This is a genomic window from Ruegeria sp. BE1, assembly GCF_056538885.1.
Map to the genome: position 1 here is coordinate 113,869 of NZ_JBQFTY010000007.1, position 51,819 is coordinate 165,687.

Below are 51,819 nucleotides of genomic sequence, written 5' to 3' on the forward strand. Positions count from 1 at the left end.
CTCGGCCGCGTCAGCGTGGCGGTTGCCGGGGATGATCGAGCCGTCATACAGCTTCATCAGCAGTGTCGGGTCATCCTCACCCCGGTTCGGGTCGATCACCAGGCGTGAGAAATTGGCAGCCACAACAGGTGCGTTCAGGATTTCCCCCAGATGTTTTGAAACCTCATAGGCCCCGACATCATAGGCGATGTGACGTTCCATATCCTCGCGCGGCAGGCCAAGGTCGCCGCCGTTTATTTCGGGCGGGACAGTGTTTGTGGCATGGTCACATGTGATCAGCCAGCGCGAAGGGCGATCAGCGCCGTGGATAAAAAACGGGGAATACGTCATAAGCCTGTCATCTAGTTTGTCGCAGGTGTAGGGCAGTTGCTTTAAAAAGGGAATTGCGCAATAAGCGGCCATAAGCAATGTTTGCGGTAACAATTGCGCGAAGACAAAATCAAGACGTGAGGAGAGCACCACCAATGCGACGCCTGAGAAGTGTAAAAATCGTGGCGACGCTGGGACCGGCGTCAAATGACTATGACATGATCCGCGCCCTGCATGAGGCCGGCGCCGACGTGTTCCGCCTGAACATGAGCCATGGCAGCCATGATGAAATCCGCGAGCGGCACCGGATTATCCGTCAGGTTGAAAAAGACCTGGACAGCCCGATCGCGATTCTGGCGGACCTTCAGGGGCCGAAGCTGCGGGTCGGTGTGTTCGCCAACGACGCCGAAGAGCTGGAAGAGGGCGCGATGTTCCGCCTGGATCTAGACCCGGCCCCCGGTGATGCCGGACGCGTATGCCTGCCGCATCCCGAGATTTTTGCGGCGCTTGAGCCGGGCGCGCGGTTGCTGGTCAATGACGGCAAGATACGCCTGACCGTGCAAGACTGCGGTCAGGAATTCGCCAATTGCACGGTTGAGGTTGGGGGGACGATCTCAAACCGCAAGGGCGTGAATGTGCCAGATGTCGTGCTGCCGCTGGCGGCGCTGTCGGAGAAGGACCGGGACGATCTGGAATTCGTGTGCCAGTTGGGGGTCGACTGGCTGGCGCTCAGCTTTGTGCAGCGTGCCAAGGACGTGTTCGAAGCCCGTGCGCTGGCGGATGGGCGGGCCTCGATCCTGTCCAAGATCGAAAAGCCCGCAGCGGTTGAGGCGTTCGACGATATTCTGGACGCCTCGGACGGGATCATGGTCGCGCGCGGCGATCTTGGTGTGGAATTGCCTGTTTCAGCGGTGCCGCCCATTCAAAAGCGCCTGGTGCGTAAGTGCCGGGGCGCGGCCAAGCCGGTGATCGTGGCGACCCAGATGCTGGAAAGCATGATCGAAAGCCCGATGCCAACCCGGGCCGAGGTTTCGGACGTGGCGACTGCCATCTATGAGGGCACCGATGCCATCATGCTCAGCGCGGAATCGGCGGCGGGTTCCTACCCGATTGAGGCCGTGCAGACCATGAACAAGGTCGCCATCGAGGTTGAGGCTGACCCGACCTATGGTCAGATCATCGCCTCATCGCGTTCGGCCAAGGGTACAACCATCGCGGATGGGATCGTGGCCGCTGCGCGTGAGATTGCGGAAAAGACGGACATCAAGGCCATCTGCTGCTTTACCCAAAGCGGCACGACCGCGCTGCTGACTGCGCGGGAACGGCCCGGTGTGCCCATCATCGCGATGACGCCCGCCACCGGTACGGCCCGCCGTCTGTGCCTGACATGGGGTTGCCACTGCGTGATGACGCCCGAGCTTGAGCGGTTCAAGGGGGCGGTCGTCAACGCAGCCCGCGCGGCGCGGTCCGCTGGTTTCGCGGCTGAGACGGATCAGATCGTTGTCACCGCCGGTGTGCCTTTCAATGTGCCCGGAACCACCAATATTCTGCGGATCGCCCCGTGTGACGAACGGTTGATCTACAACACTGATCCGGGTTGAGTATGGCGATAAATCGGCGAGCCTCAAATCGATACTTTCAAAAGTCGCCTAAATAATAGGCGACTTTTTTCTTTTATTTTCAATTAGAAATCAACATTGCGGTTGAATTCTGTAAAAACCTCTCTGTTTTTTGGTGTTTTTCTCGGATACTGGGCGTCAGGGGCGGTCTACTCAGATAGTTCCAGGTTCCGGCTGCCCCACCGGGGTCACGGGTCCCGGTATAATCAAAAAATATTGGAGGAACGTCATGACAACGAAAATTGTCATAGGACTGGACGGGACAGAAACCGGCGAACGCGCGATTGCCTTTGCCAAGGATTTGGCCGGGCGCATCGGGTCCTGCGAATTGCTGGTGGTCTATGTCATCGAATGGTCCCCATTCACCTTTCAGACACCTGAAGAAAACGCCCTGCGGCACAAGCGGCGCGAGGAAGAGGTCGAACTGGCCACCAACCGCATTGTCACCCCTGCGGTCGACGCGTTGACGGCGGAAGGTTTCACAGCGCATGGCATCGTCCGCCATGGCGACGTGGCCGAGACGCTGAACAAGATCACCGTCGACAACGGCGGCACCCAGATCATCGTCGGGCGTGCCTCGGCGGATGGGTTCAAGAAACGGCTCTTTGGCAGTTCGACCCAGAATCTGGTCATGCATGCCGATGTGCCGGTCACGGTCGTGAACTGAGGGGAGTGACAGGAATGAATATGTTTCAAAAACTGAGCCTTGGCGCGGTTGCCGCTCTGGCCGCTAGCCCCGCTTTCGCGCAGGACGCGCCGGGTCTGGATGACAGGATCAACCAGGCATTCGCCGATTTCACCGGGCCGTTTGTCAGCTTTATCTTTGCCCCGTTCCCGGGCACGGGCTTCCCCTGGATCGTGGGCTGGCTGGTGGTCGCAGCGACGGTCTTCTCGCTGTATTTCGCCTTTGTTCAGTTCCGGTTCTTTGGCCATGCCGTCAGCCTTGTCAAAGGCGACTATTCCGATCCCAACGACGCGGGGGAGGTCAGCCACTTTCAGGCGCTGGCAACCGCGCTGTCGGGGACTGTCGGTCTGGGTAACATCGCGGGTGTCGCGGTGGCCGTCGGGATCGGCGGGCCGGGGGCGACCTTCTGGATGATCATGGCGGGCCTGCTGGGCATGGCCTCGAAATTCACAGAATGTACGCTGGGTGTGAAATACCGCAACGAATACGAAGACGGCACCGTGTCTGGTGGCCCGATGTATTATATGTCCAAAGGGTTCAATGAGCTGGGCTTGCCGGGCGGTAAAATTCTGGCCGTTCTGTTCTCGATCTTCTGTATCCTTGGCGCGCTGGGCGGGGGCAACATGTTCCAGGCCAATCAGGCGCACGCTCAGATCGCGGGCATTGTCGGGGATTACCCGGGCTGGATCACAGGTCTGGTCTTTGCAGGCATCGTCTTTGCGGTGATCGTGGGTGGCCTGAAATCCATCGCGCGCGTGACGGAAAAGGTCGTGCCGTTCATGGGCGTCATGTATGTGCTGGCCGCGCTGGTAATCATCATCATGCACGCAGACCAGATCGGCTGGGCCTTTGGCCAGATTTTCGCAGGGGCCTTTACCGGTCTTGGCGTTGCTGGCGGTATGGTCGGAGCGCTGATCCAGGGCTTCCGCCGGGCGGCGTTTTCGAACGAAGCGGGCGTCGGGTCCGCGGCGATTGCGCACTCGGCCGTGCGGACCAGTGAGCCGATCACCGAAGGCTTTGTATCGCTTCTGGAGCCGTTCATCGATACGGTTGTGATCTGTACCATGACCGCGCTGGTGATCATCATCACGCAGCAGTTGCTGATCGATCCGGAAACCGGTCTGTACATGCTGACTGAAGACGGCAGCGGTATCGCCACCGTTGACGGCAACTCGGGCGTCAGCCTGACCTCGGCGGCCTTTGCCAGCGCCTTTGGCTGGTTCCCCTATGTGTTGGCGATCGCGGTGGTTCTGTTTGCCTTCTCGACCATGATCAGCTGGTCCTACTATGGCCTCAAGGCGTGGACTTATCTGTTCGGTGAGGGGCAGACCAAAGAGCTGATCTTCAAGATCATCTTCTGCGTCTTCGTGGTAATCGGCGCGGCGGCCAACCTTGGTCCGGTCATCGATTTCTCGGATGCAGCGATCTTTGCCATGGCGGTCGTGAACGTCTTTGCGTTGTACTTCCTGATGAAGGTCGTGCGCGAGGAACTGGCCAGCTATGCAGCCCGGCTGAAAAGCGGTGAAATCCGCAAGTTCGGTCATTGATCCTATACACCGGGGCGGCGCGCGTCGCCCCGGTGCCTGACCAGCCTGCGAAAAGCGCAGATTCTGGTCGAAACCCCCTTGTCAGTATGGTCGAACTTGCGTAAACGGCGCTTCTGATCGCGTGACCGGCCGAGATGGCATGCCGAGTCGCGTTTAGTACCGAACCCTGAAAGGAGACGGAAATGCCTAAGATGAAGACTAAGTCGAGCGCCAAGAAGCGCTTTAAGGTGACTGCGACCGGTAAGGTCCTTGCTGGCCAGGCCGGCAAACGGCACGGCATGATCAAGCGGACCAAAAAGTTCATCCGCGACGCCCGTGGCAACACCACCCTGTCCGCCCCCGACGCCAAGATCGTCAAGGGCTACATGCCCTACGACCGCTAAGAGGAGATTAAGAGATGTCCCGCGTTAAAGGTGGAACCGTAACTCACGCCCGTCACAAGAAGGTCATCAAGGCCGCCAAAGGTTACTATGGCCGCCGCAAGAGCACCTTTAAGGTCGCCCGTCAGGCCGTCGACAAGGCCAACCAGTATGCAACCCGCGACCGTAAGAACCGCAAGCGCAACTTCCGCGCGCTGTGGATCCAGCGGATCAACGCGGCTGTCCGTTCGCATGACGAGGCTCTGACCTATTCCCGCTTCATCAACGGCCTGACCCTGGCCGGTATCGAAGTGGACCGCAAAGTTCTGGCCGACCTGGCCGTGCACGAACCGGAAGCGTTCGGCGCGATCGTCGCCAAAGCTCAGGCCGCTCTGGCTGCCTGATCCTCTGCTACAGAGACAGTGAATGAAAGGCCGTCCCACTTGGGGCGGCTTTTTTTGGTTGTCCGTCCGCTGCTGAGAAGCTCAGAGGGAAAACGTGAGCTTTTTGGAATGGTATCTAGCAGTTACCGCTGTTCTTCGTTTTCGATTTAGGCGACGAAATTAAGAAGGCGAAGAAACTCATAAAACCGGCAATTGCGAGGTGTTTGCCAGTGGAATAAAACTCAATACCAGTGTTGAGGTAAGTGTTTGTCAGTTTTCCAACCACTACGGGAAAGAAAAGGAATCCAAAAACTGTAAATGCAACACGCTGTCTTTCTCGTATCTGTGGATGATTTTTGAACACTAGTCTGCCGATGAGCGCCCCGGCGTAACTACCCAACCATGCGCCGCCGAAGATACTCGCTGTAACCGTTACAAAGCCCAGTGCCTTGAATGTATCTTCCGTTGCGAAGGCCACACCGAGCATAACTACAAGTGGCAACATGCCCAACCACGGCAGCCATTTTGAGCTTTCAAGTCTGCTGTGTAGCCTATTCAAAAAATCCACAAAATAGTTCCCTATAACGCTATTCACCACTCTTCTTCACTAACTGCGCCGCAAACGCCACCCCGGTCCCCGGACCTGCATAGGTCACCATGATCACGTCATCCAGATAGACACCGTTGAATATCCCCGAGGATACATCATCGCCTGAAATCCCTGCCTCGGCCAGAACAAAGCGGGTGGGATCGTCCAGAGAAAACGTGCCCATCGCCTCTTCGATGATCCAGTCTTTGTCTCCGATCCGGCGCCAGCGGTTGGTGGCGGTGATCAGGTTGCCGTCCAGCTTGGTGATCTCCAGCTCCATCTCGGTTTTCAGCAGGCCCTTGGCGTGGTTCGGGTTCGATTTGGCAAAGCCCACCAGATAGGTGCCGTGCCAGGTACCGACGATCTGCGGAAAACCGCTGCCTTGTTCGGCAAATGCGGGTGTGGTGAAGGCAAGAATGAAAGCGGTGAAAAAGGCGCGTAACATCGGGGGTCTCCTGTCTGGAATAGAAACAGGCTATCCGAGTTGCGGGTTTTGGCAAGGTTTTGTTCGGGCACAAAAAAACCGGCGCGAGGGTGCGCCGGTTTTCATCTTTCGCAGGTTTTAGCCGAAGACACGCCCCAGCGCGCCGTCCACCGCATCGGTGATCTGGTCGATATCGTCCGGCGTCGCAATCAGCGCGGGCGAGAAGCACAGCGTGTTGTTCCGGCCCGGGACCGAGCGGTTGGTGACGCCGATGATCACACCCTGCGCCATACAGTCAGCCACAACGGCCTGCGCCAGTTTTTCATCAACCGGCTCGCGGGTGGAACGGTCCGAGACCAGCTCGGCCCCAAGGAAAAGTCCCTTGCCGCGTACGTCGCCGATGACCTTGTGCTTTTCCATCAGCCCCTGCAGGTTGCCCATCATACGAGCGCCCATGTCCGTGCAGTTCTGCAGCAGGTTCTCATCCTCGATGATCCGCATGTTTTCGATCGCCGCTGCCGGGCCTGCTGTGCAACCGCCAAAGGTCGAGATATCGCGGAAATAGTTCATCGGGTCGTCGGCATTGTCCTTGAACATGTCAAAGATTTCTTCGGTCGTGACCATGCAGGCAATGGCCGCATAGCCCGAGGCGACGCCTTTGGCCATGGTTACAAAGTCAGGCTTCACGCCATATTGCTGATAGCCAAACCATGTGCCGGTGCGGCCGACGCCGCAGACAACCTCGTCGATATGCAGCAGGATGTCATACTTGTCGCAAATCTCCTGCACGCGCTGCCAATAGCCTTCGGGGGCCTCGATAACGCCGCCGCCAGCGGTCACAGGTTCCAGGCACAGGGCACCCACAGTGTCGGGGCCTTCGCGCAGGATGACCTCTTCGATCTGGTCGGCGGCCCATTCGCCAAAGTTCTCCTCGGGCGCGCCGTCAAGCTCGTGTTTACGGTATTCCATGCAATGCGGCACGCGCACGAAATCGGGCGCAAAGGGGCCGTATTGCGCGTTGCGCTCGTCCTGACCACCCGCCGACATCGCCGCCAGAGTCGAGCCGTGATAATCCCGGTCGCGATACAGAATCTTGGTCTTCTTGCCGCCGTATTTCTTATGGGCGATCTGGCGGACCATCTTGAAGGCTTTCTCATTCGCCTCAGAGCCCGAGTTCATGTAGTAGACCCGGCTCATGCCCGGCATCTTGCTGATCAGCTTTTCGGCAAAGATTGATCCGGGAATCGACCCGGCCGAGTTGGCGAAATAGCACAGCTTCATCAGTTGGTCATAGACGGCCTTGCAGATCGATTCGCGGCCATAGCCCACGTTGACCGTCCAGACCCCGCCTGAAACCGCATCCAGATGTTCTTTGCCGTTCTGGTCCCAGACGCGCATGCCTTTGCCTTCGACAATGATGCGCGGATCGTTGGTTTCAAAGGGCTTATGCTGGATCAGGTGGTGCCAGATATGGGCGCGGTCGGCCTCGACCACGCGGGAAAGATCGTTTTCGTTGAACGTGCCGTCCATGACATGTCCTTTCAGCAAAAGTGGGTGCGCAAGGTGCCTGAGGCCCCTGTTTTTTTGATGACTCAGATCACCGCGAATGACCATCTGTAGATAGGGCCAGATTGCACCATCCCGTATTACCAGTCTATGGGCCCGAAGTATTTATACGGATTTGTCAGATGCGAAACTTTGTGATCAAGTCGCGCAGCATCTGAACTGGGAGGGTCAGCAAATGGCAGAAACCAATATATACGAACGTCATTTGGACAAGAACCGCGCGAATTACACGCCCTTGTCCCCGCTGAGTTTCATCGAGCGCACCGCGCAGATCTATCCCGACTATCCGTCGGTGGTGTATGGCGCGCGTCGCTACAGCTGGGTCGAGACCTATGGGCGGTGCTGCCGTCTGGCCGGTGCGCTTTCTGCGCGGAGGATTGGCAAGGGCGATACCGTATCGATCATCGCGGCCAATATCCCCGAGATGTATGAGGCCCATTTTGGCGTGCCCATGGCAGGCGCGGTGCTGAACACGATCAACACCCGGCTGGACGCGCCGATCATTGCCTTCATCCTGAACCATGCGGAATCCAAGGTCTTGCTGGTCGATCCCGAATTTTCGGGCGTGGTGAAAGAGGCCCTGAAACAAGTCGATCACGATATTCTGGTGGTCGACATTGAAGACCCCGATTTTGAGGGAGGCGAAAAGCTGGGCGGGCTGACTTATGACACCCTGTTGACCGAAGGATCCCCGGATTTTGCCTGGTCGCTGCCCGATGACGAATGGGACGCGATCACGCTGAACTATACCTCCGGCACCACGGGCAATCCCAAGGGCGTCGTCTATCACCACCGCGGGGCCATGCTGAATGCGCAGTCGGACCTGTTAGATTGGGATATGCCCAAACATTCGGTCTATCTGTGGACACTGCCGATGTTCCACTGCAATGGCTGGTGTTTCCCTTGGGCGATGGCGGCCAATGCCGGCGTGTCTGTCTGCCTGCGGGCCGTGCGGGATGAGCCGATCTATGCCGCCTTCCGCGAAGAAAAAGTCACCCATTTCTGCGGCGCGCCGATTGTTCTGAACATGCTGGCAAACGCACCCGATCACCTCAAGGATTTCGATCACCAGATCAAGGTGATGACCGCCGGGGCCCCGCCGCCCGCCGCCGTGATTGAGAAAATGGAGGCGATGGGCGTTGACGTGACCCATGTCTATGGTCTGACCGAAACCTACGGTCCCTCGGTTGTCTGCGCCTGGAAAGAGGAATGGAACGACAAGCCCGCCGAAGATCGCGCCGCGCTGAAGGTCCGGCAGGGGGTGCGTTATACGGCCCTGTCCGGGTTGATGGTGGCCGATCCCGAAACGCTGGAGCCCGTGCCCGCGGATGGTGAAACCATGGGCGAGATTTTCATGCAAGGCAACGTGGTCATGAAGGGCTATCTGAAAAATGCTGATGCCACGGACAAGGCGTTCAAGGGCGGGTGGTTCGCCTCGGGCGATCTGGGCGTGATGCACCCGGATGGCTATGTCGCGCTGAAGGACCGGTCCAAGGACATCATCATTTCGGGGGGTGAGAATATCTCATCGGTCGAGGTTGAGGACATCCTTTATAAACACCCCGCCGTGATGGAGGCCGCCGTGGTCGCCCGCCCCGACGAGAAATGGGGTGAAACGCCCTGCGCCTTTGTCGAACTCAAGCCCGATGCGCAGGCCACCGATGCCGAGATCATCGCCTTTTGCCGCGATAACATGGCCCATTTCAAAGCGCCCAAGACGGTGGTGTTTGGCGCGTTGCCCAAAACCTCGACCGGGAAAATCCAGAAATTCAAGCTGAGGGATCAGGCAAGGGCGCTTTAGGCGCCCGCCTTGTCAAAGATCGACAGGTTCAGGTCCAACAACTCGCCCATCCAAATGGCCCGGTCGCGGTGATCTTCAAGGTGCTGGCCGGTTTCGGGATGGGTGAAGATGGTCAGGCCCTGCCGGTTCAGCATCAGCCAGGGGATGACCTGATCGAATGCGTCCGGGGTAAAGGCCAGTTGGCAACTCCATCGCGGGTGCGGCCCGACGTTTTTGGCATGCATTCGGCCCATCTCAACCGGAAAAAGGCGGGCGGCCTCTTGGCATAGCTGTTGCGCGGTGTTTTGGGTTTCGGCGTCGAAATAGACATGGGCGTGATAGCCGGTGATCTCGGGCATTGGGGCCTCCTGCATCCGTTTCGAAGAAACTACACCCATGGCGTCGGGTTTCACACCATTGCCCGCACACAGACCCTGTGCATCAGGTCGGGGCCTTAGGGTAGGCGGCGACAAAGGCAGGATGATCCGCGCAGGCGGCTTCGACCCCCTGAATACGCGGCAGGTCGGACAGGTCCACATCCCAGCGGTGCGCGTTGTAAAGTTGCGGGATCAGGCACAGATCGGCGAGGCTGGGCCCGGACCCTGTGCAATAGGGGGATTGTTCGAACCCGTTCAGCAAGGTTTCAAACGCCACCAGACCCGGCCGGATGAAATGACGCATCCAATCACCCGTTTCGCCGCCGCGGGCGGTGGCATGCTGGGCCACTGACAGGTTGCAGACCGGATGGATGTCGACAGCAATCGACTGCGCCAAAGCCGAAACCCTGGCCCTTTGCGCAGGTTCAGCGGGCAAAAGGCCGAGCCCGCGGGTCTGATCCAGATAGTCTATGATCGCCAGCGATTGCGTCAGTCGCAGCCCGTCAATCTCCAGCACAGGAACCAGCCCCTGCGGGTTGCGTGCCAGATGGTCCGGGGACCTTTGATCTCCGCCCCTAAGGTCGACCGGGACCGCACGATAGGTGATCCCGGCCAGGTTCAGCGCGATGCGGACCCGGTAACTGGCGGATGAGCGCCAGTAATCGTACAGAACCGCACCGCTCATGTAATCAATCGTCCTGCAATCTGGCGGCGTCCAAAGCCTGAGCCAGAACTTCGGCCTGTCCGATATGGTTGGCCAGCAGCAGAACCAGCCGCGCGTTCAGGGCGTCGCTTTCTGACTTGTCCAACCCGTCATGGGCGGCCAGCAAACCGGCATAGAAATCGTCGGCATTGTCGAGATTTGGGGTGAGGATCAAATCGGCCATGCTGCTTACTCCTTACCGGTGGCCCGGCGAAGGGCTTGCCGGAATGCGTTTTCCTCGAACGTGTCGCGTCTGGCCGCGACGTGCTGATCAGGGCGGATCAGATAGACGCCGGATGGGGCGTTCCCCAGATAACGGCGTTTGAGTTCCTGCGTCCGATCATCCTTGACGGAGACAGCCAGCCTTGTGGCTTCGATCCCGCCTTCTTCGATCCGCTCGGGGGCGTCGGCGTCGATGGTCAGCAAGGTGAACTTGCCTGCCAGTTTTGGCAGCAGAAAACCATCACCCAGCGGCGCATCCGGGCAGGCGGCACCGGGGCGGGTGATCTCTGGCCCGTCCAGCGCGTCTGCCGAGCTCAGCGAGGAGCCCTCATAGGCGCAGGGTGTGCTCAGCCGCCCGGAATTCACCAGGGGCCGGGCAAAGGCGTAATGCTCGCTTAGGTCCAGAACTGCGTCCCTGAACAGGCGCGACATCTCGGACTTCGGCGTGATGAAATCGGTCGAACGGGTCGAGGCGCGGATGTTCTCATCGGCGGCCTGCACCCGCTCGCGGTTGTAGCTGTCCAGAAGGATCTCGGGCGCTTGGCCGTCTATGACCAGTTGCAGCTTCCAGCACAGGTTGTCGGCATCCTGAAGGCCCGAATTGGCCCCGCGCGCGCCGAACGGGCTGACCTGATGGGCGCTGTCGCCGGCAAACAAAACACGACCGTAACGGAACCGGTCCATGCGGCGGCATTGGAACGTATAGATTGACACCCATTCCAGTTCGAACGGCACATCCTCGCCCAGCATGGCCTTGAGCCTTGGGATTACGTTCTCGGGCCGCTTCTCACGCTCTTTGTCGATGTCCCATCCCAATTGCAGGTCAATGCGCCACACGTTGTCGGGCTGTTTGTGCAACAGCGCCGATTGTCCACGATTGAAGGGCGGGTCGAACCAGAACCAACGTTCCGAGGGGAAATCCGCCTGCATCACCACGTCGGCGATCAGGAAATTGTCTTCGAACACGCGGCCTTCGAACTCCAACCCCAGCATCCGCCGCGTGGGCGAATGCGCCCCGTCACAGGCGATCAGCCAGTCGGCCTCAACGGTGTAGGACCCTTCGGGGGTTTCGACCTCAAGCGCGACATAATCGTCATGGGTGCCAATCGCCTCAACCTTGTTGCGCCCGCGAATTTCGATCGGTGCGCCCTCGGCTTGAAGGGCCCGAACCCGTTCGACCAGCGCGATTTCCACGTAATATTGCTGCAGGTTGATAAAGGCGGGGTTTGCATAGCCGGTGTCAGGTTGCAGGTTGAAATCATAGACCTGACGTTCGTCGAAAAAGACCTTGCCCGCGTTCCACAGAACGCCTTTCTCCAACATCGGACGCCCCGCGCCCAGACGGTCGGCAATGTCCAGTGTGCGTTGCGAAAAGCAGATGGCGCGACTGCCGAAACTGACCTTGTCATTGTCGTCCAGCACCACGACCTCGATCCCCTGCTGGGCCAGATCGATGGCTGCGGCCAGCCCGGTTGGGCCCGCGCCAATGATGATCACCTTGTGGCGGACCGGGGCTGGCGCGTCCTGATCCGGACTGTGGGAATAGGCATAAAGCGGGACTTCGAAAATCTTGTTCATGGGCTCTCTCTCCCCGATGGTCTGGCGCTGTGGCGCAAGATGTGCCCACGGGCGGTGTCCAGCCGAGGGCTTATCCCCATGGTTTCACCGAAAATTCGGCCGCAAAACGATCTGGATCAAATGCGACGGAATGTCCTTAGCTTTGCAGTGCCTCCCACATCTCAAGGTCGCGCTGGGCGGTCCAGATGCGCGGGGTGTCGATACCGCGGGCCTCGTCATAGGCGCGGGCGACGTTGAAGGGCAGGCAATGCTCGTAGATTGCATAGTCCGAGAATTTGGGGTCGCACTCGGCGCGCACGGCGTCCCACGCCTCTTTCAAAGACCCACCGCGTGCCGCTACCTTTGCCGCCGGACGGTAGGTGCTTTGGACGAAGTCACGGGTGTTCTCGATGGCCGCATTGACCATGTCTTTTCCGATGAGGGCATCGCCCCGCCCCGGAGCGATCGCATCGACGTCGAACCATTTGATCGCGTCCAGCGTATCGCTCCAATCGCTGAAATGCCCGTCGCCGCAATAGCAGGCCGAGTGATATTCGACGATGTCACCGGTGAACATGACGTTCTGGTCGGGCACATGGATGACGATGTCACCTGCGGTGTGGGCGCGGCCCAGATGCATCAGGTCAACCCGGCGGTTGCCCAGATAGACGGTCATCGTGTCGCTGAAGGTGGTGGTGGGCCAGGTCAGACCGGGGATGCTTTCGTGCCCTTCGAAGAGGCGGGGGAAGCGCTGGAATTCACTGTCCCAATCCTCTTGCCCGCGTTCGACGACCATGGCGCGGGCCATGTCCGACATCAGAATTTGCTGCGCCCCAAAGGCGCTGGCACCCAGTACGCGCACGGCGTGGTAATGGGTCAGCGCCACATGGGTGATCGGTTTGTCCGTCACTGAGCGGACGCATTCGATCACTTTGCTGGCCAGACGCGGGGTGGCCTGTGCTTCGACAATCATCACGCTGTCATCGCCGATGATCACGCCCGAATTCGGATCGCCCTCGGCGGTGAAGGCATAGAGTCCGTCGCCGATTTCGGTAAAGCTGATCTTTTTCTCAGACATGTCCCCCTGGGACGCGAATGCCTTGGCCATGTTGGGCTTCCTTTTTCAGGCTATGGACTGGTTGCGATGTAGCACCGCCTCCGGCGGCCGTATTTTCGACGAGAAGAAGTGGTGGGTTTATCGTTTGTAGGGGTCCGTTTGGGCGGGCAGGACCGTGCCGGTGCAATCGCCGAACCCGATGGTGTAGCCGTCGCCCTTGGCGCTGCCGGTCAGGGTCAGGGTGTCGCCGTCTTCGATAAAGCTGCGTGTTTCGCCGGCATCGAGCGTCAGAGGTTCCTTGCCGCCCCAGCTCAGTTCCAGCAGTGAGCCGCGTTCGGGTTTTGTGGGGCCCGAGATGGTGCCCGAGCCCAGCAGATCGCCCGTGTTCATCGGACAGCCCGAGGTGGTGTGATGCGCCAGTTGCTGCGCGGCTGAATAGTACATCTCGCGGTAGTTGGTGCGGGCGATGGTGGTGGCGGGTTTGCCAGCGGGTGCCATCGTCACAGCGAGGTCGATGTCAAACAGCATCGGTCCGCAGTCTTTGAGGTGATCCAGCAGCTCATGTTCACGCGCCGGGGTGTCGCAGCGAAATGGCTCAAGCGCGGCTTTGGTGACAATCCAGGGGCTGATCGAGGTTGCGGTGGCTTTGGCCTGAAACGGCCCAAGGGGCTGGTATTCCCATGCCTGGATGTCGCGCGCTGACCAATCGTTCAGCAGCACGTAGCCAAAGATGTTGTCGTCTGCCTGCTGTACCGAGATCGGACCCTCGGACGGGGTGCCTACAATTGCGCCCATTTCCAGTTCGATGTCGAACCGGCGGCTGGGCAAAAAGGCGGGACGATCGTGGTCGGGGGATTTCAGCTGCCCCCAGGGGCGACGGATGTCGGTGCCCGACACCACCACCGAGGACGCGCGGCCATTATACCCGATGGGCATGTGCAACCAGTTCGGCGGCAGAGCATTTTCCGGCCCCCGGAACATGGTGCCGACGTTTTGGGCGTGGTGGCGACCTGCGTAGAAGTCGGTGTATTCGCTGACGGCGAAGGGCATGTGCATTTCGGCATCGATTTGGGCGACCAGCAGGGCACGAATCTTGTCTTGTTCTTCGGAGCCTTCGGCCAGCAGATCTGTCAGACGCGCGCGCAGCGCGGCCCAAACTGCGGGACCTTGTTCCATCAGCGGGTTCCAGAAGGGCAGGTCGAACAGCGGCTCGTCGGTCAGGGTGATAAGCCCCTCGGCCTCGGCCGTTGTGACGTCAAGGATCATGTCTCCGACGGCCACGCCGCAGCGCTGTTCATCTTCTTCGGTTGAGAAGACACCATAAGGAAGGTTGTTCAGGGGAAACGGGTGGTGGGCATCATTGGCCGAAGCGACCCAGGATTTCTTCAGTGACATGTTGTCTCCAAACCTTTGTCAGGGGACAAGATTTTTCGTCGAAAAATCTCGGACCACGAACGGTGTTCATTTCTTACCCGGGGTGCCGTCGAACTTTTTCTCAAGCGAGGTCCAGCAGTCAATGTAGTCGTCCTGCAAGGGGGCCTCGTTGGCGGCAAAGGGGGTCAGGTGCTGTGGAAAGCGGGTCTCGAACATGAAGGACATGGTGTTGTCCAGCTTGTCCGGGCCCAAGTTCGAATTTGACGCCTTGTCGAACGCCTCGCGATCCGGGCCATGGGGCAGCATCATGTTGTGAAGGCTCATGCCGCCGGGGACAAAGCCCTGCGGTTTGGCATCATACTGGCCGTAGATGTTACCCATCAGCTCGGACATGATGTTCTTGTGGTACCAGGGCGGGCGGAACGTATCCTCGGCCACCATCCAGCGTTCGCGGAACAGGACGAAGTCGATATTGGCCGTGCCAGGCTGCCCGGATGGGGCGGTCAGCACGGTAAAGATCGATGGGTCGGGGTGGTCGAACAGGATCGCACCGACCGGGCAATAGGTGCGCAGATCGTATTTGTAGGGCGCGTAATTGCCGTGCCATGCGACCACATCCAACGGGCTTTGACCGATCTTCGTCGTGTGAAACTGTCCACACCATTTGACGGTGACGGTTGAGGGCACTTCGCGATCCTCAAATGCGGCAACGGGTGCCTTGAAATCGCGCGGGTTGGCCATGCAGTTGGCACCAATCGGGCCACGGCCCGGCAGTTCGAATTTCTGACCGTAGTTCTCGCAGACAAAACCGCGCGCAGGGCCCTCTAGCACTTCGACGCGATATACCAGCCCGCGCGGGATGATGGCGATCTCTTTGGGTTCCAGATCGATGATCCCCAGCTCGGTCGCAAAGCGCAGGCGGCCTTCTTGGGGCACCACCAACAGCTCGGAATCGGCTGAGAAGAAGTAATCGTCCACCATGGAATCGGTGACCAGATAGATATGGCTGGCCATTCCCACCTGCGTGTTCACGTCGCCTGCTGTGGTCATGGTGCGCATACCGGTTAGCCAGGTCAGGCCCTGATCCGTATGGGGCACTGCGTCCCATCGATATTGTCCCAGGCTGATTACGTCCGGGTCGACGAAGGGCGCGCTTTTCCAAAAGGGCAGGTCGATCTTTTCATAGCGTTGCGAATGCTTGACCGAGGGCCGGATACGGTAGCACCACGTGCGTTCGGGCGGGTTGGCGGTAAATGCCGTGCCGCTGAGCTGTTCGCCATACAGGCCATAATTGCAGCGTTGCGGGCTGTTCATCCCTTGCGGCAGCGCGCCGGGTAGGGCTTCGGTCTCAAAGTCATTGGCCCAGCCGGGCATGTAGCCTGCATGCGCCCCAACGGGCGTGCTGGCCTGCGTCATTTCGCGTGGATCAGTCGGATGTTTCATCCTGTGCTCCTGTGTTTGCTGCTTGAGGGATAATAGTTGATTTTGTAACTAACAAGGATGACCCACGATGATTCCAACACTAACGATGATTTCGATCTGCGGGATTTCCTGCCTTATCTGCTAAACCGTGCGGCTGAGGAAAGCGCGTTAGAGTTTCAAAAGGTCTACAAGGATCGCTATGGCATGTTGCGGACCGAGTGGCGCGTGCTGTTTCATCTGGGCAATTATGGGGAAATGACTGCGACCGAAATCGGAACGCGCGCGCGCCTGCACAAAACCAAAATCAGCCGCGCTGTCCATCGGCTGGAAGCGCGGCGGTTCCTGCAGCGCGAGCGCAGCGCAGCGGATGGGCGGGTGGAACACCTCAGGCTGACTGCCGCCGGACAGTCTGCTTTTCGCACGCTGTGTGGTATCGCGCGGCAATATGATGCGCGCCTTACCGCGCAGTTCAGCCCGGATGAGGTCATGCTGTTGCGCAAAATGCTAAGGCAGTTGTCAGATACAGATTGAATACTGGAAATTGGGTCCCGTGGCCCCCAGATGACATCCAGAGCGGACACTGGAATAATAACAAAATGCAATTTGCGAACGCCGATATGGCGAAATCAAGCGATCTTATCGAATGGATTGTCGAGCGTGGCCTGGAAGGTGCCACGAAGGAAGAGCTGTTGGACGGCTATTGCACCAAGCTGTTGGATTTGGGCGTGCCGCTGATGCGCTTTCATGCAGCACAGTCCGCGCTGCATCCAGTTTATGGCGGCACCGGCTTCAGCTGGTACGAAGGTCAGGGCGGGACGCTGGAGAAGTTTGAATACACCGAGGAACCCAGCGAACAGTGGAAGCAAAGCCCCCTCTACGCCATTCTCAGCAATGAGGTGGACGAAATTCGTGAGCGTTTGGTCGAGCAGAATGAGGCCAGCCGGTTCCCACTGCTGAATGACCTGCGCCAGATCGGGGCCACCGATTACTATGCCACGGGCGTCAATTTCGATGTGCCCACACATAACGGCGGGAAAGACGCCAAGAAAGCCGTCGACGGTGTTCTGATGTCCTGGACGTCAAACGCGCCAGAGGGGTTTGGGGATAGCGATATCTCTCTGATCAACATGGCGGTTCCGCATCTGGGACTGGCGTTGAAAACGGCATCAAATGCTCGAATTTCAAAAGACCTGATGCGGGTCTATCTGGGTCGTGACGCCGGGCGGCGCGTGCTTTCGGGGGAAATCCGGCGCGGATCATTGCAGCAGATTGATGCGGTGATCTGGAATTTTGATCTGGAAAACTTCACCAGCCTGTCCGAGGAGCTGTCCGGGCCCGACATTATCGACATGCTGAATGACTATCTGGCGGTGGCTGTGAAAGTTGTGCACGACAACGGTGGCAATATCCTGAAATTCACCGGCGACGGGCTGATGGCGATGTTCGACGTGGGTGATATCGACGCGGACGCGCGTGCTGCCCTCAAGGCCGTGCCCATGCTGCAAAGCCAGATGGAGATTTTGAACATCAAGCGCCGCGCTGCGTCTCTGCCTGTCGCCAATTTCACTCTGGCGTTGCACTCGGGTGAAATCCTTTATGGGAATATCGGATCGGAAACCCGTCTGGACTTTACGGTTATCGGACCGGCAGTGAACCAGACCGCCCGGATTGCCGGTATGCATAGATCACTGGGGCAGCGCATTCTGATCTCGGACGACGTGGCGCAAGCTGCGCAGCCCTGTGGTCAGAATCTTGTCTCGGTCGGGCGGTACATGCTGCGCGGGGTGAACGAACCTAAAGAACTGTTCACGGTGTACAACCCTTAGAAATCGATCTCGACCCCCGGCAGGTTCAGTTCCTTCATCATGTCGCGCAGCTCTTGCCTTGCGGCGATGTTCGAGATGTTCAGTTGCTTGACCCCGATATCCTTGAGGTCCAGCAGGGTCAGGCCACGCGGAAACAACTCGCGAAAAATCACACGCTCGGAAAAGCCCGAGGCGACGCGAAAACCGATGCGCTGCGACAGCATTTCAATCGCGCGCTGCATCTTTTCCTTGTTGACCATGCGCTGCGTGCCGACGCGGTTGCGAACGACGACCCAGTCGATGGGTTTAAGCCCGGCCTGCGCCCGAAGCTGCCGCGCGTTCCAAACCATTTCGGAATAAACCGACGGGCCCAAGATCTTTTCACCTTTGGAGTCGATCCGGGCCAGCAAGTCGAAATCAATGAAACTGTCGTTCAGCGGCGTCACCAGCGTGTCAGCCAGCGAATGCGCCACCTGGCTGAGACGCGTGTGCGAGCCGGGGCAGTCGATCAGGATAAAGTCGCTGTCGCTTTCCAGTTCGGCCACGGCAGCAGACAGGCGGTGGTCATAGATGTTCTCACCGGGTTTCAGTTTTGTCGCGTCAATCTCGGGCAGATCGTGATGACGTGGGCTGGGCAGGGTGAAATCCGCGTTTTTCAGGAAATTCGCGCGGTTTTCGAAATACCGTCCCAGGCTGCGCTGTCGCAGGTCCAGATCCAGCGTGCTGACCTTGTGGCCCAGCCGCGCCAGCGCGGTGGCCACATGCATCGACACGGTCGATTTACCTGCGCCGCCCTTCTCGTTCCCCACTACGATGATATGTGCCATGCGTGTTTTCCCATGTCCCGCCGTGCTTAGCCACACGTTGTTGTTAGCCACTATATGTTGTGGAAACGGGGAAGGGAAGAACCCCATTGAGCCTTAAAGACCTCAAATTTGGAAAACCAAGCTGTGTGGATGGTTTAGCCTGCATGCTTGCCAAAGACGCTGGCCTGTTTCACTCTCCGTGACACCAAATTGCCATGGGGACCCGACGTGGAGCACCTGTTTCTGAATGTTCTGAACGTGGTCCTGCCCGTGCTGATTTGCGCCGGAATCGGTTATAGTCTGGCCCTGATCAAAGCTCCGTTCGACAATAAGGTGATCGGAGGGCTTGTGTCGCGCGTGGGCTATCCGACGCTGATCATTTCGCACCTGTCTACCACCCAGATTGCAGTCGGTACCTTTCTGGATGTCATGGCCGCCGCGGCGCTGGCCATTGTCGGGTTCGGGGTGCTGGGGTTTTTTGCCCTAAAGGTCATGCGCCTGCCGGTCCGGGCGTTTCTGACCCCGCTGATGCACGGCAATGTCGGCAATATCGGGCTTCCGATCACGCTGCTGGCGCTGGGTGATGCCGGAATGGCCTATACAATGGCTTTTGTGGTCGTGGTGCTGATCAGCATCTTCACTGTGGGCATGTGGATACCGGCGGGTGCGTTTTCGCCCAAAAAACTCGCCACTTCGCCAATTATCTATGCGGTTGCCATCTCGCTTGTTCTGATGACCACGGGGTACAGCCTGCCGCAGCCGGTGGCCAAGTCCTTTGACATTCTGGGCGGACTGTCAATTCCGCTGATGTTGCTGACGCTGGGCCATACGCTTGCGACCCTGCAGATCAAACGTCTTGGCCGGGCGGTGATGCTGACCGCGTTGCACCTTGCCATGGCCGTTCTGATTGCCAGCGGTCTTGTCTGGGCGTTCGGCTTCACAGGGGCGGAGAGAGGCGCGGTGATCCTGTGTTGTCTGATGCCATCCTCGGTTGCCGCCTATCTGTTTATCGATCAGCACATGCCCGAGTATGGGCCCGATGTGGCCGGGTTCATCCTTGTGTCAACGCTCAGCACCATTCTGGTACTGCCGATTGCGCTGTCTTACTGGATTTGACGCCCACCTTATGCAGGGGCCACGTTTCTGCTAAGCTGCTGAATAATTGTTTTAAACCGATATGGACTGAGGGCAGTTTGATGCAGGACAAGACACCGGCAGAGGTATCACCGCAGGCCCGCGCCCGCGTGGTTCTGGCGATGAGCGCGATCTGTATGATGGTTGTGGGGTTCAACACCACTGCGGTGACCACCATCCTGCCCAATCTCAAGGCCGAATTCGATCTGACCCAATCGGGGCTGCAATGGGTCATGGCCACCTATTCCGTAGCCAGCGCCACGCTTGTCACTATCGTCAGCCGTCTGGGCGATATCACCGGCAAGATGGGCGTCTTTTTCTTTGGTATGATCGTCTTTGCCATCGGTTCCGCCTCGGCCTTGTTTGCACAGGATGGGGCGATGCTGCTGTTCGGACGTGGGGCGCAGGGGGCGGGGGCGGCGGCGCTGTTCGGCACCTCTCTGACATTGCTGATGGCGGCCACGCCCGAAGACCAGCGCGCAAGCGTGACAGGGGCCTGGGGCGCGATTGTCGGCCTCGCCATCGGCATTGGCCCGATCCTGGGCGGCGCTTTCGGACACTATGTCAGTTGGAGAGCCATTTTTGCTGTCGATCTTGTCCTGCTGGCGTTGGCCTTTGCCATTGGTCTGCGTGTCAGCAAGCGGAAATACATCCCCGACACGCGCCTTGCGGGCGCGAAATTCGACTATGCCGGGGCCGTCGCAATCGTGTTCCTTCTCGGCCCGCTGTCCTTTGCGCTTAGCAACGGAGAAAGCGGAGGCTGGGCCTCACCCCTGACGCTTGTGTCGCTGGCTGTAGCGGCGGTTTCGACCATTGCTCTGGTAATCGTATCTCGCCGCAGCGACGATCCGCTGATCGAGCTGCGGTACTTTCTTCATCCACGGTTCTTGATGGCGGGGGCGGGAATGTTCTGCACGGGCTTTACGCTGTTCTGCTTTTTTGTCTATTTCAACACGTTCGTCCAATCGCCGGATGCCTTTGGCTACACGTCCATCGAGGCGGGGCTGGCGATCATGCCGCTCAGCCTCAGCATGTTTGTGATCTCGGTGGCCGCGCCCCGGTTTCTGGCCCCCTACAGCTTTCAATGGCCGGTTGCGATTGGGCTGGCTGCGATGGCATGTGGTTTTCTGCTGTTGATGACGACCACCAATACCACGCAATATGTCGAAATCTGGTGGAAGTTGCTGATCGTCGGGATTGGTCTGGGGGTCTGTTTTTCTTTGCTTCCCCGCCTGGGCCTGCGTCTGTTGCCGGATGAGCATGTGGGGCAGGGGTCCGGCGTCATCAATGGGTGCCTTTATTTCGGGGCGACGCTGGGTGCTGTGGTCGGCGGCCTTGCTGAATCCATCACCAGACGCCGCGGTCTGTCCGAGGTTATCGACGCGCTGCCCACCGGTTCCTCTCAGCGTGATGATCTGGCGCATGCGTTGACACACGGAACGCCCAGCCAGATCCAGCAATTGATCGCGGGAATGGAGCCAACGACCGGGACCGCCCTTGCCAAGGCTTTGCGTGACCTTCAGGACAATGCGTTCGACAGTGCCATGTTGGTGGCCGCGATTGCGGCGCTGATCGGGATGGGTCTTGCGCTGGCGCTGCTTCGGGGGCCGGTGCCGCCGCTCCACAGCGCGGCCGCGCTGGCGCGCAAGCGGCGCTAACCTCCCAGATACACACCATCTTTGGGGCGATAGAACACTTTCTGATCGTGCAGCTTACCCAGCAGGTCGTGAATACGGCGCAGGGTGTCTTCGCGCTCGGCCGTGCCGCTGGCTTCTTCATCCAGCGCAGCCTGTGACAATGAGGCGACCGAGCCGCGCAGTGCCGTTTCGATCAGGTCCATATCCTCGACCGAAAGCTCAATCATGTCATTGTACTGGGGCATGCCTGGGATCTCCGTTCCTGATGATCTTGGGGTGATCCCGAGTGTAGCACCTCTGAGCCCCGACCGAAAACAATTCGCGCTTTGGGGGGGTGATCAGTGTCAGGAGCGGAAAAGAAAAAGGCCGCCCCGTTGGGCGGCCTTTCGCATTTCAAAAGGGTCAGGCTCAGAAGCCCAGACCTTCGTATTTCTTCTTGAACTTCGACACGCGGCCGCCGGCGTCCATCAGGCGCGACGAGCCACCGGTCCACGCGGGGTGCGAGGAGGGGTCGATTTCCAGAGCCAGCTGGTCGCCTTCGGCACCCCAGGTGGATTTCATCTGAACCACGGTGCCATCGGTCATTTTGACGTTGATGACGTGATAATCGGGATGGATGTCTTTTTTCATCTTTCCGCTCCTTACGCCTCGGCGCCAGCCTTGGGCTTGTAGTTGGTGACCTCTGCGATACGTGCGGATTTACCGCGACGGGTGCGCAGATAGTACAGTTTGGCGCGACGAACGCGGCCACGGCGGACAACGGTGATGCTGTCGATGTTGGTCGAATGCAGGGGGAACACACGCTCCACGCCTTCGCCAAACGAAATTTTGCGAACGGTGAACGAACCGGCGATGCCGTTGCCACCTTTGCGCGCGATGCAGACGCCTTCGTAGTTCTGCACACGGGTACGCGACCCTTCGGTCACCTTAAAGCCGACACGGATGGTGTCACCGGCTTTGAAATCGGGGATGTCTTTCCCCAGGGCGGCAATCTGTTCCGCCTCAAGCTGTGCGATCAGGTCCATCGCAATCACTCCTATATGCTCGTGGTTGGTCCACGAAGTTTGGGCACGGGCCGAGAGCTCTTGGTCTTCATCGGGTCCTGCGTGCAGCCCGCCAGAGGTCAGATCGAATGTTCCTTATGTCTGATCTGATCTGACACGCGGGGGCCGAAGAAAGCCGGGCGTTGCGCCAGAATGCAAACCAAAACACCGGAGTCGCGCAGTTGCGGCACCGGATTGCGCTGCTTTACGGGGTTTGTGGACAGGGATCAAGCCAAAATCGCTATGATTTGCGGGCAAAACGGTGGGTTTCCGCTGTCCTTAAACTCCACCGTTGCCTTGTGGCACGGATCAGGCATTCTGAAGGGAATTATACGAGCAGAAATTTACAACAGGATAAAGAGCATGCGCATTGCGTTGATGCTGGCTGTTATGGCCTTTGCGACCCTGTCCTGCGGTCGCAGCACCCCTCCGCCCCAGCAGGTTGAGGCGAAATCCTTTCTGAGCACAACCGCGCCTTCTGTGATTTACCCGGCCTTTGGTGACGCCGACCCTCATGACTGGGACGGGCGGCATCCGGGTCACTACCCGGTGCATGGGCTGGACGTGTCGCGCTGGCAGGGGCCGATAGACTGGCACCGGGCCAAGGCATCGGGCGTCAGCTTCGTCTTCATCAAGGCAACCGAGGGCGGTGACGTGGCCGACCCGATGTTCGATGATCACCGGCGGGGCGCGCAGGCGGCAGGGGTGCCGTGGGGCGCCTATCACTATTACTATTTCTGTCGCCCCGCGCATGAGCAGGCGCGCTGGTTTATCCGAAACGTCCCCAAGGGCGCCGACCTGCCGCATGTACTGGACATGGAGTGGACCCCGCATTCCAGGACCTGCAGGTTGCGCCCCGATGGCGCTACCGTCCGGGCCGAGGCCAAGCGGTTCCTGGATATTCTGGAGCGCCACTACGGACGCCGCCCGATCGTTTACACGACCGTGGATTTCCATGCAGACACGAAAATCGCTCGTCTGCGCGGAACCGAGTTCTGGCTGCGCTCGGTCGCTGGACACCCGCATAAGGTTTATCCGAAATCCCCCTGGCGATTCTGGCAATATACCGGCACCGGTCTGGTGCCGGGTGTGCAGGGGCCGGTCGACATCAATACCTTCAACGGCCACCCGGAAACCTGGGCACGTTGGAAGGGCCGTTAGTCTTTGGATTTTTCGTAGGCATCCCACAGATCGGGCCGCCGTTCGCGGGTGATCTTTTCTGACATTTGGTGCCGCCAATCTGCGATGCGCCCGTGATGGCCGGACATCAGGATTTCTGGGATCGGGCGGCCCTTCCATTCGGCGGGGCGGGTGTATTGCGGATGCTCTAAAAGGCCCGAGGAAAAGCTTTCCTCTTCGGCTGACGCCTGATTGCCCAGCACGCCGGGGATCAGGCGCACGGTGGCGTCGATCAGGGCTTGTGCCGCGATCTCACCGCCGGTCATGACGAAATCGCCCAAGCTGACCTCTTGCACGCCATAATGCTCTAACACCCGTTCATCGACACCTTCAAAGCGGCCGCACAGCAGGGTCATACCATCGCAGCGCGCAAGGTTCTGCATCATGCGCTGATCCATCCGACGGCCACGAGGGCTGAGGTAGATCAGCGGCCAGTTGCCGCGCACCCCGGCCATCGTGTGTTCAATCGCTTCGCCCAGCACGTCGGCGCGCAACACCATGCCCGCTCCACCGCCTGCGGGTGTATCGTCCACATTGCGGTGCTTACCGATGCCGAACCGACGCAGGTCGACTGTTTCCAGCTGCCACAATCCATCCTGCAACGCTTTGCCCGTCAGGCTTTCCCCCAGTACGCCGGGAAAGGCCGACGGGAACAGCGTGATGATCTTGGCCTTCCAAACCCCGTGCAGGTCGGGCGTGGGGGTCAACAGTTCACGCGGTTTCAATGTCGGGCGGATCGCCTTGCGACCGTGGGACTTGCCGGGTTTGTCTGTCATATCGTGCCGATCAACGCGCCTTTTGCGCGGTCTATAAGTGCTTTTTTCTGCTCGACCAATGCGGCCTCGTCCAGGCGCGAGCGGTTCAGTTCCAGCAATTCTTCCAGAACATCCTCGGGCAGGCGGTTGTTGACCTTCGACGGCGGCATCAGCAGCTTGGTCTTGTCGCGGGGCAGGTCCAGGTATTCCGCAAAGGGCGTGCCCGGGCCATAGCGGCGCAGCTGCAGCTCTTCCAGCCATTCTGTCATCACTGTCACCGAAGGCAGCCTGCCCTGCACCTGATCTACGGTGTCCTGCAGCGGGGCGACCTGATCCATGTGCTCGCGAAAGGTATCAAAGTCGAAGACCTGTCGCATCCGTTCCAGATCATGTGCCCACAGGCTGCGCAACCAGCCGCCGCGCTGCCGCAAAGACAAGTAAATGGTTATTTCGACCTCTTGGCCTGCAAACCGGTGGTGGACCGCGTCGACCAGACAGGCGGCAAGATCGGGGGTTGCGGCATAGCCCTGTTCCATGTTGCGGCTGGGGCGCAGACCGGCAAAGTTTTCCTCGGACAGGATCAACCCGCGTTTGTCGCCGAAATCCAGCGTGTCCAAAAGCTCGGCCACCTGCGTGCCGAATTCGGATAGCGTGCCAACCGTGCCATAGACCGAATGATTGGTGGCCGCCCGCGACAGTCCGGATTTGCGTGTGCGAAAAGGCAGGATCAGTGCAAAATGCGGCCAGATCAGTTCGCGATTGTCATAGAGGAACGATTGCGCCGCCGTGGTGCCGGTCTTGTGCAGACCCAGATGCAGCAAAACGCGGCGCATCAGATCAGCCCCTCGGGCGGGTCGGCGATGATGCGGCCTTTGTCCAGATCGACGGTCGGCACGGCCTCAAGGGTGAACGGCAGCAAAACAGTCGCTTTCAGGCCGGGACCGTGCAGCTCCAACAGGTCGGTTGCGCCGTGGTTCTGTACCGATTTGACCCGGCCCAGAAGGGCGCCGCCGGTATCATAGACCTCAAGCCCGATCAGGTCGGTGTGGTAAAACTCGTCGTCGGGCAACGATGGCAACTGATCGCGCCGCGCAAACAGGCGCAGGCCCTTCAAGGCATCGGCCTGTTCCTTGGTCTCAACCCCGCCCAAACGCGCAGCGAAACCGTTCTTGATGGATCGGGTCAGGACCAGAGGGTATTTCTCACCGCCCGCTTCATCGGTCAGCGGGGAATACGCCTCGATGTCTTCAGGCGTGGCACAATAGCTTTTAAGCCGTACTTCGCCGCGCACACCATATGAACCTGCAATGCTGCCGACGCAGATCAGATCACTCATTTGGTCCATCCGTCACACATAGCCCGTCCTGCCATTGCCCAAGCGCTTCGCACGCTTCGCGCTGGTTTGAACGTTCGAAAAACACGCCGACAATAAAGGCGATCATCAGCAGAATGGGAAGCCGCAATAACCCGAACATGAGCCTACCGTACCTCGATTGGCAGCGTGTCGTCGCGGTTTTCCCAGCCGACCTGTTCCAGTTCCGGCGTGTCGGACTGCGTCTCTGGCCAGCCCACACAGAAATAACCGATCAGACGCCAATCATCGGGTACGTCCAGGTCGCGCGCCATCTGGTCAGGATCCAGAATGGACACCCAGCCCAGCCCCAGCCCCTCGGCCCGTAAGGCCAGCCAGAACAGCGTAATGGCCGAAACAACGGAGTAACGCCGCATCTCGGGCATCGTATCCGCGCCCAGACCTTGCCCCTTGTCGGTGGCATCGTCGCAGAACACGGCCAGTTGCACCGGGGCCTCTTGCATCCCCGACAATTTCAGGCGGCTGTACAGCTGCGCCTTTTCGCCGGAATACCCCTCCAACGCTTGGGCATTGGCGGTTTGGAAATTCTTCAGCGCCGCCGCGCGGGCGGTGTCGCTGTTGACGCGGATCACGCGCCAGGGTTCGCTCAGCCCCACCGAGGGGGCCAGCCGAAACGCGTCGAGGCAGCGCGTCAGCACTGCCCCGTCAATCGCATCGGTGCGGAACCGGCGCACATCGCGCCGGAGCCGCATCAACAGGTCAAACTGCGTGCGAAAATCGTCGGTAAAGGTTTGATCCCGCACGCGCTTGCCTGCTTATTCTTCGGCCGCTGCTTCTTCAGCCGGTGCAGCCGCCGCTTCGGCAGCTTCAGCAGCCTTTGCAGCTTTTTCTTCTGCACGTTCCTGGGCTTTCTTGCCCGGGGTACCCTTGTTGGGGTTGTTACGCTCGGCTTTTTCCTTGGCGCCAGCTGCTTCCAGCATACGAGCGATCCGGTCGGTGGGCTGGGCGCCCTGGTCCAGCCAGTATTGGATGCGCTCCATGTTCATTTTCACGCGCTCTTCGCTGTCTTTGGGCAGCAGCGGGTTGTAGGTGCCCAGTTTCTCGATGAAACGGCCATCGCGGGGCATACGGCTGTCGGCCGCAACAATGCGATAGAAGGGACGTTTTTTCGAGCCGCCGCGGGCGAGACGAATTTTCATTGCCATGGTGGTATCTCCTTTGGATGGCGTGACTGGGAAGGTTCCAGTTATTCTTGGTGTTTCCTGTGGTGTCGGATGACTTCCTGAATGATGAAATTCAGGAAAGCCTTGGCGAAATCAGGGTCCAGATCGGCCTGTTGCGCCAGGTCTTCTAACCGCGCGATCTGCGCGGCTTCGCGCGTGGGATCGGACGGGGGAAGGTCGTGTTCGGCCTTGAGCTTGCCAACGGCCTGCGTGTGCTTGAACCGCTCGCCCAGCGTATAGACAAGGATCGCGTCCAGCCGGTCGATGCTTTCGCGGTGGCTTTTCAGCAGCGTGGCGGCCTGTTTAACGGGGTCGGTCATGCGTAAGCCTCCATGCCGCCATTCACCAGATCGGCGGGCGCCGGATGCCGCCAGATCTCGATGGTGCCGAATTCCGGATGTTCGAAAGTGTAGTCAAACGCGGCACCCAGACGTTTAGCCACCGCCTTGCTGGCGTTGTTGTCGGGGTCGATTACCGAAATCGCGGTATCCCATCCCAGAATGTCGTAGGCATAGGCGCGGGCAGCTTTGGCGGCCTCGGTCGCGTATCCCTTGCCAGTCGCGTAGTTCATCAGGGTCCAGCCAACTTCCCGCTCGGGCCAGTTGTGCGGATACCACAGACCGACATGACCAACGTAGGTGCCGGTGCCTTTTTCCTCGACCCCCCAGAAGCCGTAACCGCGCATGATCCAATGCCCCATGAGTTGCGCGATCAAACGCCATGTCTCATCTGGGCGTTTGGGTCCGCCAACATACTTCGACTCATCCGTGGCGAAAAACTCCGCTTCGGCTTCGAAATCAGCCTCGGATAGTGCGCGCAGGATCAGGCGCTCGGTCTCAAGCCGGGGGATATGATCGGCGATCAGGTTCACTTTTTCTTCCCGAACCCGCTAAGACCCGGAGGCAGCGCCATGCCGCCACCCATTCCGGGCATGCCACCGGGCATTTTACCCATCGCCTTGGCCGCCTGTTCCAGCGCCTTGGGGTCCATGCCGGCGGCCATCTCCTCGGTCGAGGGGCCGCCTTTGCCGAACATGCCCTTCATGGCCTGTTTCAGCATCTTGCCTTTGCCCATCTTGCCCATTTTCTTCATCATGTCCGACATCTGCCGGTGCATCTTGAGCAGCTTGTTGAGGTCGCTGACCTCCATACCCGAACCGGCGGCAATCCGTTTCTTGCGGCTGGCCTGCAGCAGTTGCGGGTTGGCGCGTTCGCGTTTGGTCATCGACTGGATAAGCGCGATTTGTTGACGCAGGATCTTGTCGTCCAGACCGGCCTGATCCATCTGCTTGGCCATCTTGTTCATGCCCGGCATCATGCCCATCATGCCCTGCATGCCGCCCATCTGGATCATCTGTTCCAGCTGCATCTTAAGGTCGTTCATGTTGAACTGACCTTTGACCATGCGCTTCATCATGCGCTCGGTCTGTTCCATCTCCATCGTTTCCTGGGCCTTTTCGACCAGAGCAACGATGTCGCCCATGCCCAGAATACGACCGGCGATCCGGTCCGGCTCGAAGGTTTCGAGCGCGTCCATCTTCTCGCCCAGACCGACAAAGCGGATCGGCTTGCCGGTGACTGCGCGCATCGACAGCGCCGCACCACCACGCCCGTCACCGTCCATCCGGGTCAGAACCACGCCCGAGATGCCGACTTTGGCGTCGAACTCCTCGGCCACCTCAACGGCGACCTGACCTGTCAGACCGTCGACCACCAGCAGGGTTTCACGGGGATCGACCACGTTGCGAACCTGCTCGACCTCATCCATCAGGACTTCGTCGATATGCAGGCGGCCCGCGGTATCGAGCATATAAACGTCATAGCCACCCAGCGTTGCCTGCTGCTTGGCACGTTTGGCGATGTCTACGGGTTTCTGCCCCGGAACGATCGGCAGCGTATCGACGCCGACCTGCGTGCCCAGAACGGCCAGCTGATCCATCGCCGCCGGGCGATAGACGTCGAGCGAGGCCATCAGGACCTTCTTGCCCTCTTTCTCTTTCAGACGCTTGGCCAGCTTACCGGTTGTGGTCGTCTTACCCGAGCCCTGCAGACCGACCATCAGGATCGGGGCGGGCGGGTTGTCGATCTTCAGCGTGCCGGGGTCTTCTTCGCCGCGCAGGGTATCGACCAGCGCGTCATGCACGATCTTGACGACCTGCTGACCGGGGGTGATCGATTTCGTCACTGCCTGGCCGGTCGCCTGTTCCTGCACCTTCTTGACGAATTCGCGCGCCACCGGCAGCGAGACGTCAGCCTCAAGCAGGGCAACCCGAACCTCACGCAGGGCGGTTTTGACGTCTTCTTCGGACAGCGCGCCCTGTTTGGTCAGCCGGTCAAAGACGCCGGAAAGGCGTTCGGATAGATTTTCAAACATGCCTTCGGCCTCCTTAGCCGGTTATCCTGTGGCTGTTCCTAGGTAGGAAACGCCGGTTAAATACACAATTGCCCCCTCCCACTGAATTAGACGTGGGGGTCATGCCAAATGGCATTGCCCCCACGGGCGAAACTCGCTGGTGGGGGGCGATCCCTGAACGACTCAAGGGACCGGAAGATCATACGCTTCCGGATGTTTGAACGGGGCTTTAGGCCGATTGGCTGTCAGAGTCAACCGCCCGGGCCGGAAGCCAGTCATTGACCGCATCCACCAGCCGCTGCGACCCGCGCCCGCTGACATAAGCTTCGACAATCGGGTGCCGGCCTGCACTCATACCCTTTTCCAGGATCAGAACCGGACGGTGCATTTTGGACGTGGTCCTGTTGCGGGTTGAGGTGGTGGTTTCCACCTCGGCATGGGACAGGTTCGACAGCTCATGTTCTACAGTGTCATAGCCAAAGACGGATTGGCGGCGGATCAGAATGCTGTTGCCGGGTCGATCCAATATGACCTGAACGCGCCGCACAAAGGCGCAAAAAGCGCCGATCCCCATACCGCCGCCGAATACCGCAAAGAAAAGGCCGAACAGAATGCCTTCGCCGCCTTCGCTGGCCATGAAAAGACCAGCCCCAACAAAACATAGGATGAAGAAGACCAGCGAGATGCCGATAAACCAGGGCGTGTTGGACAGGATCAACTGGTCCGGGGTGTTGCGCGTGACTTTCATGGCGGCACGCTAGCACTGAATTCCGGGTCTGTCCGGCTTGAAATTGCCCGCGTGTTGCGCGATGAGCGCGGCAATACAGGAGGTTCCCATGGACGCATCATCCGCCTTTCAGGACACATTACCGCTCAGCTCGGACGCGCTGTTGGCGCAATTGGACGACTGGGGGTTGGCCTACACGCTGCACACCCATGTGCCGCTGCGCACGGTCGAAGACGCCAAAGCGGTCGAGGATCAGTTCATGGTGCCGGGTGAGAACGCTTTGCGGCTCAAGAACCTGTACCTGCGTGACAAGAAAAAACGCAACTACCTTGTGACGCTGGAACAAAGCCGCGAGATCGACCTCAAGGCGCTGGCGGCGGATCTGGGGGCAGGGAACCTGTCTTTCGGGTCAGCGGACCGGCTGTTGCAGAACCTTGGTATCCGGCCCGGCGCGGTCAGCCCACTGGCGATGATCAATGGTGTCGACAACAGCGTTCGCTTCTTTATGGACGCGGCGGCCCAGCAGGCGGATGTGATCTACATGCACCCGCTGGTCAATGACCGCACGATTGCCATGCCCCGAACCGATCTGATGGCGTTTTTCGACCGGATCGGGGCTGAGGTGACGTGGCTGCCCTGATCAGGCGGCCAGCCCTTTGATCGCCCCATGGGCCGAGGTCAGCGCGGCCTCGGCGTCCAGGGCCATCTTGTCGGCGGCAATAACAACCACATCGTGAATGCCGATAAAGCCCAGAACGTGCTTGGCGTAATCGGTGGCAAAATCGATCTCGGACCCGACGGCCGTGCCGCCTGACGCAATCGCCAGAACGGCGCGTTTGCCATCCAGCAGCCCCTTGGGGCCGTTTTCTGTATAGGAAAATGTCAGTCCGGCCCGCGCCACCAGATCGATCCACGCCTTAAAGGCTGCGGGGACAGAGAAGTTGTAGATCGGCAGGCCGATGACAATCGTATCCGCCTCTTGCAACTCGTTCACCAGACTATCCGACAGGGCCAACTGATCCCGCTGCGTTGCGTCGCGCTGATCGGCGGGCGTGAAATTGGCGTTGATCCAGTCTTCGGTCAGCAAGGGCAGGGGGCTGGCCAGATCGCGGCGAATAATGCGCGCGGCCCCCAGATGCTTGACGATACGGTCAGACAGGTCACGGGTGGCCGAGCCTTCGCGGCGGGCCGAGGCGTCGATATGCAGGATCGTTTTGGTCATGTCACTTGCGTCCTTACGGGGTTCAGTTTGGGTTCTGGCCTCAATATGAATATTGCGCCAGTGAACAAAACTCTGATATATCAACACCCATTGTTGGAATTTGCACATTGAAGGCGAGACAGTGGATAATTGGGACGAAGTGAGAACCGCCTATCAGGTTGCCCGTATGGGCACCGTCAGTGGCGCAGCCGAGGTGTTGGGCGTGCACCATGCAACGGTGATCCGCCATATCGACGCGATCGAGGCACGTCTGGGCGTCAAGCTGTTCCAGCGCCATGCGCGTGGCTACACCCCGACCGAGGCCGGGCACGACCTGCTGCGCGTCGCCCAAGCGACCGAGGATCAGTTCAACCAGCTGGTGGGCCGGATGAAGGGGCGCGGCGATGATGTGTCGGGTGAGCTGGTGGTGACATCGCTGGCCTCACTGGCCCCTCTGGTCGTGCCGGTTCTCAGCGAATTTCAACGCCTGCATCCGGGTTTGATTGTGCGCTATTTGACCGGGGATCGCCTGTTCCGTCTGGAATATGGCGAGGCGCATGTGGCCATTCGGGCCGGTTCGGCCCCGGATCAGCCGGATAATGTGGTGCAGCCGTTCATTACTCAGGAAGTCGGCCTGTTCGCCAGTAAGTCCTACATTGACACTTATGGGATGCCCACAAGTGTCAAGGATTTCGACAAGCACCATTTTGTCAGCACCGATGACGAAAACAGCCGCGCTCCGTTCTCGCGCTGGCTGCGTGCGACTGTCCCGGCCGAAAACATCACCTTCCGCTGCACCAACAACTTCTGCATTCGCGAGGCGGTGCTGTCCGGTGCCGGGATCGGCTTTATGGACCGGCGCGAGGCCGCGCGGGACTCTGATCTAGTCGAAGTGATCGAGCCGCTTCAGGAATGGTTCGGCAACCTGTGGCTTGTTACCCATGTTGATCTGCACCGCACAACCAAAGTGCAGAGCTTTCTGAAATACCTCAAGGATCAGTCCAAGGGCTGGAAAGCGTGAGCCCACAGGCACAGGGCCATCTGGCCATGCTTGCATTTTCGGCATTGGTGGCGGGCAGTTTCTCGCTGGGGGCCATGGTTGCCAATCAGATTTCGCCCGAGGCGATTACGGCGGCGCGCTTTCTGATCGCTGCGGTTCTGATCGGGGTGGTCGCCCTGATGACCACTGGCCTGCCGCGCAGCGCGGCGCGGGCACCGTGGCGGTATCTGGTGTTGGGCGGCCTGTTCGCCACTTATTTCGTGCTGATGTTCCACGGCCTGAAAACCGCACCTCCGGTCAGTATGGCGGCGGTATTTACCCTGACGCCGATGATGTCGGCTGTGGCGGGCTGGGTGCTGTTGCGGCAGTTCACGACGCCACGCATGGCGCTGGCCTTGTCCGTGGGGGCCGTTGGCGCGCTCTGGGTCATTTTTCGCGCCGATTGGCAAGCCTTCACAGCGTTCCAGATCGACCGGGGCGAAATCATCTTTTTCTGGGGCTGCCTCGCGCATGCCGTCTATACGCCGATGGTGCGCAAGCTGAACCGGGGCGAGCCCGCCGTGGTGTTCAGCTTTGGCACGATGGTTGCGGGGTGTCTGATCCTGACGCTCTATGCGTGGTCCGACATTCGCGCGACGGATTGGGCAAATTTGCCGCTGATCGTCTGGATCGGGCTGCTGTACCTGTCGGTCTTTGCCACTGCGGCCAGTTTTGTGCTGGTGCAATTCTCGGCGCTGCGCCTGCCCTCGGCCAAGGTGATGGCCTATACCTATCTGGTGCCCAGCTGGGTGATCCTGTGGGAAATCGCGCTGGGACAGACACCGCCGCCTGCGCTGGTTTTGGTGGGGGCAGTGCTGACAATCGCGGCCCTGTTGCTGTTGTTGAAGATCGAGGATCAGCCCCGGTCCTCGACCAAGCCCGCCGTCGAATAAGGTTTGTCTTTCCGGCGGTTTGTGGCAGCCTTACGAGATGTGAATACGGGTGGGCGTTAATGAAACACGTAACAGTTCTGATCGTCGCGGCGGGTCTTGCCGCCTGCACGCAACCCTCCCCCGATACTTCGGTCTCTGAGGCAGATTTGCAGGGCAGTTGTGAGGCGCTTGTGTCAGCCGAAACCGGGGTGCGCCCCGAGAATGTATCGGCCCTATCGACGGAAACCACGCCGACGGGTTCGGTCACGACGCTTTCGGTTTCCGGCGCACAAGCTCCGTGGTTGTGCCGCGCAGACCCTTTCGGAGTGATCACCGGCGTTACCTTTAGTCAGGAAGGGTAACCTGTTTAACAGGGTTGCGGCGCGTTGAGCTAGATCAAAGGCGTCATATGCGATTTTCTCTATGCTTTGTGCGAGGAGGAAGGACCCATGTTCAAACATATCATGATCCCCGTGGACCGGCATCTGCCGCCCGAGACCCGCAAAGCCGCCGATGTGGCCGCCCAGGTTGCAAAATGGCAGGGGGCCAAAGTTACCGTTGTCAGTGTCACCAGCAAACAGCCGGGTGAGGCACATCAGGGCGACATAGAAGTTTCGGAAGAATTGAAGGAACTCACCGATCAACTGAAGCAAGGCGCCACCGACGTGTCGGTGCGCAATGTTCATTCAGTGGATGTGGGTGCGGAAATGGACAGCGATCTTGCAAAGGTCGCGGATGAGATTGGGGCCGATCTGGTCATCGTGGGCACTCATGCGCCACGGATCACCGATTACATCTTTTCAAGTCATGCGGGTTACTTGGCCCAACATGCCACCATGTCCGTTTTTGTGGTGCGATAGCGCTCAGGCGTCGTCGGCGGGCAGTTCGGTTTCCAGAAACCGCTCAAACGCATCCAGATTGACCGGCTCGAACTGCCCGAAACCCTGCATCCAAACCGACGCCGCGCGCAGCGCGTCGGGTTCCAGCTTGCACCACTTTACCCGCCCGCGCTTTTCCTGAGAGATCAGCCCGGCCTTGGTAAGAATGACCAGATGTTTCGAGATTGCGGCCAGCGACATTTCGAACGGGTCAGCCACGTCGGTGACGGCCATGTCGTCCTCTAGCAACATCGCAAGGATGGCGCGGCGCGTCGGATCGGCAAGAGCTGCGAATACGGTGTCGAGGTCATTGGACATGATCTCGCTGAACCACAGTGCCCCGCTTTGGTCAACCATTTGGTTGAATATGCGAATTCGACACAGTCTGCCCACCTGCCGGGATGTGCGCTTTGGCCTGCATCTGGCAGCGCAATATTTTTAGCATAAAAATCTGATACTTAACTGCAGTCGGGGTGCGACCTATACACCGTTGACTCTGCGCGCCGCGCCCCTTAGCACCCTACCCAAGACTGTGCGAGGGAAATGCCCGTGACCGATGATGACCAAAAGCAGCGTATGGCGCAGCTGGAGGCCAAGATCGACGCGGCGAAAAAGGCCAAAAAGCCAGAGACCCGCGCAGACGCTGACATATCCGGAGGCGAGCTTGCCTGGAGGATGGTCATCGAAATGGTATCCGGTCTGGGGATCGGATTTGGCATCGGATACGGGCTGGACAGCCTGCTCGGGACGATCCCGATTTTTCTGGTGCTGTTCACATTGCTGGGCCTAGTCGCGGGCGTGAAGGTTATGCTCCGCAGCGCGAAAGAGGTCCAAGAGAAACAAGCGGCAGCGACGGCTGCTGAGAAGGACGAGAGGGACTGAACGTGGCAACTGAGACCACCGCAGCAGAAGGTAGCAGCCTGGTATTCCACCCGATGGACCAGTTCATCGTCAAACCGTTGTTCGGCGACGGTGCGGTGGGCATGTTCACGATCACCAACGTAACGCTGTGGCTGTTCTTTGCGATCGTCGCAATCCTGCTGCTGCTGGTCGTGCCGACCTCGAAACGCGCCATCGTTCCCAGCCGGTCGCAATCGGTGGCTGAATTGGCCTATGGCTTTATCTACAAGATGCTGGAAGACATCTGCGGCAAGGAAGGCATCAAGTACTTCCCTTATGTCATGACGCTGTTCATGTTCATCGTCTGCGCCAACTTCCTGGGCATGATCCCGACATCTTTCACCACCACATCGCATTTCGCCGTGACCATCCCGCTGGCGCTGGCCGTGTTCCTGACCGTGACCATTCTGGGCTTTGTCAAGAACGGTGCCGGGTTCCTGAGCCTGTTCTGGGTGTCCAGCGCACCGCTGGCGCTGCGCCCGATCCTGGCGATTATCGAGCTGATCTCGTATTTCGTACGCCCGGTCAGCCACTCCATCCGTCTTGCCGGTAACGTCATGGCAGGCCACGCGGTGATCAAGGTGTTCGCAGGCTTTGCCGCGATTGCCGTGATCTCGCCCGTATCCGTTCTGGCGATCACCGCAATGTATGGTCTTGAGGTCCTTGTGTCCTTTATCCAGGCCTACGTTTTCACCATTCTGACCTGTGTTTACCTCAAGGACGCTCTGCATCCGCATCACTGATCAGGCGCGCGCCTGAGCACAGGAACGATACCCAAACATCGAAACTTCCAATTCGTAAGGAGAAACATCATGGAAGGCGATCTCGCACACATCGGCGCAGGCCTGGCAGCAATCGGTTCCGGCGCAGCCGCAATCGGGGTAGGCAACGTTGCAGGCAACTTCCTGGCCGGCGCCCTGCGCAACCCTTCGGCGGCTGCTTCGCAGACCGCAACCCTCTTCATCGGTATCGCATTCGCAGAAGCGCTGGGCATCTTTGCATTCCTGGTCTCGCTGCTGCTGATGTTCGCCGTCTAATCTGCGGAACCTGATCCTTACGCGCAGGTGGGCCCAAGCCATAGCGGCCCACCTGTTGTAAAGACAACGTTCCGACGGAGGACATCATGGCGACTGAACCCATTAGCGAAGAAGTAGTTGGCTCGTGCGTCGACTCGCATGGCTCTGCCATCGGGATGCCTCAGCTCTGCTTCGATTGGTTCCCCAACCAGATTTTCTGGCTGGTCATTACGCTGGTCGTCATCTTTCTGGTCCTGTCCCGCGTGGCTCTGCCCCGCATTGCGGCAATCCTGGCTGAACGTCAGGGGACCATTACAAATGACCTGGCTGCGGCCGAAGATCTGAAGGCCAAAGCGGTCGAGGCCGAAGAGGCCTATAACAAGGCGCTGGCCGATGCCCGTGCCGAGGCGCAGCGTATCGCTGCCGAAGCACGTGCGGAAATCCAGTCTGGTCTGGATGACGCAATTGCCAAGGCGGATGCGGAAATCGCTGCAAAGGCGGCTGAATCGGAAAAGGCAATTGCCGACATCCGTGCCGGTGCGCTGGAAAGCATTCAAGTGGTTGCCAAGGATACGGCGGCTGAACTGGTCACCGCACTGGGCGGCGAGGCGGATGCCAAAGCCATCAACAGTGCCGTAGATGCGCAGACGAAAGGATAAGTGACATGCGGAATATTCTTGCCCTTATCCTGACCTTCGGCGCGGCCAGCCCGGCTTTTGCGGCCAAAGGCCCGTTCTTCTCGCTTGGCAACACTGACTTTGTGGTCCTTTTGGGCTTCATCGTCTTCATCGCGGTCCTGTTCTATTTCAAGGTCCCCGGCATGATCGGCGGCGCGCTGGACAAGCGGGCCGAGGGCATCCAGTCCGAATTGGACGAAGCCCGCGCCCTGCATGAAGAAGCACGCAGCCTGCTGGCCTCGTATGAGCGCAAGCAGCGCGAAGTGCAGTCTCAGGCGGATGCTATCGTAGCTGCGGCCAAAGACGATGCGGCACTGGCGGCTGAGCAATCCAAGGTCGATCTGGAGAAATCCATTGCACGCCGCCTGGCGGCCGCACAGGATCAGATCGCGTCGGCAGAGGCATCTGCTGTGAAAGAGGTGCGTGATCAGGCCATCACCGTTGCCGTTTCGGCGGCAAATGCGGTTCTGGCCAAACAGATGACGGCGACACAAGCCAACAAACTGATTGATGCGGCAATCGCCGATGTCGGCGAAAAGCTCCACTAAAATCAGATTGTGAAAAGTAAGAAGAACCCGGCCTTAGCGCCGGGTTTTTTCGTTTGATCAGGCCGCTGTGGGCATCGAAGGCAGTCGGTTCACGATGCCTGCATATTCGGGGGATGCGACAAACAGCTCGGGCAGCTCATCAATGATAACGTCGATTGGGTCGTACACCGCAGACGCCTGTGTCAGGATGTCTTCGGGGATTGCCTTTGGTGCTCTGTTCGCACGTGCGGGGAGATCAAACTCCATACCCAGAAAATCCGCCACGTCACCCTGCCTGCGCCAGATCGCATCGTAGTTCAGGCACAGAACAGGCACGTCGGTGAATGTGGCCCATTGCTTCATCTGCTTGGCCTGATTGAGGACATCATACCGAAACAGATCCTCGAACGTGCCATCGGCGTGAAGGTGATTGAAATGCTGTTCCACCCACTCGGGGCCGAACCGTTCCATCGCTGAATAGACCGACAACGCTGAATCCTTGGTCGACCCAAAGCAAAACAGAACCTTGACGTTTTTCCGTGTTTTCAGCGCGTCGGGGAAATCATGAGTTTTCACAAAACTGCCCGGCTCAAGGTACGCCGTTGCCAGTTCCTGCTCGAAAACAGCGGTGATCTTTCGTTTCCAAGGTCCCCATTGTTTCTGAGCCTCCGCCATCCACAATGCTTCGAACATCAATGTGCTGCCAGATCGGCCATTGCTGGCCACGATAACGCAGGGTGCATCCTGAGTGGGTCTGCCGCGCTGAAAAAGGTTCATTCATTGCCCCGATGTTGCTGCGTAAGAGCGGACTCGCAGTAAGGATGCCGATATGTGTACGTATCAGTTAAATTTCCAGTAACAGAAAAACAATCACCTGTGAGGTGACGATGGTTTTCTTGGGCGCGCTTATGCCTGCCCGGTCTCGTGCTGCAACCGTTGTTGGGCGATGGCCTCGTTGCGCTGGGTTTTCTGGTGATCTTCCATGCTCTGCTGCACAAAGCTGAGATGGTTATGGACAGCCTCGCGCGCGCCTTCGGCATCGCGGGCCTGTAGTGCGGTATTGATCGCGCGGTGCTGATCCAGAATGGCGCCCCGCGTGGTTTGTTGCTGAAACATGATCTGTCGGTTGTAGAAGACGCCCTGTTGCAGCAATTCATACATGGATCGCATCATGTGCAGCATGACCACGTTATGGCTGGCCTCGATGATGGCCATGTGAAACTGGGCATCCAGTTGCGCCTCGTCTTTGGAGGCGTTGCGTTTATGGGCAGTTTCCATCTTTTCAAAGATCGTCTGTACGACTTTCAAATCGCTGTCCGAACCCCGCCGGGCGGCGCGTTCTGCGGCCAGCCCCTCAAGATCGCGGCGGAATGAGATATAGTCGGCCACGGCCTCCTCGTGGCTGCCGAACAGCCGGACAAGGGCGGGCGAAAACGCTGATCCCAACACGTCAGCCACATAGATGCCGGACCCGGCCTTGGCAGTTAGCAACCCCTGATCCTGCAGGTTTGAAATCGCTTCACGCAGCGAGGGGCGCGATACCCCCAGCCGGTCCGCCAGCTCTCGCTCCGCCGGGAGGCGTTCTCCGGGGCGCAGGATGCCGCGCAGGATCAGCATCTCGATCTGTTTGACGACAGCAACAGACAGCTTTTCAGGTTGGATTTTTTGAAAGGGCATGCAGGCGTTTTCCGAAACTGGTCAGATCATATGACCACGTAATAAAGGTTGGCACAAGAATAGGGGACTCCGAGAGCGCAATATTTGCGAGGTGATCTGCCATCGGGGCGGAAAGGTTTTGTTAACCATCATCCATCAAAGATCGCGTGATGATGCGCTATCTTTCCCTTTTGGTGTTGGCCGCTTGTTCCGCAGGCACACCGCATTTTCGCGATGTTCCTGCCACCCGTGTTGAGGTGAACGGCAGTGTGTTTGACGTGCGCGTGCGCGGTGATTTGGCCGAGGCGGTGCGGGTCAACACCCAATACGCGCCACGGCTGGGCCCGATCCGCGATCGCGCGGGGCTGGCGATGGCGCAGGTGTCGGGTTGCCCCATTCTGGATGTGCTGGGCGATGCAGCGGTGACGATTGGCGTGCTCGGCTGCGACCGCGAGGCGGGTGAGCGGTTGCTGCTGACCGCTGTGTCTACCCCGAACTACGAATGTGTGGATACGGGCATCTTTGACCATATCGGTGGCGGTTACGGCTATCAGGTCTTTGAGTGTACGCCCTACTGATATACGCGTCTTTCTGCGTATTTTTGCAAGATATTGTGGATAAGTCCGGATGATATCCCATATCCTGCGCAACTCCGTTGACACGTCCACACTCCGTTGCGCAGACTTCAAGCATATAGGAATCACGGGACCCATTGCCTTTGCGCTTTAGCAAACTCAAACTCACCGGCTTCAAAAGCTTTGTCGATCCGACCGATCTGATCATTGCGGACGGGCTGACCGGCGTGGTGGGTCCCAATGGGTGCGGCAAGTCCAACCTGCTCGAGGCGTTGCGCTGGGTGATGGGGGAAAACCGTCCCAAATCCATGCGCGGCGGCGCGATGGAGGATGTGATCTTTGCCGGGGCAGCCACCCGCCCGGCCCGTAATTTCGCCGAAGTGGTCCTGACCATGGACAACTCGGAACGGTTGGCCCCTTCGGGCTTCAATGACGCGGATCAGTTGGAAATCGTGCGTCGCATCACCCGCGACGTGGGCAGTGCTTATAAGACCAACGGTAAGGACGTGCGCGCCCGCGATGTTCAGATGCTGTTCGCTGATGCCTCGACCGGGGCGCATTCGCCTGCGCTGGTGGGTCAAAACCGAATTGCCGAGCTGATCAATGCCAAGCCCCGCGCGCGACGCCGTATTTTGGAAGAGGCTGCTGGAATCTCGGGCCTGTATCAACGTCGGCACGAGGCCGAGCTGAAGCTGAAGGGCACCGAGGCCAATCTGACCCGTGTGGATGATGTGTTGGAACAGCTGGGTGCTCAGCTGGCGCAACTCGCCCGTCAGGCCCGCCAGGCCGCGCGCTATCGCGAGATTGGTGAGCAGTTGCGTCAGGCCGAGGGCATGCTGCTGTATCGCCGCTGGAAAGAGGCGGATATGGCCCGCCAGCAGGCCGAGGAAAAGCTGCGCGAACGGATCACCGATGCCTCGCGCGCCGAGGCTGAGGCCCGCGCGGCTGCCGCCCGGCGGGCTGAGATCGAAGAGACCTTGCCGCCCCTGCGTGAAGAAGAGGCCATCGCCGCCGCGGTGTTGCAGCGCCAGCAGGTGCAGCGTGACCAGCTGGCCGATCAGGAAACCCGTGCCCGCCAGACCATCGAAACCCTGACCAACCGTATTCAGCAGCTGGGCAATGATATTGAGCGTGAAACCGGTCTGAACCGAGACGCAGGCCAGATGATCGAACGGCTGGAATGGGAAGCCCGTGAGCTGGCCAAGGCGGCCGAGGGCCATGACGACAAAGTGGCTGAGGCAGCCGAGATCGCGCGCGAGGCGGCCTCGGTCCTGCAGGACCGCGAAGACCACCTGTCTCAGGAAACCGAGGATATGGCGCGCTTGGTGGCCCGGCATCAGTCGGCGCAACGTCTGGTCGAAGACAGCCGCAAGACGCTGACCCGGTCCGAGGCCGAGGAAGACAAGGCGCGCGGCGCCGTGAATGAGGCCCGCGAGGCACTGACCCGCGCTGCCGAGGCGTTTAAAACCGCACAAAAAGGCGAGGAAGAGGCGCGCGTTGCCGCTGATGCCGCTGAGCAGTCACTGGCCCAAGCCGATGAGCTGCGCAACGAGACGCAGGCGCGCGAGGCCGAAGCCCGGGCGCAGCGGTCCGAGGCCGAAGGCGAACTGGGTGCGATCCGCGCCGAGACCACGGCCCTGGCCAAACTGGTGGAACGGGACACGGCCGAAGGCGGTCAGGTGCTGGACCTTCTGCGTGTCGCTCCGGGTTATGAAAAAGCACTGGGCGCGGCGCTGGCGGATGATCTGCGCGCACCGCTGGTCGAAGGCGACGGGCCGTCGGGGTGGGTGCAGGTCGCAGGTTATGACAGCGACCAACCCTTGCCCGAAGGGGCAGAACCGCTTGCCCTGCATGTATCGGGCCCTGACCGGCTGAGCCGACGTATCGCTCAGATCGGGTTGGTGGACGCGGATCAGGGCGCGCGGCTACAGGCTGCTTTGAAGCCGGGCCAAAGGTTGGTGTCGCGGTCTGGTGATCTGTGGCGCTGGGACGGGTTCCGCGCCTGGGCCGAGGATGCGCCAAGCGCCGCAGCGTTGCGGCTGGAACAACTCAACAAGCTTGAGGCACTCAAGCAGGAGCTCACCCGGACCGAAGCGCAGGCCGACGGCGCCCGTGCCGCGCATGAGGCCCTGTCGCAGCAGCTGGCCGAGGTCACCGAGGCTGACCGCCGCGCGCGCGAAGCCCGCCGCGCTGCTGATCAGCGCATGGCCGAATCCGCTCGTCAACTGAGCCGGGCCGAAGCGGATCGCAATCTGGGGCAGGGCAAACTTGAGACGCTGACCCTCGCGGTTGACCGCCACAAAGAAGACGCCATGTCCGCCCGCGCCCAACTACGCGAGGCTGAGGCGGCGCTGCAGGATCTTGGCGATTTGGACAGCGCCCGTGCGCAGGTCGAGGACATCAAACAGACGGTTGAGGCGGCGCGCATCACCATGCTGACCCATCGGTCGACTCATGACGAACTGCGCCGCGAGGGTGAGGCCCGGACCCGTCGCTCGCAAGAGGTGACGAAAGATCTCAGCGGGTGGAAACACCGTTTGGAAACGGCCGAAAAGCGGATTTCCGAACTGGCTGAACGCAAGGAAAGCTCGGAAGGGGAGTTGTCCGAGGCCACCGCTGCCCCCGGCGAGATTGCCACAGAACGCGAGAAACTGAATGAACTGATCGTCGAGGCCGAAGCCCGGCGTGCTGAGGCCGCTGACAAGCTGGCCGGGGCCGAAACCCAGCAGCGCGAGTTGGTCTTGGCCGAGCGGGACGCCGAGCGTGTCGCCTCGGAAGCGCGCGAGGCCCGCGCAGCCGCCGAAGCGCGGTGCGACGGGGCGAAGGAAAGCGTGACAGCTGCCGCAGAGCGTATTGCCGAGGATCAGCAGCTGACCCCGAACCAGTTGCTGAACCAGTTGGACGTGAACCCCGATCAAATGCCCGCCGCCGACGCGCTAGAGGCTGAGGTCAACCGCCACAAGCGTCAGCGCGACGCGATGGGGGCCGTGAACCTGCGCGCCGAGGAAGACAGCAAAGAGGTTCAGGAAGAATTCGACACGCTGAACAGCGAAAAGGCCGATCTGGAAGAGGCGATCAAAGCCCTGCGCAGTGGTATCGCCAGCCTCAACCGCGAAGGGCGTGAGCGTCTGCTGACTGCGTTTGAGCAGGTGAATTCGAACTTCGCCATGCTGTTCAAACACCTGTTCGGCGGCGGTGAGGCTAATCTGGTCATGGTCGAAAGCGACGATCCGCTGGATGCGGGGCTTGAGATCATGTGCCAGCCGCCGGGCAAGAAACTGTCGACGCTCAGCCTGTTGTCGGGGGGCGAACAGACCCTGACCGCGACGGCGCTGATCTTTGGCGTCTTCCTTGCCAACCCCGCCCCGATCTGTGTGCTGGATGAGGTCGACGCGCCGCTGGACGACGCTAACGTCACCCGCTTCTGCGACCTGCTGGATGAGATGTGCCGCCAGACCGACACGCGGTTCCTGATCATCACCCACCACGCGGTGACGATGGCGCGGATGGACCGGCTGTTCGGTGTGACCATGCAGGAACAGGGCGTCAGTCAGCTGGTCTCGGTCGATTTGAAAAAGGCCGAGGCGATGGTGGCCTGACACCTCACCGCAACGTTATGACCGGATTGCGCCACAACAGGGTAGGCTGGTTGCATGATACGGTACTTGACCCTCGCCCTTCTGATCGCGTCCCCGGCCACCGCCACCGAATGGCGCACCAAGCCCGGAGACGTCCCATTGTCACCCACCGAACTGGCCGCGTTGGAGGGGCGTACGTTCACCTTTTACGATGACGGTCAGGCCGCATTTGCTGCCGACGGGGCCTATTCCTATACCTACGCCAGCGGAGACGCGGCCTTTGGCACCTATTCCATCGCCGAGGACGGCAGCGTCTGCATTGCTTATCGCAACGGGTTCAGCCGCTGCGATCTGTATGTGCGAAGTGGTGAGAGGTTGATCCTGATCGATGAGAAGGGTGATCGGTATCCGGTTAGGTCAGAGTGAAACCGGCCTTAGATTGGTCCTGACCCTAACGCGACGTCCGTTCCCATTCGACAATCGCGGTGACTTTCTGGCCTTGAAACACCGCTCCGGCGGCGCTGAGGGTCAGGCGCTCTCCGTCAAACGCGATCTTGCGGATCTGGTCGGTTCCAACCCAATTCGGGCACGACGCCTGCGTGACGGAATGTATCACGTGATCGCCCTTGTCGATAAAATTGCCTGAATATGTGATCTGCGACTTCATCGCAGCCGAGTCTTCAGCTTCGGTGCCTCCGAATGGGTCGTTGCTGGCATAAGGCTGGCGATTGGTGGCGCTGAGTTGAACGAACACAAAACCATCCGGGGTATAACTGATATACCCAGACGCTTCTTCCCCCAACGGGTAAATGCGGGTTCCATCGGGGCATAGATTATACCAGGCCACAAGGGACCAGGTTCCTGTCAAAGGCGATGCGGGCATGAAAAATCCTTTGCTCCATGGCTTGCAAACAATTCATCCGCCCCGGCGGGTGAGGCGGATTGAAGGGCTAACTTTGCCATCTCAGAGCTTATTCAACAACTCCACCGTCGGCCACGCATCCGCAGGCAGTCCCAGCCGCTGCTGCTCGGCCTGAACAGCCGCGCGCGTTCCGGCACCCAGAATGCCGTCGATCTTGCCCACGTCATAGCCTCGGGCCTGTAGCTTGCTTTGCAGTTGCTTCATCTGCGCCGCGTTCAGCCCCTGCGCCGGGTTGCCTGCGTTGTAGACCTGCGCGCCCTCAAGGCGGGTGCCGAAATAGGCGGCGGTCAGGACGTAGGTAAAGCTTTGGTTCCACTCGAAATAGACGTCGAAATTGGGATAGGCTAGAAACGCCGGCCCCTTATGTCCTTGCGGCAGGATCAGCGAGGCAGGCAGGTTCGCCAGCGATCCGCCGCGCGCCTGCACGCCCATGGCCTGCCATTCGGACACCGGGCGCGGTTTGCCGGGGCCGGACAGGGACCAGTCCAAATCTGCGGGCACCGTGACCTCTTGCAGCCACGGCTGACCCGGCTGCCACCCCAGACCCGAAAGCATCTTGGCCCCCGACATCAACGCATCGGGCGCTGAGGTTTTCAGCGACACTTTGCCGTTGCCATCCCCGTCGACGCCGTTTTCCAGAATGTCGCGAGGCAGCATCTGCACCATGCCGATCTCTCCGGCCCAGGCCCCTGTGGTGCGGGCGGGGTCGAAATTACCCTGTTCGTACAGTTCGATGGCGGCGAAGATTTGCGGGCGGAACAGGTCGGGGCGGCGGCAATCATGGGCCAGTGTCACCAGCGCGTTACGGGTGTTGAAATCCCCCTGAACGGCTCCGTAGTCGGTCTCGAATGCCCAGAAGGCCAGCAAAACCCCGCGCGAGATGCCGTATTCGGCCTCGATCCGGTCAAACACCGCGTCGTATTTGCGCGACATGGCCTGCCCGCGATCGATCCGGTTTTGCGAGATCAGGCGGCGGGAAAAGTCGATGAAGGGGCGTTGGAACACGCCTTGCGCCCGGTCGGCTTTCAACACGGCCCCGTCCTGCTGCACCCCTTGGAAGAACGCGTTGACGGTGGATTTGTCAAACCCTTGCTGGACGGCCTCGGCCTTGAGCCCTTTGACAAAGGCGTTAAACCCGCCGCCACATTGGGCAAAGGCGGGCGAGGCGAACAGGGCGGCGGCAACAAGGCCGGAAAGAAAGCGCATGGGCGGGTCCGTCAGACTAAGAAACTGACCCCAACCCACACCGACACGAGGCCAAGTGCAAGCCCCCAAACCCGCCAGAGCATATCGCATGCGCGGAAAACCTCTGACGCGCCGATCTCTTGCGGGGCGTCGCCGTTGACCCAGGCCAGATCGCGGATCTGGCCGTCATAGCTGCGCGGGCCTGCCAGGGCCACGTTCAGGGCGCGCGCCATCGCCGCCTCGGGCCAGCCTGCATTGGGCGAGATATGGCGGCGGGCATCGGCGACCATTTCAGGCCAACGCGCCCATTGGCCCGACAGCGCCACGATCATCACACAGGTCAGGCGCGCCGGGATCAGGTTCAATACGTCATCCAGACGCGCGGCGGCCCAGCCGAACGCTAGGTACTTTTCGTTCCGATAGCCGATCATGCTATCGGCTGTGTTGACCGCCTTGTAGATCAGCAAGCCGGGCAATCCGGCGATCAGGAACCAGAACGCAGGCGCAATCACCCCGTCGCTGAGGTTTTCTGCGGCGCTTTCGATGGCCGATCGGGCGACCTGCGCTTGCGACATGTCCCGTGTGTCGCGTGAGACGATCATGGCCACCTTTGCCCGCCCCTCCGGCAGGGAGATTTGCAGCCCTTCGCCGACGTCGCGCACATGGGTCACCAACGATTTCTGTGCCAGAAGGATGGCGCAGATGAGGACCTCGACCACAGGTCCCAACGGGGACAGCACGCGCCCAAGGGTCAGCGCGCCGCCCACCAGCAGGATGACAACCGCGACGCCTTTGAGCCGCTTGTGTGCCCCATGGTTCAGGCGCTGGTCCAGCAGGCTGATGACATTGCCCATCATCACGGCCGGGTGTTTCACCCGCGACCACAGCCAGTCCGGTTCGCCCAATGCAGCGTCCAGGCACATGGCGCAGACCAGCAGGAATGCGGTGCTCACAACGCAGCCTCCAGCCTGGCCCAGCCGCCCACAGAGGGAAGACCCAGCCGCAGGTAGGTTTGTGAATAGGGGAAGATGCGGCTCCAGATATGGGCGCGGGCCAGACGGGTTTGCCAGGCGGCGGCGCTGTCGACCTCATAGAGGCGGAACAGGGTCGTGCCGCCCACAAGCGTCGCGCCTTTTGAGGTCATCAGGGCATCCAGCCGCGCCGCCTCAGATGTCAGGTGCTGACGGGTGGCATTGGCCCAGCTTGGGTCGCTCAGCGCTTGGGTCCCGACCCGCAGGGCTGGGCCGGAAACAGCCCAAGGGCCGGTCAGGTCGTTCAGGCGGGCGATCAGCTCGGGCCGGCCAATGGCAAAGCCCAGCCGCATACCGGCCAGCCCCCAGAACTTGCCAAAACTCTTGAGCACCACAACACCGGGCCGCGCGGCGAGGTGGATCAGGGATGTCTCAGGGCTGACATCGCAAAAGCTTTCATCGATCACGGTCAGCGGTGCGTCGACATCAGCCTCGGACCAGACCCGCCCATCGGGGTTGTTCGGGTGCACGATGACGCGCGCATCGGCAGGGCCGTCGGGCTGCACTGTCCAACCTTGCGCGGCAAAGGCGGCGGCGTGTTCGTTATAGGTGGGCGTTGTGATCTGAACCCGCCCCTGCGGCGCTAGCGCCGGGATGCGGGCAATCACGGCTGAGGCCCCGGGCGAGGGCAGAACCGCAGCCCCGTCTGGTACGGACCAGAATTGCCGCGCGGCCTCTGCCAGCCTTTCAAACGCGCCATGGTCGGGCAGTTCTGCCCAATCGGCATGGGTCAGGTCCGTGACGGGGTAGGGATGCGGGTTGATTCCGGTGGACAGGTCCATCCAGTCGGCGCGTGTTCCGCCATAGCTGGCGATGGCCCCATCCAGCCCGCCGCCATGATCGCGGGCGGCACGGGGATTCAAGTTTTCGTCAGGGCCTGCCATGGGTTTCTCGCCGGAATCGCTCATTTCCGCTTGCTTCAAGCGGATTTTCGCCGTTTGCACAAGCAATTCCCTTCGATCAGGGACGCCGGTCGCGAGCGTTAACACTTTGTTAAGGAATAAGCGAGATCACGATGAACGGGGGTCGGCACCACTCACTCTTCCTAGTGCCGAGGTTGTTGAAAATGAAAGTTCTGATTGTTGAGAGTAACCCCGACCTTGGTCGGGTCTGGAAAAGGCATCTTGAACGTCACGGCGCCGAAGTCTCGCTGGTGGCGGGCCAAGAGGCTGCTATTCTTGCGCTTTATGGCCAGGATTTTGAGATCATCGTGCTTGATCTGGTTCTGGAAACCGGCAGCGCGCTGGCTGTGGCCGATTTCGCCAGTTACCGCCGCCCCGAGACGCGTGTGATCTTTGTCACCAACACCACCTTCTTCTCGGACGGGTCTATCTTTGCGCATAGCCCGAATGCCTGTGCCTATGTCCAAAGCGAAACGCCGCCAGAGGATCTGGCGGCGATGGTCGAACATTACGCGGCGGGGCGCTGACCCCGGCCGTGGGGTTCTGAATAATCCAGCACCGGGTTCACCGGGATGATCCGGTGCGGATTTATCGTCTCGTGACTATAGTGATAGTGGCGCACGATATGGTCCATATTCACCGTCCCGGCCACTCCCGGCCATTGGTATAGCTCTCGGGTATAGGCCCACAGGTTCGGATAATCGATCAACCGACGGCGGTTGCATTTGAAATGCAGGTGATAGACCGGATCGAACCGGATCAGGGTGGTGAACAGGCGCCAATCGGCCTCGGTCAGGCGATCCCCCATCAGATAACGGTTGCTGACCAGCCGCGCCTCAAGCCAGTCCAGCGTGTCGAACAGGGGGGTGACGGCGGCGTCATAGGCGCCTTGGCTGGTGGCAAAGCCGGATTTGTAGACGCCGTTGTTAACATCGGAATAGATGCGCGCGTTGACCTCTTCGATCTCATCCCGCATCGGTTCGGGCCAATAGTCATCCGTGTTGCCGGTGATCTCGTCAAAGGCCGAGTTGAACATGCGGATGATTTCCGAGCTTTCGTTCGACACAATCGTCTGTTGGGCCTTGTCCCACAGGATCGGCACGGTCACACGGCCCGAATAGGCCGGGTCGGCTTTGGTGTAGACTTGATGGGCAAAGTCGAACCCGTGCAGCGTGTCACCGGTTGCCCCGTGATCGTCCGTCTTGAACGTCCAGCCCTTGTCCAGCATGTCCGGATGCACGACCGAAACGTCGATCAGATTGGTCAGCCCTTTCAACTCACGAAAGATCAACGCGCGATGCGCCCAGGGGCAGGCGTGGCTGACATAGAGGTGATAGCGTCCGGGTTCTGCCTTGAACCCGCCCTTGCCCGAGGGGCCGGCGCTGCCGTCGGGGGTCAGCCAGTTGCGAAATTGCGCGGCGCTGCGTTTGAACGCGCCGCCGGTGGATTTGGTATCATACCAGGTGTCATGCCATTTGCCGTCAACCAACAGGCCCATCTTGCATCCTCCGCTTATGCGTTTTGGCAAAGATAGGGCCTTGCCGGGGCGCGTCACATGCCCGACGGCGCGCATGGTCTCTGCGCTGGTGCACAGGCGGGGTTGAGATTTCCGCGCAACAGGCGGCGGGGGTTTGGGGCTATGTGACCACCTTCACTAGATATTTACAGTCAGTGGGTCACAATAGTTCGGGCTTCCGGGGGGAATTGTTATGACGACCTATGTTTCTAAAGAAATAAGCGCCGAATTGGATGCGGCGCGAATCGCAGGATTGAAAAAGACCAGCCGTCTTCGTGTAGAATTCGGCGACAATACATTTAAAATTCTCAGATTGTGGAGGGACGGCTTCACGGTTGAGGCTGAGACGACGCCGCAATTGCGTGGGCTGGTCGATATCTATGACGGCGCGCGTCACCTGTACCAATGCCTGATCATCGCGGATGAGGCGCAGGCGGGTGAGATGCGGTACGACTTCAAACGCAGCACCGCCGCGGCCGACACGGCTCCGCTGGACTTTTATCGCGCGCCGGACGCGCCCATCGCGCTGTTGGGATACGAAGACTAGGGGCGGATTTCCACCGTTGTCCCATTTGGTGTCAGGCTCCAAAGCCGCGCCATTTCGACATTTGACAAGGCGATGCAACCGGCCGTCCAGTCGCCCGGGAGGGTCAGCCCCACTATACCGTTCGGCTGTCCATGAATGAAGATATCGCCCCCCGGATCAACGCCCTGAGCCTGGGCGCGGGTGACGTCTTCGGGTTTGGGATAGTTGATCCCAAGAGACAGGTGAAAGGCGCTTTGGGGATTGCGTCGGTCTATCGTAAACGTCCCGATGGGCGTTTTCCCGTCACCTTCCTGCTGTTTGTCACCTTGCGGAGCGAACCCCAGCGCGACGTCCGCCTGCATGACGACCGCTCCGTTCAAGGACGCGGTCAAGCGCCGGGCGGATTTCTCGATCAGGATGTGGTCAATCTGCGTAGCCACAGGCGCCATCGCAGGCGCGGGCGGGCGCGGCCCATATCGCTGCCATGCCACCCATGCCGCGCCGATCAGGCACAGCATGAGGGTTATCTTTAGCGCCCACTTCACTGCAAATCGGCAAAGGCATGTTTCAGGCGGGCGCAGGCATCCTCGACCCGGCTGCGTTGGGTGGCCAGGTTGAACCGCTCAAATGTTTCTCCGCCCGCGCCGAAGCCAGGTCCAGAGGAGGTGGCGATCTTGGCGTCGTCGCGCAGGCGGCGGATGAACTCATCGTGATCCATACCGGTGCCCGAGAAATCGACCCACGCCAGATAGGTGGCCTGCAACGGCATGGACCAGAGGCCGGGAATCTCGGCAATGGTGGCGTCAAACAGCCTGCGGTTACCATCCAGATGCGCGATCTGCGCGTCGACCCACGCGGCCCCCTCGGGCGAGTAGGCCGCGGTGATCATGGCCACCCCCAACGCGCTGGGATCATAATCCAGCGTCTGAATGCGGTGCCGCATGGCCGCGCGCAGCGCAGGGTCGGGGATGATCATGTTGCCTGTGCGCTGGCCTGCGATGTTGAACGTCTTGGAGGCCGCCGTCAGGGTCACGGTCCACGCCCGCGCATCCGGTGCAGCCACATCCATCGGCACGAAGGTGTTGCCGGGATAGACCAGATCATGGTGAATTTCGTCCGACACAAGGATCAGTCCGTTGCGCTCGGCAAAGGCGGCGACGGCGCGCAGTTCATCGGGCGTCCAGACACGGCCCGACGGGTTCTGCGGCGAACACCACAGCAACATTTTTTCAGTTCCGTCCAGTCGCGATTGGGCGTCATCCAGATCAAGCGCGTAGGTATCGCCGTCACGTAACAACGGGCATTCCACCACACGGCGACCGGTTTTGTTCACCTTGTGGGCGAACTCGTGGTAGACGGGCGTGAAGATCACCACCCCATCACTGGGTTCCGTCCACACGTCCAGACACAGGGCAATCGCGTTGCCCAGACCTTGCGAGGTCAGCACCCATTCCGTGTCGATGTCCCACCCATGGCGGGTCTTCATCCACCATTGGATCGAGGCCAGATACTCTGGGTGCATCCAGGAATAGCCAAACGCACCGTGGTCCGCGGCGGCGCGCACCGCTTCGATCACGCAGGGCGCAGTGGCATAGTCGGAATCGGCGGTCCACATGGCCAGCCCATCCTTCGGAGAGACGCCATAGAGCGTCTCCATCTTATCCCATTTTGAACTGTTGGTGCCCCGGCGGTCGATCAGGTCGTTGAAAGTCATGTCTGCTCCGTCTGTTGGGGGGAAAGCTAGCCACAATTGCAGCAGGCGCAAGGGGGGCGTTGCGGCGGGGGGCGGGATGGCCTAAATCAACCCCATGAAACGCAATATCCTGATCCATCCCGACCCCCGTCTGAAAAAGGTCTGCGCCCCGGTGGCCGATCTGTCGGACGCGCTGCGCACTTTGGCAGACGACATGCTGGAAACGATGTATGACGCCCCCGGCATCGGGCTGGCGGCACCGCAGATCGGTGTGCTGGACCGCCTGATCGTAATGGATTGCGTCAAGGAGGAGGGTGAGGCCCCGCGCCCCCTGATCATGTTCAACCCCGAGATCGTCGCCTCATCCGACGAAACCAATGTCTATGAGGAAGGCTGCCTGTCGATCCCCGAGCAATATGCCGAGGTGACGCGCCCCAAGGTGGTGGATGTGGCCTGGATCGACCGCGACGGCAACGCGCAGCAAGAGACGTTCGATGGTCTCTGGGCCACCTGCGTGCAGCATGAGATCGACCACCTGAACGGCAAGCTGTTCATCGATTACCTCAAGCCTTTGAAACGGCAGATGATCACGCGCAAGATGCAAAAACTCAAGCGCGAGCAGGCGCGCTCATGACCGTGCGCAGCTGCCTGCCGTGGCCCGACAAGCGCCTGCGCACCAAGGCCGAGGATGTGGCCGAGATCACCGATGAGGTCCGCGCCATCTGGCAGGACATGATCGACACGATGGAGGCGATGCCCGGCGTTGGCCTCGCCGCCACGCAGATCGGGGTGATGTTGCGGCTGGCGGTCGTGGATGGCTCGACCGAGCGGGGCAGGGCCGTTCGTTTGGCGAACCCCGAAATTCTGCACAGCTCAATCGAGTTGCGTGAACATGATGAGGCCAGCCCGAACCTGCCCGGTGTTTCGGCCAAGGTGAAACGCCCGCGTGCGGTGACAGTGAAGTTTCTGAACGAAAACGGCATGATCGACCGACGCGATTTCGTGGGAATCGAGGCCACCAGCGTGCAGCATCAGATCGACCATCTGAATGGGCGGATGTATTTCGACCGGCTCAGCAAGGTCAAACGCGACATGCTGCTGCGCAAAGCCAAAAAGCAGGGGTAGCGATGCGCGTTGTCTTTATGGGGACACCTGATTTCTCGGTCCCGGTGCTGGATG

Annotated in this window: 65 protein-coding genes (2 of these 65 cut by a window edge); 29 read left to right on the forward strand and 36 right to left on the reverse strand. The window is 59.9% G+C overall.

Annotated features, from left to right (window positions below; genetic code table 11):
• A protein-coding gene (locus tag ACR0J5_RS18260) for an N-formylglutamate amidohydrolase (protein ID WP_480655918.1) crosses the window boundary here: on the reverse strand, window positions 1-330 show its 5' portion. It extends 408 nt beyond the left edge of the window; only the first 330 of its 738 coding nucleotides appear in the window; the start codon lies at window positions 328-330; its stop codon lies off the left edge, out of view.
• 134 nt (window positions 331-464) lie between these two features.
• On the opposite strand from ACR0J5_RS18260, the gene pyk reads away from it, so the two are divergent.
• From pyk to rplT, 5 genes are all read left to right on the forward strand, one after another.
• Complete coding sequence (pyk, locus tag ACR0J5_RS18265) at window positions 465-1,910, forward strand: pyruvate kinase (protein ID WP_480655920.1); 1,446 nt, start codon at window positions 465-467, stop codon at window positions 1,908-1,910.
• A gap of 247 nt (window positions 1,911-2,157) precedes the next feature.
• Window positions 2,158-2,595, forward strand: a complete 438-nt coding sequence (locus ACR0J5_RS18270) for a universal stress protein (RefSeq protein ID WP_480655922.1) — start codon at window positions 2,158-2,160, stop codon at window positions 2,593-2,595.
• A gap of 14 nt (window positions 2,596-2,609) precedes the next feature.
• Window positions 2,610-4,160, forward strand: coding sequence for an alanine/glycine:cation symporter family protein (locus ACR0J5_RS18275; RefSeq protein ID WP_480655924.1), 1,551 nt, complete (start codon window positions 2,610-2,612; stop codon window positions 4,158-4,160).
• A gap of 182 nt (window positions 4,161-4,342) precedes the next feature.
• Window positions 4,343-4,543, forward strand: coding sequence for a 50S ribosomal protein L35 (rpmI, locus tag ACR0J5_RS18280; protein WP_010443552.1), 201 nt, complete (start codon window positions 4,343-4,345; stop codon window positions 4,541-4,543).
• A 14-nt stretch (window positions 4,544-4,557) separates the two neighbouring features.
• The gene (rplT, locus tag ACR0J5_RS18285; protein ID WP_480655926.1) at window positions 4,558-4,923 is read left to right on the forward strand and encodes a 50S ribosomal protein L20; all 366 of its coding nucleotides are present in this window, start codon (window positions 4,558-4,560) and stop codon (window positions 4,921-4,923) included.
• A gap of 115 nt (window positions 4,924-5,038) precedes the next feature.
• Here the strand turns inward: rplT and ACR0J5_RS18290 are convergent, their stop codons facing one another.
• The 3 genes from ACR0J5_RS18290 to ACR0J5_RS18300 form a co-directional block, all read right to left on the reverse strand.
• Window positions 5,039-5,470 (reverse strand): hypothetical protein, encoded by a 432-nt coding sequence (locus ACR0J5_RS18290; protein ID WP_480655928.1) that lies wholly within the window; start codon window positions 5,468-5,470, stop codon window positions 5,039-5,041.
• A gap of 19 nt (window positions 5,471-5,489) precedes the next feature.
• The gene (locus tag ACR0J5_RS18295; RefSeq protein ID WP_480655930.1) at window positions 5,490-5,936 is read right to left on the reverse strand and encodes a hypothetical protein; all 447 of its coding nucleotides are present in this window, start codon (window positions 5,934-5,936) and stop codon (window positions 5,490-5,492) included.
• 117 nt (window positions 5,937-6,053) lie between these two features.
• On the reverse strand, window positions 6,054-7,445 hold the full coding sequence (locus ACR0J5_RS18300; protein WP_480655932.1) for an aminotransferase family protein: 1,392 nt from the start codon (window positions 7,443-7,445) through the stop codon (window positions 6,054-6,056).
• Window positions 7,446-7,656: 211 nt separating this feature from the next.
• Between ACR0J5_RS18300 and ACR0J5_RS18305 the strand changes: the two genes are divergently transcribed.
• Window positions 7,657-9,282, forward strand: coding sequence for an acyl-CoA synthetase (locus ACR0J5_RS18305; RefSeq protein WP_480655934.1), 1,626 nt, complete (start codon window positions 7,657-7,659; stop codon window positions 9,280-9,282).
• Here the strand turns inward: ACR0J5_RS18305 and ACR0J5_RS18310 are convergent.
• From ACR0J5_RS18310 to hmgA, 7 genes are all read right to left on the reverse strand, one after another.
• Window positions 9,279-9,620, reverse strand: coding sequence for a DOPA 4,5-dioxygenase family protein (locus tag ACR0J5_RS18310; RefSeq protein WP_480655935.1), 342 nt, complete (start codon window positions 9,618-9,620; stop codon window positions 9,279-9,281). The genes ACR0J5_RS18305 and ACR0J5_RS18310 overlap by 4 nt on opposite strands.
• An 82-nt stretch (window positions 9,621-9,702) precedes the next feature.
• Window positions 9,703-10,323: a maleylacetoacetate isomerase gene (gene maiA, locus ACR0J5_RS18315; protein WP_480655937.1), complete on the reverse strand. Its 621-nt coding sequence runs from the start codon at window positions 10,321-10,323 to the stop codon at window positions 9,703-9,705.
• 4 nt (window positions 10,324-10,327) lie between these two features.
• Complete coding sequence (locus ACR0J5_RS18320; RefSeq protein ID WP_480655938.1) at window positions 10,328-10,525, reverse strand: DUF2783 domain-containing protein; 198 nt, start codon at window positions 10,523-10,525, stop codon at window positions 10,328-10,330.
• Between the two features lie 5 nt (window positions 10,526-10,530).
• Entirely contained in the window at window positions 10,531-12,141 is a 1,611-nt protein-coding gene (locus tag ACR0J5_RS18325) for an FAD-dependent oxidoreductase (RefSeq protein ID WP_480655940.1), read from the reverse strand.
• Window positions 12,142-12,277: 136 nt separating this feature from the next.
• The gene (locus ACR0J5_RS18330; RefSeq protein ID WP_480655942.1) at window positions 12,278-13,228 is read right to left on the reverse strand and encodes an MBL fold metallo-hydrolase; all 951 of its coding nucleotides are present in this window, start codon (window positions 13,226-13,228) and stop codon (window positions 12,278-12,280) included.
• Between the two features lie 87 nt (window positions 13,229-13,315).
• Entirely contained in the window at window positions 13,316-14,572 is a 1,257-nt protein-coding gene (fahA, locus tag ACR0J5_RS18335) for a fumarylacetoacetase (protein WP_480655944.1), read from the reverse strand.
• Window positions 14,573-14,638: 66 nt separating this feature from the next.
• A complete protein-coding gene (gene hmgA / locus ACR0J5_RS18340) occupies window positions 14,639-15,994 on the reverse strand; it encodes a homogentisate 1,2-dioxygenase (protein WP_480655945.1) in 1,356 nt (451 codons plus the stop codon).
• Between the two features lie 57 nt (window positions 15,995-16,051).
• Here hmgA and ACR0J5_RS18345 point away from each other — a divergent pair, with 57 nt between their 5' ends.
• Entirely contained in the window at window positions 16,052-16,504 is a 453-nt protein-coding gene (locus ACR0J5_RS18345; protein ID WP_480655947.1) for a MarR family winged helix-turn-helix transcriptional regulator, read from the forward strand.
• A gap of 65 nt (window positions 16,505-16,569) precedes the next feature.
• Complete coding sequence (locus ACR0J5_RS18350) at window positions 16,570-17,799, forward strand: adenylate/guanylate cyclase domain-containing protein (protein ID WP_480655949.1); 1,230 nt, start codon at window positions 16,570-16,572, stop codon at window positions 17,797-17,799.
• Here the strand turns inward: ACR0J5_RS18350 and ACR0J5_RS18355 are convergent.
• The gene (locus ACR0J5_RS18355) at window positions 17,796-18,605 is read right to left on the reverse strand and encodes a division plane positioning ATPase MipZ (protein WP_480655951.1); all 810 of its coding nucleotides are present in this window, start codon (window positions 18,603-18,605) and stop codon (window positions 17,796-17,798) included. The two genes, ACR0J5_RS18350 and ACR0J5_RS18355, sit on opposite strands and share 4 nt — an antisense overlap.
• 207 nt (window positions 18,606-18,812) lie before the next feature.
• Here ACR0J5_RS18355 and ACR0J5_RS18360 point away from each other — a divergent pair, with 207 nt between their 5' ends.
• Window positions 18,813-19,700, forward strand: coding sequence for an AEC family transporter (locus tag ACR0J5_RS18360; protein ID WP_480655952.1), 888 nt, complete (start codon window positions 18,813-18,815; stop codon window positions 19,698-19,700).
• An 80-nt stretch (window positions 19,701-19,780) separates the two neighbouring features.
• On the forward strand, window positions 19,781-21,376 hold the full coding sequence (locus ACR0J5_RS18365) for an MFS transporter (protein ID WP_480655954.1): 1,596 nt from the start codon (window positions 19,781-19,783) through the stop codon (window positions 21,374-21,376).
• On the opposite strand, the gene ACR0J5_RS18370 is transcribed toward ACR0J5_RS18365, so the two are convergent.
• From ACR0J5_RS18370 to rplS, 3 genes are all read right to left on the reverse strand, one after another.
• Window positions 21,373-21,600, reverse strand: coding sequence for a hypothetical protein (locus ACR0J5_RS18370; RefSeq protein WP_480655956.1), 228 nt, complete (start codon window positions 21,598-21,600; stop codon window positions 21,373-21,375). The genes ACR0J5_RS18365 and ACR0J5_RS18370 overlap by 4 nt on opposite strands.
• Window positions 21,601-21,763: 163 nt before the next feature.
• The gene (gene rpmE, locus ACR0J5_RS18375; protein ID WP_170428949.1) at window positions 21,764-21,985 is read right to left on the reverse strand and encodes a 50S ribosomal protein L31; all 222 of its coding nucleotides are present in this window, start codon (window positions 21,983-21,985) and stop codon (window positions 21,764-21,766) included.
• Between the two features lie 11 nt (window positions 21,986-21,996).
• Window positions 21,997-22,380, reverse strand: coding sequence for a 50S ribosomal protein L19 (gene rplS / locus ACR0J5_RS18380; RefSeq protein WP_170447921.1), 384 nt, complete (start codon window positions 22,378-22,380; stop codon window positions 21,997-21,999).
• 381 nt (window positions 22,381-22,761) lie between these two features.
• On the opposite strand from rplS, the gene ACR0J5_RS18385 reads away from it, so the two are divergent.
• Entirely contained in the window at window positions 22,762-23,559 is a 798-nt protein-coding gene (locus tag ACR0J5_RS18385) for a glycoside hydrolase family 25 protein (RefSeq protein ID WP_480655958.1), read from the forward strand.
• Here ACR0J5_RS18385 and trmD read toward each other — a convergent pair.
• The 10 genes from trmD to ACR0J5_RS18435 form a co-directional block, all read right to left on the reverse strand.
• Window positions 23,556-24,353, reverse strand: coding sequence for a tRNA (guanosine(37)-N1)-methyltransferase TrmD (gene trmD / locus ACR0J5_RS18390; protein WP_480655960.1), 798 nt, complete (start codon window positions 24,351-24,353; stop codon window positions 23,556-23,558). The genes ACR0J5_RS18385 and trmD overlap by 4 nt on opposite strands.
• Window positions 24,350-25,165, reverse strand: coding sequence for a hypothetical protein (locus ACR0J5_RS18395; RefSeq protein ID WP_480655962.1), 816 nt, complete (start codon window positions 25,163-25,165; stop codon window positions 24,350-24,352). Before ACR0J5_RS18395 ends, trmD begins: the two co-directional genes overlap by 4 nt.
• Window positions 25,165-25,668, reverse strand: coding sequence for a ribosome maturation factor RimM (gene rimM, locus ACR0J5_RS18400; RefSeq protein WP_480655963.1), 504 nt, complete (start codon window positions 25,666-25,668; stop codon window positions 25,165-25,167). Before rimM ends, ACR0J5_RS18395 begins: the two co-directional genes overlap by 1 nt.
• Window positions 25,661-25,807: a hypothetical protein gene (locus tag ACR0J5_RS18405; protein WP_480655965.1), complete on the reverse strand. Its 147-nt coding sequence runs from the start codon at window positions 25,805-25,807 to the stop codon at window positions 25,661-25,663. Before ACR0J5_RS18405 ends, rimM begins: the two co-directional genes overlap by 8 nt.
• Window positions 25,808-25,811: 4 nt before the next feature.
• Window positions 25,812-26,447, reverse strand: a complete 636-nt coding sequence (bluB, locus tag ACR0J5_RS18410) for a 5,6-dimethylbenzimidazole synthase (RefSeq protein ID WP_480655967.1) — start codon at window positions 26,445-26,447, stop codon at window positions 25,812-25,814.
• Between the two features lie 12 nt (window positions 26,448-26,459).
• A complete protein-coding gene (gene rpsP / locus ACR0J5_RS18415; RefSeq protein WP_480655968.1) occupies window positions 26,460-26,849 on the reverse strand; it encodes a 30S ribosomal protein S16 in 390 nt (129 codons plus the stop codon).
• A 41-nt stretch (window positions 26,850-26,890) separates the two neighbouring features.
• Window positions 26,891-27,187, reverse strand: a complete 297-nt coding sequence (locus ACR0J5_RS18420; RefSeq protein WP_480655970.1) for a chorismate mutase — start codon at window positions 27,185-27,187, stop codon at window positions 26,891-26,893.
• Window positions 27,184-27,738: a GNAT family N-acetyltransferase gene (locus ACR0J5_RS18425; RefSeq protein WP_480655972.1), complete on the reverse strand. Its 555-nt coding sequence runs from the start codon at window positions 27,736-27,738 to the stop codon at window positions 27,184-27,186. The genes ACR0J5_RS18420 and ACR0J5_RS18425 overlap by 4 nt, the downstream gene beginning before the upstream one ends.
• Window positions 27,735-29,240 (reverse strand): signal recognition particle protein, encoded by a 1,506-nt coding sequence (gene ffh, locus ACR0J5_RS18430; protein ID WP_480655974.1) that lies wholly within the window; start codon window positions 29,238-29,240, stop codon window positions 27,735-27,737. Before ffh ends, ACR0J5_RS18425 begins: the two co-directional genes overlap by 4 nt.
• Window positions 29,241-29,448: 208 nt before the next feature.
• Window positions 29,449-29,967: a hypothetical protein gene (locus ACR0J5_RS18435; RefSeq protein ID WP_480655976.1), complete on the reverse strand. Its 519-nt coding sequence runs from the start codon at window positions 29,965-29,967 to the stop codon at window positions 29,449-29,451.
• Between the two features lie 88 nt (window positions 29,968-30,055).
• On the opposite strand from ACR0J5_RS18435, the gene ACR0J5_RS18440 reads away from it, so the two are divergent.
• Window positions 30,056-30,586 carry a prolyl-tRNA synthetase associated domain-containing protein gene (locus tag ACR0J5_RS18440; protein ID WP_480655978.1) on the forward strand — a complete coding sequence of 177 codons (531 nt, stop codon included), beginning with the start codon at window positions 30,056-30,058 and terminating at the stop codon, window positions 30,584-30,586.
• Here ACR0J5_RS18440 and ACR0J5_RS18445 read toward each other — a convergent pair whose 3' ends face one another.
• Complete coding sequence (locus ACR0J5_RS18445) at window positions 30,587-31,168, reverse strand: FMN-dependent NADH-azoreductase (RefSeq protein WP_480655979.1); 582 nt, start codon at window positions 31,166-31,168, stop codon at window positions 30,587-30,589.
• 121 nt (window positions 31,169-31,289) lie between these two features.
• Here ACR0J5_RS18445 and ACR0J5_RS18450 point away from each other — a divergent pair, with 121 nt between their 5' ends.
• The 4 genes from ACR0J5_RS18450 (at window position 31,290) to ACR0J5_RS18465 (ending at window position 33,918) form a co-directional block, all read left to right on the forward strand.
• Window positions 31,290-32,168 (forward strand): LysR family transcriptional regulator, encoded by an 879-nt coding sequence (locus ACR0J5_RS18450; RefSeq protein WP_480655981.1) that lies wholly within the window; start codon window positions 31,290-31,292, stop codon window positions 32,166-32,168.
• Window positions 32,165-33,079 carry a DMT family transporter gene (locus tag ACR0J5_RS18455; RefSeq protein WP_480655983.1) on the forward strand — a complete coding sequence of 305 codons (915 nt, stop codon included), beginning with the start codon at window positions 32,165-32,167 and terminating at the stop codon, window positions 33,077-33,079. The genes ACR0J5_RS18450 and ACR0J5_RS18455 overlap by 4 nt, the downstream gene beginning before the upstream one ends.
• A gap of 59 nt (window positions 33,080-33,138) precedes the next feature.
• A complete protein-coding gene (locus ACR0J5_RS18460) occupies window positions 33,139-33,420 on the forward strand; it encodes a hypothetical protein (RefSeq protein WP_480655985.1) in 282 nt (93 codons plus the stop codon).
• An 87-nt stretch (window positions 33,421-33,507) separates the two neighbouring features.
• Window positions 33,508-33,918 carry a universal stress protein gene (locus tag ACR0J5_RS18465; protein WP_480655987.1) on the forward strand — a complete coding sequence of 137 codons (411 nt, stop codon included), beginning with the start codon at window positions 33,508-33,510 and terminating at the stop codon, window positions 33,916-33,918.
• Window positions 33,919-33,921: 3 nt separating this feature from the next.
• Here the strand turns inward: ACR0J5_RS18465 and ACR0J5_RS18470 are convergent, their stop codons facing one another.
• Window positions 33,922-34,254, reverse strand: coding sequence for an ArsR/SmtB family transcription factor (locus ACR0J5_RS18470; protein WP_480655989.1), 333 nt, complete (start codon window positions 34,252-34,254; stop codon window positions 33,922-33,924).
• Window positions 34,255-34,485: 231 nt separating this feature from the next.
• Between ACR0J5_RS18470 and ACR0J5_RS18475 the strand changes: the two genes are divergently transcribed.
• From ACR0J5_RS18475 to ACR0J5_RS18495, 5 genes are all read left to right on the forward strand, one after another.
• Window positions 34,486-34,818, forward strand: a complete 333-nt coding sequence (locus tag ACR0J5_RS18475) for an AtpZ/AtpI family protein (RefSeq protein ID WP_480655991.1) — start codon at window positions 34,486-34,488, stop codon at window positions 34,816-34,818.
• A gap of 2 nt (window positions 34,819-34,820) precedes the next feature.
• Complete coding sequence (locus tag ACR0J5_RS18480; protein WP_480655993.1) at window positions 34,821-35,579, forward strand: F0F1 ATP synthase subunit A; 759 nt, start codon at window positions 34,821-34,823, stop codon at window positions 35,577-35,579.
• Between the two features lie 69 nt (window positions 35,580-35,648).
• Window positions 35,649-35,873 (forward strand): F0F1 ATP synthase subunit C, encoded by a 225-nt coding sequence (locus tag ACR0J5_RS18485; RefSeq protein ID WP_005981269.1) that lies wholly within the window; start codon window positions 35,649-35,651, stop codon window positions 35,871-35,873.
• Window positions 35,874-35,959: 86 nt separating this feature from the next.
• Window positions 35,960-36,511 carry a F0F1 ATP synthase subunit B' gene (locus tag ACR0J5_RS18490; RefSeq protein WP_480655995.1) on the forward strand — a complete coding sequence of 184 codons (552 nt, stop codon included), beginning with the start codon at window positions 35,960-35,962 and terminating at the stop codon, window positions 36,509-36,511.
• 5 nt (window positions 36,512-36,516) lie between these two features.
• Window positions 36,517-37,077: a F0F1 ATP synthase subunit B gene (locus ACR0J5_RS18495; protein WP_480655997.1), complete on the forward strand. Its 561-nt coding sequence runs from the start codon at window positions 36,517-36,519 to the stop codon at window positions 37,075-37,077.
• A 57-nt stretch (window positions 37,078-37,134) separates the two neighbouring features.
• On the opposite strand, the gene ACR0J5_RS18500 is transcribed toward ACR0J5_RS18495, so the two are convergent.
• Window positions 37,135-37,833, reverse strand: a complete 699-nt coding sequence (locus ACR0J5_RS18500) for a hypothetical protein (protein ID WP_480655999.1) — start codon at window positions 37,831-37,833, stop codon at window positions 37,135-37,137.
• A 129-nt stretch (window positions 37,834-37,962) separates the two neighbouring features.
• Complete coding sequence (locus tag ACR0J5_RS18505; RefSeq protein WP_480656000.1) at window positions 37,963-38,733, reverse strand: FadR/GntR family transcriptional regulator; 771 nt, start codon at window positions 38,731-38,733, stop codon at window positions 37,963-37,965.
• 149 nt (window positions 38,734-38,882) lie between these two features.
• Between ACR0J5_RS18505 and ACR0J5_RS18510 the strand changes: the two genes are divergently transcribed.
• From ACR0J5_RS18510 to ACR0J5_RS18520, 3 genes are all read left to right on the forward strand, one after another.
• The gene (locus tag ACR0J5_RS18510) at window positions 38,883-39,290 is read left to right on the forward strand and encodes a hypothetical protein (protein WP_480656002.1); all 408 of its coding nucleotides are present in this window, start codon (window positions 38,883-38,885) and stop codon (window positions 39,288-39,290) included.
• Between the two features lie 140 nt (window positions 39,291-39,430).
• Window positions 39,431-42,886: an AAA family ATPase gene (locus ACR0J5_RS18515; protein WP_480656004.1), complete on the forward strand. Its 3,456-nt coding sequence runs from the start codon at window positions 39,431-39,433 to the stop codon at window positions 42,884-42,886.
• Window positions 42,887-42,940: 54 nt separating this feature from the next.
• A complete protein-coding gene (locus ACR0J5_RS18520; RefSeq protein ID WP_480656006.1) occupies window positions 42,941-43,291 on the forward strand; it encodes a hypothetical protein in 351 nt (116 codons plus the stop codon).
• Between the two features lie 25 nt (window positions 43,292-43,316).
• On the opposite strand, the gene ACR0J5_RS18525 is transcribed toward ACR0J5_RS18520, so the two are convergent.
• The 4 genes from ACR0J5_RS18525 to ACR0J5_RS18540 all read right to left on the reverse strand — a co-directional run bounded on the left by ACR0J5_RS18525 (window position 43,317) and on the right by ACR0J5_RS18540 (window position 46,911).
• A complete protein-coding gene (locus ACR0J5_RS18525) occupies window positions 43,317-43,748 on the reverse strand; it encodes a lipocalin-like domain-containing protein (RefSeq protein ID WP_480656008.1) in 432 nt (143 codons plus the stop codon).
• A gap of 81 nt (window positions 43,749-43,829) precedes the next feature.
• Window positions 43,830-44,993 carry a lytic murein transglycosylase gene (locus tag ACR0J5_RS18530; protein ID WP_480656010.1) on the reverse strand — a complete coding sequence of 388 codons (1,164 nt, stop codon included), beginning with the start codon at window positions 44,991-44,993 and terminating at the stop codon, window positions 43,830-43,832.
• A gap of 11 nt (window positions 44,994-45,004) precedes the next feature.
• Window positions 45,005-45,925, reverse strand: a complete 921-nt coding sequence (gene cbiB / locus ACR0J5_RS18535; RefSeq protein WP_480656011.1) for an adenosylcobinamide-phosphate synthase CbiB — start codon at window positions 45,923-45,925, stop codon at window positions 45,005-45,007.
• A complete protein-coding gene (locus ACR0J5_RS18540; RefSeq protein WP_480656013.1) occupies window positions 45,922-46,911 on the reverse strand; it encodes a threonine-phosphate decarboxylase in 990 nt (329 codons plus the stop codon). Before ACR0J5_RS18540 ends, cbiB begins: the two co-directional genes overlap by 4 nt.
• Before the next feature lie 158 nt (window positions 46,912-47,069).
• Here ACR0J5_RS18540 and ACR0J5_RS18545 point away from each other — a divergent pair, with 158 nt between their 5' ends.
• The gene (locus ACR0J5_RS18545) at window positions 47,070-47,432 is read left to right on the forward strand and encodes a response regulator transcription factor (protein ID WP_480656015.1); all 363 of its coding nucleotides are present in this window, start codon (window positions 47,070-47,072) and stop codon (window positions 47,430-47,432) included.
• Here ACR0J5_RS18545 and ACR0J5_RS18550 read toward each other — a convergent pair.
• Window positions 47,414-48,403 (reverse strand): glutathione S-transferase family protein, encoded by a 990-nt coding sequence (locus tag ACR0J5_RS18550; RefSeq protein WP_480656017.1) that lies wholly within the window; start codon window positions 48,401-48,403, stop codon window positions 47,414-47,416. The genes ACR0J5_RS18545 and ACR0J5_RS18550 overlap by 19 nt on opposite strands.
• A 211-nt stretch (window positions 48,404-48,614) precedes the next feature.
• On the opposite strand from ACR0J5_RS18550, the gene ACR0J5_RS18555 reads away from it, so the two are divergent.
• On the forward strand, window positions 48,615-48,968 hold the full coding sequence (locus ACR0J5_RS18555) for a hypothetical protein (RefSeq protein WP_480656019.1): 354 nt from the start codon (window positions 48,615-48,617) through the stop codon (window positions 48,966-48,968).
• Here ACR0J5_RS18555 and ACR0J5_RS18560 read toward each other — a convergent pair.
• Window positions 48,965-49,465 carry a L,D-transpeptidase family protein gene (locus ACR0J5_RS18560; RefSeq protein ID WP_480656021.1) on the reverse strand — a complete coding sequence of 167 codons (501 nt, stop codon included), beginning with the start codon at window positions 49,463-49,465 and terminating at the stop codon, window positions 48,965-48,967. The genes ACR0J5_RS18555 and ACR0J5_RS18560 overlap by 4 nt on opposite strands.
• 23 nt (window positions 49,466-49,488) lie before the next feature.
• The gene (locus ACR0J5_RS18565; RefSeq protein ID WP_480656023.1) at window positions 49,489-50,661 is read right to left on the reverse strand and encodes a MalY/PatB family protein; all 1,173 of its coding nucleotides are present in this window, start codon (window positions 50,659-50,661) and stop codon (window positions 49,489-49,491) included.
• A gap of 94 nt (window positions 50,662-50,755) precedes the next feature.
• Here ACR0J5_RS18565 and def (ACR0J5_RS18570) point away from each other — a divergent pair, with 94 nt between their 5' ends.
• The 3 genes in view from def (ACR0J5_RS18570) to fmt are tightly spaced (at most 2 nt apart) and all read left to right on the forward strand, a layout consistent with a single transcriptional unit that may run on beyond the window.
• Complete coding sequence (gene def, locus ACR0J5_RS18570; RefSeq protein ID WP_480656025.1) at window positions 50,756-51,274, forward strand: peptide deformylase; 519 nt, start codon at window positions 50,756-50,758, stop codon at window positions 51,272-51,274.
• Entirely contained in the window at window positions 51,271-51,765 is a 495-nt protein-coding gene (def, locus tag ACR0J5_RS18575; RefSeq protein ID WP_480656027.1) for a peptide deformylase, read from the forward strand. The genes def (ACR0J5_RS18570) and def (ACR0J5_RS18575) overlap by 4 nt, the downstream gene beginning before the upstream one ends.
• A gap of 2 nt (window positions 51,766-51,767) precedes the next feature.
• Window positions 51,768-51,819, forward strand: the beginning of a protein-coding gene (gene fmt, locus ACR0J5_RS18580; RefSeq protein ID WP_480656029.1) for a methionyl-tRNA formyltransferase. Its footprint extends 863 nt past the window's final position; only the first 52 of its 915 coding nucleotides appear in the window; it begins with the start codon at window positions 51,768-51,770; its stop codon lies beyond the right edge, outside the window.

What these genes read in the sequence shown, in the direction of transcription:
- pyk (WP_480655920.1), top strand. Translation starts at nt 465, where the DNA reads ATGCGACGCCTGAGAAGTGTAAAAATCGTGGCGACGCTGGGACCGGCG.
- ACR0J5_RS18270 (WP_480655922.1), top strand. Translation starts at nt 2,158, where the DNA reads ATGACAACGAAAATTGTCATAGGACTGGACGGGACAGAAACCGGCGAA.
- ACR0J5_RS18275 (WP_480655924.1), top strand. Translation starts at nt 2,610, where the DNA reads ATGAATATGTTTCAAAAACTGAGCCTTGGCGCGGTTGCCGCTCTGGCC.
- rpmI (WP_010443552.1), top strand. Translation starts at nt 4,343, where the DNA reads ATGCCTAAGATGAAGACTAAGTCGAGCGCCAAGAAGCGCTTTAAGGTG.
- rplT (WP_480655926.1), top strand. Translation starts at nt 4,558, where the DNA reads ATGTCCCGCGTTAAAGGTGGAACCGTAACTCACGCCCGTCACAAGAAG.
- ACR0J5_RS18295 (WP_480655930.1), bottom strand. Translation starts at nt 5,936, where the DNA reads ATGTTACGCGCCTTTTTCACCGCTTTCATTCTTGCCTTCACCACACCC.
- ACR0J5_RS18300 (WP_480655932.1), bottom strand. Translation starts at nt 7,445, where the DNA reads ATGGACGGCACGTTCAACGAAAACGATCTTTCCCGCGTGGTCGAGGCC.
- ACR0J5_RS18305 (WP_480655934.1), top strand. Translation starts at nt 7,657, where the DNA reads ATGGCAGAAACCAATATATACGAACGTCATTTGGACAAGAACCGCGCG.
- ACR0J5_RS18310 (WP_480655935.1), bottom strand. Translation starts at nt 9,620, where the DNA reads ATGCCCGAGATCACCGGCTATCACGCCCATGTCTATTTCGACGCCGAA.
- maiA (WP_480655937.1), bottom strand. Translation starts at nt 10,323, where the DNA reads ATGAGCGGTGCGGTTCTGTACGATTACTGGCGCTCATCCGCCAGTTAC.
- ACR0J5_RS18320 (WP_480655938.1), bottom strand. Translation starts at nt 10,525, where the DNA reads ATGGCCGATTTGATCCTCACCCCAAATCTCGACAATGCCGACGATTTC.
- ACR0J5_RS18325 (WP_480655940.1), bottom strand. Translation starts at nt 12,141, where the DNA reads ATGAACAAGATTTTCGAAGTCCCGCTTTATGCCTATTCCCACAGTCCG.
- ACR0J5_RS18330 (WP_480655942.1), bottom strand. Translation starts at nt 13,228, where the DNA reads ATGGCCAAGGCATTCGCGTCCCAGGGGGACATGTCTGAGAAAAAGATC.
- fahA (WP_480655944.1), bottom strand. Translation starts at nt 14,572, where the DNA reads ATGTCACTGAAGAAATCCTGGGTCGCTTCGGCCAATGATGCCCACCAC.
- hmgA (WP_480655945.1), bottom strand. Translation starts at nt 15,994, where the DNA reads ATGAAACATCCGACTGATCCACGCGAAATGACGCAGGCCAGCACGCCC.
- ACR0J5_RS18345 (WP_480655947.1), top strand. Translation starts at nt 16,052, where the DNA reads ATGACCCACGATGATTCCAACACTAACGATGATTTCGATCTGCGGGAT.
- ACR0J5_RS18350 (WP_480655949.1), top strand. Translation starts at nt 16,570, where the DNA reads ATGCAATTTGCGAACGCCGATATGGCGAAATCAAGCGATCTTATCGAA.
- ACR0J5_RS18355 (WP_480655951.1), bottom strand. Translation starts at nt 18,605, where the DNA reads ATGGCACATATCATCGTAGTGGGGAACGAGAAGGGCGGCGCAGGTAAA.
- ACR0J5_RS18365 (WP_480655954.1), top strand. Translation starts at nt 19,781, where the DNA reads ATGCAGGACAAGACACCGGCAGAGGTATCACCGCAGGCCCGCGCCCGC.
- ACR0J5_RS18370 (WP_480655956.1), bottom strand. Translation starts at nt 21,600, where the DNA reads ATGCCCCAGTACAATGACATGATTGAGCTTTCGGTCGAGGATATGGAC.
- rpmE (WP_170428949.1), bottom strand. Translation starts at nt 21,985, where the DNA reads ATGAAAAAAGACATCCATCCCGATTATCACGTCATCAACGTCAAAATG.
- rplS (WP_170447921.1), bottom strand. Translation starts at nt 22,380, where the DNA reads ATGGACCTGATCGCACAGCTTGAGGCGGAACAGATTGCCGCCCTGGGG.
- ACR0J5_RS18385 (WP_480655958.1), top strand. Translation starts at nt 22,762, where the DNA reads ATGCGCATTGCGTTGATGCTGGCTGTTATGGCCTTTGCGACCCTGTCC.
- trmD (WP_480655960.1), bottom strand. Translation starts at nt 24,353, where the DNA reads ATGACAGACAAACCCGGCAAGTCCCACGGTCGCAAGGCGATCCGCCCG.
- ACR0J5_RS18395 (WP_480655962.1), bottom strand. Translation starts at nt 25,165, where the DNA reads ATGCGCCGCGTTTTGCTGCATCTGGGTCTGCACAAGACCGGCACCACG.
- rimM (WP_480655963.1), bottom strand. Translation starts at nt 25,668, where the DNA reads ATGAGTGATCTGATCTGCGTCGGCAGCATTGCAGGTTCATATGGTGTG.
- ACR0J5_RS18405 (WP_480655965.1), bottom strand. Translation starts at nt 25,807, where the DNA reads ATGTTCGGGTTATTGCGGCTTCCCATTCTGCTGATGATCGCCTTTATT.
- rpsP (WP_480655968.1), bottom strand. Translation starts at nt 26,849, where the DNA reads ATGGCAATGAAAATTCGTCTCGCCCGCGGCGGCTCGAAAAAACGTCCC.
- ACR0J5_RS18420 (WP_480655970.1), bottom strand. Translation starts at nt 27,187, where the DNA reads ATGACCGACCCCGTTAAACAGGCCGCCACGCTGCTGAAAAGCCACCGC.
- ffh (WP_480655974.1), bottom strand. Translation starts at nt 29,240, where the DNA reads ATGTTTGAAAATCTATCCGAACGCCTTTCCGGCGTCTTTGACCGGCTG.
- ACR0J5_RS18435 (WP_480655976.1), bottom strand. Translation starts at nt 29,967, where the DNA reads ATGAAAGTCACGCGCAACACCCCGGACCAGTTGATCCTGTCCAACACG.
- ACR0J5_RS18440 (WP_480655978.1), top strand. Translation starts at nt 30,056, where the DNA reads ATGGACGCATCATCCGCCTTTCAGGACACATTACCGCTCAGCTCGGAC.
- ACR0J5_RS18445 (WP_480655979.1), bottom strand. Translation starts at nt 31,168, where the DNA reads ATGACCAAAACGATCCTGCATATCGACGCCTCGGCCCGCCGCGAAGGC.
- ACR0J5_RS18460 (WP_480655985.1), top strand. Translation starts at nt 33,139, where the DNA reads ATGAAACACGTAACAGTTCTGATCGTCGCGGCGGGTCTTGCCGCCTGC.
- ACR0J5_RS18465 (WP_480655987.1), top strand. Translation starts at nt 33,508, where the DNA reads ATGTTCAAACATATCATGATCCCCGTGGACCGGCATCTGCCGCCCGAG.
- ACR0J5_RS18470 (WP_480655989.1), bottom strand. Translation starts at nt 34,254, where the DNA reads ATGTCCAATGACCTCGACACCGTATTCGCAGCTCTTGCCGATCCGACG.
- ACR0J5_RS18485 (WP_005981269.1), top strand. Translation starts at nt 35,649, where the DNA reads ATGGAAGGCGATCTCGCACACATCGGCGCAGGCCTGGCAGCAATCGGT.
- ACR0J5_RS18490 (WP_480655995.1), top strand. Translation starts at nt 35,960, where the DNA reads ATGGCGACTGAACCCATTAGCGAAGAAGTAGTTGGCTCGTGCGTCGAC.
- ACR0J5_RS18495 (WP_480655997.1), top strand. Translation starts at nt 36,517, where the DNA reads ATGCGGAATATTCTTGCCCTTATCCTGACCTTCGGCGCGGCCAGCCCG.
- ACR0J5_RS18500 (WP_480655999.1), bottom strand. Translation starts at nt 37,833, where the DNA reads ATGAACCTTTTTCAGCGCGGCAGACCCACTCAGGATGCACCCTGCGTT.
- ACR0J5_RS18505 (WP_480656000.1), bottom strand. Translation starts at nt 38,733, where the DNA reads ATGCCCTTTCAAAAAATCCAACCTGAAAAGCTGTCTGTTGCTGTCGTC.
- ACR0J5_RS18510 (WP_480656002.1), top strand. Translation starts at nt 38,883, where the DNA reads ATGATGCGCTATCTTTCCCTTTTGGTGTTGGCCGCTTGTTCCGCAGGC.
- ACR0J5_RS18520 (WP_480656006.1), top strand. Translation starts at nt 42,941, where the DNA reads ATGATACGGTACTTGACCCTCGCCCTTCTGATCGCGTCCCCGGCCACC.
- ACR0J5_RS18525 (WP_480656008.1), bottom strand. Translation starts at nt 43,748, where the DNA reads ATGCCCGCATCGCCTTTGACAGGAACCTGGTCCCTTGTGGCCTGGTAT.
- ACR0J5_RS18530 (WP_480656010.1), bottom strand. Translation starts at nt 44,993, where the DNA reads ATGCGCTTTCTTTCCGGCCTTGTTGCCGCCGCCCTGTTCGCCTCGCCC.
- ACR0J5_RS18540 (WP_480656013.1), bottom strand. Translation starts at nt 46,911, where the DNA reads ATGAGCGATTCCGGCGAGAAACCCATGGCAGGCCCTGACGAAAACTTG.
- ACR0J5_RS18545 (WP_480656015.1), top strand. Translation starts at nt 47,070, where the DNA reads ATGAAAGTTCTGATTGTTGAGAGTAACCCCGACCTTGGTCGGGTCTGG.
- ACR0J5_RS18550 (WP_480656017.1), bottom strand. Translation starts at nt 48,403, where the DNA reads ATGGGCCTGTTGGTTGACGGCAAATGGCATGACACCTGGTATGATACC.
- ACR0J5_RS18555 (WP_480656019.1), top strand. Translation starts at nt 48,615, where the DNA reads ATGACGACCTATGTTTCTAAAGAAATAAGCGCCGAATTGGATGCGGCG.
- ACR0J5_RS18560 (WP_480656021.1), bottom strand. Translation starts at nt 49,465, where the DNA reads ATGCTGTGCCTGATCGGCGCGGCATGGGTGGCATGGCAGCGATATGGG.
- ACR0J5_RS18565 (WP_480656023.1), bottom strand. Translation starts at nt 50,661, where the DNA reads ATGACTTTCAACGACCTGATCGACCGCCGGGGCACCAACAGTTCAAAA.
- def (WP_480656025.1), top strand. Translation starts at nt 50,756, where the DNA reads ATGAAACGCAATATCCTGATCCATCCCGACCCCCGTCTGAAAAAGGTC.
- def (WP_480656027.1), top strand. Translation starts at nt 51,271, where the DNA reads ATGACCGTGCGCAGCTGCCTGCCGTGGCCCGACAAGCGCCTGCGCACC.